48 protein-coding genes (1 of these 48 only partly in view) are annotated in these 51,547 nt (G+C 65.4%); 24 read left to right on the forward strand and 24 right to left on the reverse strand.

Annotated features, from left to right (window positions below; translation table 11 throughout):
• Together IP65_RS13735 and IP65_RS13740 are read left to right on the forward strand one after the other, a co-directional pair.
• On the forward strand, positions 1-1,543 hold the 3' portion of the coding sequence (locus IP65_RS13735) for an SPFH domain-containing protein (protein ID WP_156306620.1). It extends 452 nt beyond the left edge of the window; the window shows 1,543 of its 1,995 coding nt (coding positions 453-1,995); the start codon falls outside the window, past its left edge; the stop codon is at positions 1,541-1,543.
• Positions 1,544-1,693: 150 nt separating this feature from the next.
• Positions 1,694-2,362 (forward strand): glutathione S-transferase family protein, encoded by a 669-nt coding sequence (locus tag IP65_RS13740; RefSeq protein ID WP_028658327.1) that lies wholly within the window; start codon positions 1,694-1,696, stop codon positions 2,360-2,362.
• Between the two features lie 51 nt (positions 2,363-2,413).
• Here IP65_RS13740 and IP65_RS13745 read toward each other — a convergent pair whose 3' ends face one another.
• A complete protein-coding gene (locus IP65_RS13745; protein ID WP_022678075.1) occupies positions 2,414-2,896 on the reverse strand; it encodes an Lrp/AsnC family transcriptional regulator in 483 nt (160 codons plus the stop codon).
• Positions 2,897-3,077: 181 nt separating this feature from the next.
• Here IP65_RS13745 and IP65_RS13750 point away from each other — a divergent pair, with 181 nt between their 5' ends.
• Together IP65_RS13750 and IP65_RS13755 are read left to right on the forward strand one after the other, a co-directional pair.
• Positions 3,078-4,385 (forward strand): aminotransferase class V-fold PLP-dependent enzyme, encoded by a 1,308-nt coding sequence (locus IP65_RS13750; RefSeq protein ID WP_231627717.1) that lies wholly within the window; start codon positions 3,078-3,080, stop codon positions 4,383-4,385.
• The gene (locus IP65_RS13755; protein ID WP_054132093.1) at positions 4,382-5,353 is read left to right on the forward strand and encodes an ornithine cyclodeaminase family protein; all 972 of its coding nucleotides are present in this window, start codon (positions 4,382-4,384) and stop codon (positions 5,351-5,353) included. Before IP65_RS13750 ends, IP65_RS13755 begins: the two co-directional genes overlap by 4 nt.
• A 119-nt stretch (positions 5,354-5,472) precedes the next feature.
• On the opposite strand, the gene IP65_RS13760 is transcribed toward IP65_RS13755, so the two are convergent.
• Positions 5,473-7,740, reverse strand: a complete 2,268-nt coding sequence (locus tag IP65_RS13760; protein WP_054132094.1) for a TonB-dependent receptor — start codon at positions 7,738-7,740, stop codon at positions 5,473-5,475.
• Between the two features lie 284 nt (positions 7,741-8,024).
• Here IP65_RS13760 and IP65_RS13765 point away from each other — a divergent pair, with 284 nt between their 5' ends.
• A complete protein-coding gene (locus IP65_RS13765) occupies positions 8,025-9,563 on the forward strand; it encodes a hypothetical protein (protein ID WP_054132095.1) in 1,539 nt (512 codons plus the stop codon).
• Entirely contained in the window at positions 9,503-11,047 is a 1,545-nt protein-coding gene (locus IP65_RS13770; RefSeq protein ID WP_054132096.1) for a hypothetical protein, read from the forward strand. The genes IP65_RS13765 and IP65_RS13770 overlap by 61 nt, the downstream gene beginning before the upstream one ends.
• On the opposite strand, the gene IP65_RS13775 is transcribed toward IP65_RS13770, so the two are convergent.
• The 14 genes from IP65_RS13775 to IP65_RS13835 all read right to left on the reverse strand — a co-directional run bounded on the left by IP65_RS13775 (position 10,978) and on the right by IP65_RS13835 (position 27,874).
• Positions 10,978-12,282: an APC family permease gene (locus IP65_RS13775; RefSeq protein ID WP_054132097.1), complete on the reverse strand. Its 1,305-nt coding sequence runs from the start codon at positions 12,280-12,282 to the stop codon at positions 10,978-10,980. The genes IP65_RS13770 and IP65_RS13775 overlap by 70 nt on opposite strands.
• A complete protein-coding gene (locus IP65_RS13780; protein ID WP_054132098.1) occupies positions 12,279-13,784 on the reverse strand; it encodes a S10 family peptidase in 1,506 nt (501 codons plus the stop codon). The genes IP65_RS13775 and IP65_RS13780 overlap by 4 nt, the downstream gene beginning before the upstream one ends.
• A complete protein-coding gene (locus IP65_RS13785) occupies positions 13,774-15,882 on the reverse strand; it encodes an amidohydrolase family protein (RefSeq protein WP_054132099.1) in 2,109 nt (702 codons plus the stop codon). Before IP65_RS13785 ends, IP65_RS13780 begins: the two co-directional genes overlap by 11 nt.
• Positions 15,879-17,402, reverse strand: coding sequence for a S10 family peptidase (locus IP65_RS13790; RefSeq protein ID WP_022677513.1), 1,524 nt, complete (start codon positions 17,400-17,402; stop codon positions 15,879-15,881). The genes IP65_RS13785 and IP65_RS13790 overlap by 4 nt, the downstream gene beginning before the upstream one ends.
• 28 nt (positions 17,403-17,430) lie before the next feature.
• Positions 17,431-19,188 (reverse strand): peptidase M61, encoded by a 1,758-nt coding sequence (locus tag IP65_RS13795; RefSeq protein WP_054132100.1) that lies wholly within the window; start codon positions 19,186-19,188, stop codon positions 17,431-17,433.
• A gap of 24 nt (positions 19,189-19,212) precedes the next feature.
• The gene (locus IP65_RS13800) at positions 19,213-20,409 is read right to left on the reverse strand and encodes a pyridoxal phosphate-dependent aminotransferase (RefSeq protein WP_022677810.1); all 1,197 of its coding nucleotides are present in this window, start codon (positions 20,407-20,409) and stop codon (positions 19,213-19,215) included.
• 337 nt (positions 20,410-20,746) lie between these two features.
• Positions 20,747-21,178, reverse strand: coding sequence for a lysozyme inhibitor LprI family protein (locus tag IP65_RS13805; protein WP_022677811.1), 432 nt, complete (start codon positions 21,176-21,178; stop codon positions 20,747-20,749).
• 577 nt (positions 21,179-21,755) lie between these two features.
• Positions 21,756-21,938 carry a hypothetical protein gene (locus IP65_RS21380; RefSeq protein WP_148291817.1) on the reverse strand — a complete coding sequence of 61 codons (183 nt, stop codon included), beginning with the start codon at positions 21,936-21,938 and terminating at the stop codon, positions 21,756-21,758.
• Between the two features lie 104 nt (positions 21,939-22,042).
• Positions 22,043-22,576, reverse strand: coding sequence for a c-type cytochrome (locus IP65_RS21990; RefSeq protein WP_231627718.1), 534 nt, complete (start codon positions 22,574-22,576; stop codon positions 22,043-22,045).
• A gap of 692 nt (positions 22,577-23,268) precedes the next feature.
• Positions 23,269-24,696, reverse strand: a complete 1,428-nt coding sequence (locus IP65_RS13815; protein ID WP_082350156.1) for an APC family permease — start codon at positions 24,694-24,696, stop codon at positions 23,269-23,271.
• Positions 24,697-24,826: 130 nt separating this feature from the next.
• Positions 24,827-25,618, reverse strand: coding sequence for a hypothetical protein (locus IP65_RS13820; RefSeq protein WP_022677814.1), 792 nt, complete (start codon positions 25,616-25,618; stop codon positions 24,827-24,829).
• 157 nt (positions 25,619-25,775) lie between these two features.
• Positions 25,776-26,678, reverse strand: coding sequence for a hypothetical protein (locus tag IP65_RS13825; protein ID WP_148291819.1), 903 nt, complete (start codon positions 26,676-26,678; stop codon positions 25,776-25,778).
• A 333-nt stretch (positions 26,679-27,011) separates the two neighbouring features.
• A complete protein-coding gene (locus IP65_RS13830; RefSeq protein WP_022677816.1) occupies positions 27,012-27,503 on the reverse strand; it encodes a DoxX family protein in 492 nt (163 codons plus the stop codon).
• 92 nt (positions 27,504-27,595) lie between these two features.
• The gene (locus IP65_RS13835) at positions 27,596-27,874 is read right to left on the reverse strand and encodes a DUF2282 domain-containing protein (protein WP_022677817.1); all 279 of its coding nucleotides are present in this window, start codon (positions 27,872-27,874) and stop codon (positions 27,596-27,598) included.
• Between the two features lie 178 nt (positions 27,875-28,052).
• On the opposite strand from IP65_RS13835, the gene IP65_RS13840 reads away from it, so the two are divergent.
• The 9 genes from IP65_RS13840 (at position 28,053) to IP65_RS13880 (ending at position 37,034) form a co-directional block, all read left to right on the forward strand.
• Positions 28,053-28,589: a sigma-70 family RNA polymerase sigma factor gene (locus tag IP65_RS13840; RefSeq protein ID WP_022677818.1), complete on the forward strand. Its 537-nt coding sequence runs from the start codon at positions 28,053-28,055 to the stop codon at positions 28,587-28,589.
• Between the two features lies 1 nt (position 28,590).
• Positions 28,591-29,232: a DUF1109 domain-containing protein gene (locus IP65_RS13845; protein ID WP_022677819.1), complete on the forward strand. Its 642-nt coding sequence runs from the start codon at positions 28,591-28,593 to the stop codon at positions 29,230-29,232.
• Positions 29,233-29,319: 87 nt separating this feature from the next.
• Positions 29,320-29,586 (forward strand): hypothetical protein, encoded by a 267-nt coding sequence (locus IP65_RS13850; protein WP_028658260.1) that lies wholly within the window; start codon positions 29,320-29,322, stop codon positions 29,584-29,586.
• Positions 29,587-29,665: 79 nt separating this feature from the next.
• Positions 29,666-30,493 (forward strand): DUF692 domain-containing protein, encoded by an 828-nt coding sequence (locus tag IP65_RS13855; protein ID WP_022677820.1) that lies wholly within the window; start codon positions 29,666-29,668, stop codon positions 30,491-30,493.
• Entirely contained in the window at positions 30,490-31,242 is a 753-nt protein-coding gene (locus IP65_RS13860; RefSeq protein WP_022677821.1) for a DNA-binding domain-containing protein, read from the forward strand. Before IP65_RS13855 ends, IP65_RS13860 begins: the two co-directional genes overlap by 4 nt.
• Positions 31,243-31,580: 338 nt before the next feature.
• Positions 31,581-33,146 (forward strand): DUF389 domain-containing protein, encoded by a 1,566-nt coding sequence (locus IP65_RS13865; protein WP_054132102.1) that lies wholly within the window; start codon positions 31,581-31,583, stop codon positions 33,144-33,146.
• On the forward strand, positions 33,143-34,420 hold the full coding sequence (locus IP65_RS13870; RefSeq protein ID WP_054132103.1) for a sodium:proton antiporter: 1,278 nt from the start codon (positions 33,143-33,145) through the stop codon (positions 34,418-34,420). Before IP65_RS13865 ends, IP65_RS13870 begins: the two co-directional genes overlap by 4 nt.
• Complete coding sequence (locus IP65_RS13875) at positions 34,417-35,829, forward strand: DUF2254 domain-containing protein (protein ID WP_054132104.1); 1,413 nt, start codon at positions 34,417-34,419, stop codon at positions 35,827-35,829. The genes IP65_RS13870 and IP65_RS13875 overlap by 4 nt, the downstream gene beginning before the upstream one ends.
• Positions 35,826-37,034, forward strand: coding sequence for a hypothetical protein (locus IP65_RS13880; protein ID WP_054132105.1), 1,209 nt, complete (start codon positions 35,826-35,828; stop codon positions 37,032-37,034). The genes IP65_RS13875 and IP65_RS13880 overlap by 4 nt, the downstream gene beginning before the upstream one ends.
• 248 nt (positions 37,035-37,282) lie before the next feature.
• On the opposite strand, the gene IP65_RS13885 is transcribed toward IP65_RS13880, so the two are convergent.
• The 4 genes from IP65_RS13885 to IP65_RS13900 are packed head-to-tail and all read right to left on the reverse strand — an operon-like array spanning position 37,283 to position 40,440.
• Positions 37,283-37,621 carry a carboxymuconolactone decarboxylase family protein gene (locus IP65_RS13885; RefSeq protein ID WP_369801293.1) on the reverse strand — a complete coding sequence of 113 codons (339 nt, stop codon included), beginning with the start codon at positions 37,619-37,621 and terminating at the stop codon, positions 37,283-37,285.
• 34 nt (positions 37,622-37,655) lie between these two features.
• Positions 37,656-38,915, reverse strand: coding sequence for a TolC family protein (locus IP65_RS13890; protein WP_054132107.1), 1,260 nt, complete (start codon positions 38,913-38,915; stop codon positions 37,656-37,658).
• An 11-nt stretch (positions 38,916-38,926) separates the two neighbouring features.
• Positions 38,927-39,130, reverse strand: a complete 204-nt coding sequence (locus IP65_RS13895) for a DUF2892 domain-containing protein (protein WP_022677828.1) — start codon at positions 39,128-39,130, stop codon at positions 38,927-38,929.
• A complete protein-coding gene (locus tag IP65_RS13900; protein ID WP_054132108.1) occupies positions 39,130-40,440 on the reverse strand; it encodes an NAD(P)/FAD-dependent oxidoreductase in 1,311 nt (436 codons plus the stop codon). The genes IP65_RS13895 and IP65_RS13900 overlap by 1 nt, the downstream gene beginning before the upstream one ends.
• 157 nt (positions 40,441-40,597) lie before the next feature.
• On the opposite strand from IP65_RS13900, the gene IP65_RS13905 reads away from it, so the two are divergent.
• The 4 genes from IP65_RS13905 to IP65_RS13920 all read left to right on the forward strand — a co-directional run bounded on the left by IP65_RS13905 (position 40,598) and on the right by IP65_RS13920 (position 45,559).
• Positions 40,598-40,936, forward strand: coding sequence for a rhodanese-like domain-containing protein (locus IP65_RS13905; protein WP_022677830.1), 339 nt, complete (start codon positions 40,598-40,600; stop codon positions 40,934-40,936).
• Between the two features lie 200 nt (positions 40,937-41,136).
• Positions 41,137-42,033, forward strand: coding sequence for an efflux RND transporter periplasmic adaptor subunit (locus IP65_RS13910; RefSeq protein ID WP_231627719.1), 897 nt, complete (start codon positions 41,137-41,139; stop codon positions 42,031-42,033).
• Positions 42,030-45,230, forward strand: a complete 3,201-nt coding sequence (locus tag IP65_RS13915; protein ID WP_054132110.1) for an efflux RND transporter permease subunit — start codon at positions 42,030-42,032, stop codon at positions 45,228-45,230. Before IP65_RS13910 ends, IP65_RS13915 begins: the two co-directional genes overlap by 4 nt.
• The gene (locus tag IP65_RS13920; RefSeq protein ID WP_054132111.1) at positions 45,227-45,559 is read left to right on the forward strand and encodes a helix-turn-helix transcriptional regulator; all 333 of its coding nucleotides are present in this window, start codon (positions 45,227-45,229) and stop codon (positions 45,557-45,559) included. The genes IP65_RS13915 and IP65_RS13920 overlap by 4 nt, the downstream gene beginning before the upstream one ends.
• Positions 45,560-45,752: 193 nt before the next feature.
• On the opposite strand, the gene IP65_RS13925 is transcribed toward IP65_RS13920, so the two are convergent.
• Complete coding sequence (locus tag IP65_RS13925; RefSeq protein WP_054132112.1) at positions 45,753-46,031, reverse strand: hypothetical protein; 279 nt, start codon at positions 46,029-46,031, stop codon at positions 45,753-45,755.
• A 118-nt stretch (positions 46,032-46,149) separates the two neighbouring features.
• Here IP65_RS13925 and IP65_RS13930 point away from each other — a divergent pair, with 118 nt between their 5' ends.
• From IP65_RS13930 to IP65_RS13945, 5 genes are all read left to right on the forward strand, one after another.
• Positions 46,150-47,712: a cytochrome ubiquinol oxidase subunit I gene (locus IP65_RS13930; protein WP_054132113.1), complete on the forward strand. Its 1,563-nt coding sequence runs from the start codon at positions 46,150-46,152 to the stop codon at positions 47,710-47,712.
• An 11-nt stretch (positions 47,713-47,723) separates the two neighbouring features.
• On the forward strand, positions 47,724-48,872 hold the full coding sequence (gene cydB, locus IP65_RS13935; RefSeq protein ID WP_022677836.1) for a cytochrome d ubiquinol oxidase subunit II: 1,149 nt from the start codon (positions 47,724-47,726) through the stop codon (positions 48,870-48,872).
• An 11-nt stretch (positions 48,873-48,883) separates the two neighbouring features.
• Complete coding sequence (gene cydX / locus IP65_RS20905; RefSeq protein ID WP_022677837.1) at positions 48,884-48,994, forward strand: cytochrome bd-I oxidase subunit CydX; 111 nt, start codon at positions 48,884-48,886, stop codon at positions 48,992-48,994.
• 87 nt (positions 48,995-49,081) lie between these two features.
• Entirely contained in the window at positions 49,082-49,558 is a 477-nt protein-coding gene (locus IP65_RS13940; RefSeq protein WP_028658266.1) for a DsrE family protein, read from the forward strand.
• Positions 49,559-49,582: 24 nt separating this feature from the next.
• Complete coding sequence (locus IP65_RS13945) at positions 49,583-50,164, forward strand: isoprenylcysteine carboxylmethyltransferase family protein (protein WP_028658267.1); 582 nt, start codon at positions 49,583-49,585, stop codon at positions 50,162-50,164.
• Here the strand turns inward: IP65_RS13945 and IP65_RS13950 are convergent.
• The 3 genes from IP65_RS13950 to IP65_RS21385 are packed head-to-tail and all read right to left on the reverse strand — an operon-like array spanning position 50,161 to position 51,367.
• Complete coding sequence (locus IP65_RS13950) at positions 50,161-50,775, reverse strand: class I SAM-dependent methyltransferase (protein ID WP_231627720.1); 615 nt, start codon at positions 50,773-50,775, stop codon at positions 50,161-50,163. The genes IP65_RS13945 and IP65_RS13950 overlap by 4 nt on opposite strands.
• Positions 50,772-51,194 (reverse strand): thioredoxin TrxC, encoded by a 423-nt coding sequence (trxC, locus tag IP65_RS13955; protein ID WP_022677841.1) that lies wholly within the window; start codon positions 51,192-51,194, stop codon positions 50,772-50,774. Before trxC ends, IP65_RS13950 begins: the two co-directional genes overlap by 4 nt.
• A gap of 32 nt (positions 51,195-51,226) precedes the next feature.
• Positions 51,227-51,367, reverse strand: a complete 141-nt coding sequence (locus IP65_RS21385) for a hypothetical protein (protein WP_022677842.1) — start codon at positions 51,365-51,367, stop codon at positions 51,227-51,229.
• Positions 51,368-51,547 lie beyond the last annotated feature (180 nt).

A 51,547-nucleotide genomic window follows, 5' to 3' on the forward strand; every position in this document is an offset into this window, starting at 1 on the left:
CGTGATCATCACGCGTGATCGCATCCATGGCCTGATGCTCAATGCCAATGACGGCGATCTGTTCGGCCAGATGCAGACGCTGATCGCCGGGCGCGGCGGCTTCGAGGCCGTGGTGATCAAGGATTCGGCCGACCAGATCGGCATTGTCACCGTGCACGATGGCCCCGCGCTCAGCGCCGATCACATCATCGCGCCCGAAGTGGGCACGCAGCAGGGCGATGCCGCCACGTTCCACAACTCGTTCCAGGACCCGGAGAAGTTCATCGCCGCCGGTGGCCGGCGCGGGCGCCAGCTGCAGGTGCTGGTCGAAGGCAGCTATTACATCAACCGCCTGTTCGCCACGGTGGAAATGGTTGCCAAGACGGTGATCGAAGTGGGCCATGTCGGCGTCGTGATCAGCTATACCGGCAATGACACGGCCGATACCTCGGGCGATGATTATCGCCATGGCGAGCTGGTCGCGCGCGGGTCACGCGGGGTGTGGAGCGATCCGCTGCTGCCCGGCAAATATGCGTTCAACACCTATGCCGGCAAGATCCTGATCGTGCCCACCACCAACTTCATCCTGAAATGGGAAAGCGACACGATCGGCCAGCACAAGTTCGACGAAAACCTCTCGGAAGTCTCGCTGATCACGCGCGACGCGTTCGAACCCACCCTGCCGCTGTCGGTGGTGGTGCATATCGATTACCGCAAGGCGCCGCTGGTGGTGCAGCGCTTTGGCGATATCAAGAAGCTGGTCGAACAGACGCTCGATCCGATGGTCTCGGCCTATTTCAAGAACATCGCGCAGAAGCGCACGCTGATCGAACTGCTGCAGGAACGCAGCGACATCCAGGAACAGGCCGGCGCCGAAATGCGCGCCAAGTTTGCCACCTACAACCTGGAAATGCAGGAAGTGCTGATCGGTACGCCGCGCGCCAGCGCCGGCAACGACCAGATCGAGAAAGTGCTGCAACAGCTGCGCGAACGCCAGGTGGCCGAAGAGCGCGTGACGACCTATGAAAAGCAGCGGATCGCCGCCGAAGGCGAAAAGGCGCTGCGCGAGGCCGAGGCGCGGGCCAACCAGCAGACCGCGATCACCCAGTCGGAACTCTCGATCATCGTGCGCGAAAACGAAGGCAAGGCCGCCCTGCGCCAAGCCACGCAGCAGGCCGAGCAGACCCGCACCCTGGCCAAGGCCGAAAGCGAGCGCGTGCGCATCATCGGTGAGGGCGAGGCTGCCCGGATGATCGCCCTGGCCGCGGCCGATGCCGAACGCATCACCAAGACCGGCCTTGCCACCGCCGAAACCATTGCCCGCCAGGCAGAGGCATCGGGCGGCGCGCACAACCAGCTCACCCGCCAGATCGTGGAGCGCCTGGCCGACGCGCTGGAAAAGTCGGGCGTGGACATCGTGCCCCGCATCCAGATCAGCACCGGCGGCGAAGCCAGCGGCATCGCTGGCGGCCCGCTCGCCGCGCTGATCGGCATGATGCTGGGCGAAAAGGGCCGGGACATGCTGGCCAGCGACGCGGCGGCAGAGCCCGTGCAAACCCACTGACGCGTCTCGCACGGCCCCGTTCCGGCAAAACGGAACGGGGCCGTTTTATTCCCCATGGTTCTACCGTCGATAGCGCCAGGTAGCGTGATCCGGCGCCATCCCGGCGCAGATGTGCTATCGCCGCTGCGACGCAGCAAGGGGCAGCCTGACATGCCGATCGATCCGCAAGCCGCCATCGAAATCACCGCCTACGACTGGGTGCCCGACATGGCGCGCGGACGGGTCAAGGATCTGCGGGTGCGATGGGCGCTGGAGGAAATCGGCCTGCCCTATCGCGTCCGTCTTGTCGGCGGGGCGGGCACCGAAAAATCCGCAGAGCACCTTGCCGAGCAGCCCTTTGGCCAAGTTCCAGTCTATCGCGAGAACGGCCTGACCCTGTTTGAATCCGGGGCGATCCTGATCCACATCGGCGAAAAGGACGAACGGCTGCTGCCCCGCGACCCCGCCGGGCGGGCGCGGGCGATCGGCTGGGCGTTCGCGGCGCTCAACAGTATCGAGCCGTTTCTCGGCACGCTGACCATCCTGCGCTTCTTCGCCGATGGAAAACCGTGGCAAGACGAAGCCAAGGCCGCGGTGCGCCCCTTGGCCGTCATGCGGCTGGCGCAACTGGCACGGGAGATCGGGGATCGCGACTGGCTGGAGGATCGCTTCACGATCGGTGACTTGCTGATGATCGACGTGCTGCGCAATGTTCCAGAACCCGGCCTCGTGGCAGCCCACCCCAACCTGGCCGCCTACGTCGAACGCGGCAGGGCGCGCCCTGCTTTCCAGGCGGCATTGGCAGCGCAGATGGCCGTGTTGCAGCAGGCGCGGCGATGACCCCTCTCCGTTCGAACGCAGGATCGCGGGCACGGCACCACGCCGGGATCGTCACACGCTGGCAAAACCGCGCACAGGAATGGCTGTGGTGTGCTTGAGTTCCGACAGCGTGACGGTAGACACGATGTCGATCACGCCGGGCAGCTTGAGCACCACCTTGAATATGAATTTCTGATACCATTCCAGCGATTGCGCGATGACCTTGATCAGGATGTCGCGCTCGCCGAAAATGGTGTGGCACTCCAGGATTTCAGGCGTGATTTCGATCTTGCGCAGAAAATCCTCGCGCTGCTTGTCCGACAGCGCGGCCATCTTGAGCGTGGCGAAAACAATGATCGCATCGCCCAATTGCTTGCGATCGAGCAGGGCGACCTGGCCCTTGATATAGCCTTCCTCGCGCAGCCGTTGCAGCCGCCGCCAGCACGGCGATTGGGAAAGGCCCACCTTTTCAGCCAATTCCGTGGTGGAAAGGCTGGCATCCTGCTGGATCTGGTCGAGAATCTTGAGATCGATCGGGCTGAGCGGTTCGGCCATGCGAAAATTCCTGCAATTTGCGCAATGGCTATCTGGGTTTTGAGCCAGCACAAGATTAAATCGACGAAATGCATGGTCATCCTGCATGAACGCCGCGCTGTGTCCCTGTCCGGCATGGTTATGCGCAAACACGCTGCGAAACGGCATGAATTGGCAGCGGCGCGCGGCTATGCAGGGCACCATGGCATATCGGCAGGGCAAAGAGGCGATGGCGGGCGCGGGGCTGACGCGGCGCCAGGCGATGCAGGGGCTCGGCGCGGGCGTGGCTGCCGGCATGGCAGTGGGCCCGCAGGCTGCGCACGCCGGGGCGGCGGCAACTGCACCAACCGTCATCGCGCCAATCGCCACCACGCTGCCGGCCCGCGCTGCCTTTGCGCCCACCAGCCTGGCCTACCTCGACAACGGATCGCAGCACCCGCTAAGCCTAGGCGGCCAGGCGGCAATTGAGGCATATCTCGCCAAGCGGCGGCTGGACCCGGCGGCACAAGGCTATGATCTGGACGAGGCCGGCCTGCTGGCCAAGTTTGCCCGGCTGATCAACGCCGATGCCGACGAAGTGACCTATGTGCAAAGCACCACGGCGGCCGAGCAGATGGTGCTGCGCGCCCTGGACCTGCCGGGTAACGGCGGTGCGCGCGTGGTGACCGACGCGCTCCATTTCTTCGGCTCCATCCCGCTTTACGAAGAAATGGCGCGCCAGGGGGTGAACGTCACCTGGGTGCAGGCGGTGGATGGCCGCATCCGCATGGAGGATATGGCCAGGGCGCTTGCCGGTGGGGCGCGGCTCGTGGCACTTTCGCAAGTGTCGACGATCAATGGGTTCGAGCATGACCTCAAAGCGGTGTGCGACTTGGCCCATGCCCATGGCGCGCTGGTCTATGCCGACATGATTCATGCCGCCGGCTGCGTGCCGGTGGACGTGAAAGCCAGCGGCGTCGATTTCGCCGCCTGCGCATCGTACAAATGGCTGATGGGCGATTTCGGGCTGGGGTTCCTCTATGTGCGGCGCGATGTCTGGCCGCGCCTCAAGCGCTGTGCCTATGGGTACTACGGCATCGATACGTTCCAGCCGCATATCTATCCGCTCGATCCGCCGGGGCAGGCGGTGGCCGACTACGCGTTTGCCGACAATGCCACCGGCCGCTTTGCCCTGGGCACCCACAGCCACGCGGTGATCGCGCAACTGCACCATTCGCTCGACTGGATCATGGCCACGGGCGTGGCGCGCATCCAGGCCCATGCGCAAGGGCTGGTAGCCCGGCTGAAAGCCGAATTGCCTGGGCGCGGCTATACGGTCATGACCCCGCCCGAATGCGGCGCCCCGATCGTGACAGCGATCTGCGCCGATGCCCGCGCCAGGATTGGCCCGGCAATGGCGGCGGCGGGGGTAAAGCTGACGCTGTCGGCCAACCGTTTTCGCCTGACGCCTTCGGTGCAGAACGACGATGCCGACATAGACCGGTTCCTGGCGGCCCTGCCGCGCGCATGAAAGAGGCCAAGATGGCGCAAGACCTGGTGTTCATCGATGGCGAGCGCGTGCATCGCCTGCTCGATTATCCTGCCTGCATCGCGGCCATGGAGGCGGCGATGCGCGCGCTTTCGGGCGGCGCAACGCGACAATTGCCGCGCACCATGATCCACATGGGCGAGGGGCGCACCTTTGCCCAGATGACCGCGAGCCTGGCAGACGATGGCATGTTCGGGGCCAAGTTGATCAGCGTGTTCGCCGATCCGGCCCGGCCGGGCCAGCGCAGCCATCGCGGCGTGATCACCCTGTTCGAGCCGGCACAAGGCCATCCCGTGGCCGTGGTCGATGCCGAGGCGGTGACTCACATACGCACCGCCGCGGCGACGGCCGTGGCCACGCGCGCCCTGGCCCGCGCCGATGCCCGCGTGCTGCTGATCATGGGCACCGGCGGGCAGGCCCATACCCACCTGGCCGCGCTGCCGCTGGTCCATCGTTTTGAGCGCATCCTGATCTGGGGCCGCGATCCTGCCCGCGCGGCGGCTGTGGTGCAGCAATGGCAGGACCGCTTGCCCGTGGCCGTGGCACCAGACGCGCAAGCGGCAGTGGCGCAGGCCGATGTGATCTGCACCGTGAGCGGCGCTGCCCAGCCGATCCTGCTGGGGCAATGGGTGCGGCCCGGCACGCACGTCAACCTGGTGGGATCGAGCGCGCCCGGCCCGGTGGAAGCCGACACCGCCCTTGTCGCGGCCGCGCGCTATATCGCCGACAGCAAGGCCAACGCGTTAGAGGCTGCTGCCGAATTCCTGGTCGCCCGCGCCGCCGGCGTGGTGAACGACGCCCATATCGTGGCCGAGATCGGCGAGGTGCTGCTCGGCCAGGTACCCGGACGCCGCGATGCGCGTGATATCACGCTCTACAAGTCGCTCGGCCACGCCGTGCAGGATATCGCCGCCGCGCAGTTGCTGCTGGAGCGCGTGCGGGCGGGGTAGGGGGTGCCCGCGTGCATGCGGGCGGGGAAAGTCAGTCTTCCTGAAACGGCAAATCCGCTGCCTCCGTGGAATGAAGGCAGCGGACCGTTGCGACCCGAATGTTTCGGGGGATTGGCCGTTCAGAAGGAACCGGCAAACTGCACGCCGACCGTGCGGGGCGGGATGTAGCGGCCATAGGGCGCGGTGGTGCCGTTGCGGTTGATCGCATAGAGCACGGCGCGTTCGTCGGTCAGGTTGCGCGCAAAGATGTTGACGCTCCACCCAGCATCGAGCGTGACACCGGCGCGCACGTCGAGCTGGCCATAGCTGGGCAGCATCTGGCGTTCGCGGCCGGCCGCGGCGAGGTTGTTGAGGAAATCGCCCGGCCGCTTGCCCGTCCAGGCATAGTTCACGCCCAGCGAGCCGCTGACGCCTTCACCCAGGCGCACTTTCTGATCGAGCCCGATATTGGCAGTGAACCGCGCCGAGTTGGGCAGGCGATCGCCCTTGGCGCCAACCAGCGCGGAACCGCCATCGGTGGCCGCCGGCAGCGCCTGGGTCAGCACGGCATCGGTGAACGTGGCGTTGCCGCTGATCGCGCCGCCGGTCCAAGGCCGCACCGTTCCGGCCAGTTCCACGCCCCGGCTGCGCGCCTTGGCGCCGTTGGTGGTGAACGTCAGCTCGTTGGCCGAGGTGTTCTGCAACTGGATGCGGCTCCAGTCGATCTGGAACACCGACAGGTCGAAATCGAGCTTGCCCTCCAGCACCGAACCCTTGGCGCCCGCTTCATAGTTGACCACGCGGTCAGAGCGATAGGTGCCAGGTACGCCATCGGCCAGGGTATTGGTGCCACCGGGGCGATAGCCATTGGCAACGCGCGCATAGACCATCACGTCGCGCGTGATGTGCCAGCTGGGCGAAACCAGCCAGGTGAACGGGCTTTCCGAGGTGCGGTGTTCTTCGCTGCTGGAAAAGCCGAAGATGTATTGCGCGACGCCCGTGGTGGCGACGGTGGAAAGGTTGTCCTGCTTGTTGTGGGCATAGCGGCCGCCCACTTGCAGATCGAGGCCGGGCGCAAGGTGCCCGGTCACCGTGCCGAACGCCGCCAGTTCACGATAGGTGGAAGGCCCGGCGCCGACATACGGCGTGTCGATCAGGCTGCCACTGGCGTTCATCAGCAGCATGGTTTGCGAAATATTGGCGTGCTCGACCGAATAGAACCCGCCGAGCATCCAGTCGAGTGCCGTGCTGCTGCCCGAGAGGCGCAGTTCTTGCGAGAAGCGGGTGGCGCGGTGCGAATTGGTCAGGAACACCGACGACAGGCCGGGGTAATAGCGGCCGAGCAAACCGCCGAAGATGCTGGTGAGATCCTGGTAGGGCACGGATTCGTTGACGTTCCAGCCGGTGACCGAGGTGACCTGGACTTTGCCCAGATCGAGCACGGCGCGCGCCGAATAGACATCGAACTGGCTGCGGCTGGGCTGGCCCAGCACGCGGGTGACCGAATAGGGATCGGCGTTGACGCTGTTGAAATTGGTGTCGGACTTGAAATCGACCAACCCGCTGTTCTCGGTGCGCAGGCGCTGGCGAATGGCGCTGAGCGTGATCGTCAGGTTATCCACCGGGCGCAGCAGCAGCGCGGCGCGGCCGCCCCATTGGCGCTGGTGGTTGGCATTGGCCAGGAATTGCCCGGTGTTGCTGTCGGTGTTGTCCACCCAAGCCGGATCGCGGCGATAGAAGCCGCTGACCGCCAGCGCGACGCGGTCCTTGATCAGCGGCACGTTGAGCGAGCCACGCAGCGAATTGCCCTGGCCGCCATGGGCCACGGTGGAAACGCCCGCTTCCACCCGCCCGGTAAATTGCGTGGTGCTGGGGTCTTGCGTCACGTACTTGATGATGCCGCCCAGGCTGGCCGCACCATAGAGCGTGCCCTGGGGGCCGCGCAGCACTTCGATGCGCGAAAGGATCGCCGGGTCGAAATCGGGAATGTCGGTATCGCCGTTGGCGGTGGCCGAACCGAAGGGCACATCGTCAACCAGCACGGCCAGCGTGGGATTGGTGGCCCCGCCGGTGGTAATGCCGCGCAGCGACAGGCTGTGCACGGCCTGGCCGGAATACTGCAGGCCGGGGATGCGGTTGAAGTAGTCCCGGATGTTGGTCAGGTTCTGCTCGGTGAGCGTGTTGGCCGACAGCGCGGTGACCGGGGCAGGCACATCGATCAGGCGCTGGCTGGTCTTGAGTGCGGTGACGATGATCGTATCGCCCGGCTCTTCTGTGCTGGCCTGCGGCGCGACCGGCGTGGCGGTCTGCGCATGGGCACCCAGGGCCAGGCCGCCGGACAGAATCGGCGCCAGGGTCAGGGCCAGGGCGGATCGACGGCGGAACGCGCCGGTGGTGTTGGTCTGCATGGATGCCCTCATGTTCTGGTTGGTTCGTTATCGGCAAGAACACCACAACGGAGCGGGAATTTTTATTTGGATATGGCGTGGGCTGACCGGCTGCCGATTATATTTATGCGTGAAAGCGTGCTTGCGGGGTGTGAGCCGTGCCCTGGCCCCTGGCGCGATTCACCTGCATCGCTGGCACTTGCCGCATAATCTATGTCGCCCACGTCCAGGATGGGCGCGCGAAAGACACGCACTGCCCGGGCCGCTACGCTAGGCTGCGCAGCATCATCATAGCGAGCGCCGCGATGCCCCAGTTTCAAACCGTGCTTTCCATCCGGGCCCTGCTGCCCCTGGCTGCTGCCCTGACCATGGGCACGGCGCCGCGCCAGCCAGACCAGCTTGCCGTCACGCTGCGGCCCGACATGGCCGATGGCGCGGTGGCGGGGGTGGCCGTGGCGATGGACTTGCCCGCGCCGGCAGACGGCACGCTCTTGCTGGCAGCGCCGGTGGTCTATCCCGGTGCGCCGGGCGTGGCCGACCGGCTCAGCGGCCTGGCTGTTACCGACGCGCGGGGGCCAGTGCCCTTGGCCGTGAGCGAGGATGCGCCGGTCAAAGGCGGATTCCCATGGTATCGGCACTGGCGCGCCACCCGCACGGTGCAGGGGCAAGTGGCAATCCGCTATCGCGCCGCCGTGATGCCGGCGGGTGGGCCCGGCGGGCCGGCCTTTGGCCTGCGCGCGGTGGGCGGGGGCCTCGCTGCATCGGGCGGCGGGTTCCTGCTGCTGCCGGAAAACCGCGATGCGCTACCCGCGCGATTGCACTGGGATCTTTCGGCCATGGCCAAGGGCGCGAGCGCGGCGATCTCCTATGGCGCGGGCGACGTGGTGGTGCCCGGTGGCGCGCAGGCGCTGGCCGATAGCTGGTTCATGGCCGGGCCGCTGGGCCACTGGCCGGCGACCGGCACGCGCGACGGCTTTGCCGGGACCTGGCTGGGCCAGCCGGTGTTCGATGTGCCCACGGCGCTGGCGCGGGCCGGGGCGGCGCACCGCTATCTGCAAGGGTATTTCCCCCACCTGAAAGGCCAGCGCGCCTATCGCATCTTCGTGCAGTTCCGCGACGCGGCGCCCTATGGCGGTGGCACCGCGCTGGATCAGTCGTTCATGCTCTCGCGCGGTCCGCTGGCGCCGGGTGAACAGAGCGAAATGCCCAGTTCCCTGTTCTTTCACGAGATGATCCACCAGTGGACCGGTCAGATCGACGCACCCAGCGGCATTTCCAGCTGGTTTTCCGAAGGGCTGACCACCTTTTACGAAGACGATCTGCAATGGCGCGGCGGCTTTGAAAGCGCCGATGCCTATCTCGCGGCGGTCAACCAGCTGGCGCGGCGCTACTTCACCAGCAAGGCGCGCAACATGGCGGCGGCCGATGTGGTCAAGATCGGCTTTGGCGATGAAGAGGTGCGCCACATCGTCTATTACCGCGCGGCGATGTATTTCCACGATCTGGACGCGCGCATCCGCGCCCATAGCCAGGGCCAGCGCACGCTCGAAAGCGTGCTGTTCCCGCTGTTCCTGTCGCGCGAGCAGGGCGTGCGGTTCGATACCGAGGCCTGGCTGGCGGCGATCGTGCGCGAGCTGGGCGACGAGGGCGAGCGCGATCGCTTCAAGCGCCTGATCCTGGATGGCACGGACACGCTCGATCCGCTCCCCGATGCCTTTGGCCCGTGCTTTGCCCGCGTGGCGGCGCAGTGGGATACGCCCCATGGGCATGTCGATGGCTGGCAATGGCAACGAGCTGCGCCAGCGGGGCACCGGGCGGCGGCGCCTGCCGGGGCATGCCGGTGAATGCCGCGGCCCTGACGCTGGCGCCGCTTTTGCTGGCCGCTGCGCCCGCACTTGCGCCCGCACAGGATGGCCCGATTGCCCCGGCGACGAGCCATCACGCCTTGGCCACGCCCGCCGGGCGGCTGGACTATGACGCCGTGTTTGAGCAGCAGGTGCTGCGTGGGCCGGATGGGCAACCGGCGGCCACGATTTCCACGATCGCCTATCTGCGCAGCGGCACGGCCGATGCCATGCGGCCGGTGATCTTTGCGTTCAACGGCGGGCCAGGTGCTTCCTCCTCTCCGTTGCATATCGACGCCATGGGGCCGCGCCGGCGCGATGGCGCTGGCCTGGTCGACAACGCCGAGACCCCGCTCGATCGGGCCGACCTGGTATTCGTCGATCCGGTAGGCACCGGGTTCAGCCGCCCGCTCACGCCTGGCGGCGGTGCCCCGTTCTGGAGCGTGGCCGGTGATGCGCGCGCCATGGCCCAGGCGATCACCGGCTGGCTTACCGCGCATGGCCGCGCGGGTGCGCCGGTCATCGTGGTGGGGGAAAGCTATGGCGGCACCCGTGCGGCGGCGATGCTGCCCTTGCTCAAGGGCGTGAACCTGGCTGGGCTGGTCCTGCTGTCTCCCGCCCTGGCGATCGGGCCGCAGGGGGACAGCGAACTGGTCGAGGCACTGCCGGCCATGGCCGTGGCCGCAGCGGCCCATGGCAAGAGTGCGCTTGCCGGCCTTCCCCCGGCGCGCGTGGAAGCGCGCGCGGCTGCCTTTGCCGCTGGCCCCTATGCCCGCGCCCTGCTGGTGGGCAGCGCCCTGGCCCCGGCAGAGGAGGCCCGCGTGGCGATGCAGATGGCGCGGCTGATCGGCCTGCCACCCGCCACGATCCGCGCTGCACGCCTGCGGGTGGACGTGGAGATGTTTCGCGCCGCGCTGCTGGCCAGCAAGGGCCAGGTGGTGGGCCGGCTCGACAGTCGCATCGCCGCGCCGCGTCCGGCGCAGGTGGCCGGGCGGCCATCGGCGGCCAGCGATCCCGCGCTGGGGCTGGGCGCGAGCAATGTGATCGTGTCTGCCGCGCTGGGCGATTACCTGCGCCGCGAACTGGGTGTGCACACCACGCGCGACTATGTCTCGCTCACGCTGGACGTCAATTTCCAGTGGCGCTGGCCGCGCATGGAGGGGGCGGACGGGGATGAGGCCGATCGCCGCCCCGATCTGCTGGGCAACCTGGCCCAGGCCATGACCGACCATCCTGCCCTCGAGGTGACGCTGGTGGGGGGCTATTACGATATGGCCGTGCCGCTGATGGCGACGCGCGACGCGCTGCGCCATGCCTGGCTGCCGCGATCACGGGCGCGGCTGGTGGCCTTGCCGGCAGGGCATTCGGTCTTTGCCGATGCCCCCGGCCGCCGGGCCATGCGCGCGGTCATCGATCAGCTCCTGCGCGCGAACGCGAACCACCAGGCCAGCCCCAGGACCAGCCAGCCGCCCACCAGCAGATAGGGGCGCGGATCGGCTTCCACGCCAAACGCCGCAATGGCCAGCGCCGCCACCACGCCGGCCAGGCCGATCAGCGTGACCGTGGCCGGCGCCATGCCCAGCGCCGCGCGGGCATGGATTTCGGGGTGATGGCGGGCAACCACCGTGGCCGACCACGAACAGGCCGCGTATTTGAGCATGGTCGGCAGATTGACCGCGAGCAGCAGGAACACCAGGCTTTGCGGCAGGAGCATGCCGGCCATGGCACAGGCCCAGGCCAGCAGGACGGCCACGTGGGGCGTGGCAAAGCGCGGGTGGACGCGGCCAAGTGCGGTGGGCAGCGCGCCGCTGCGCCCCATGGCAAAGAGGCTGCGCGAAAAGGTCAGCGCCAGCGCGTTCATCGACTTGACGATGGAGAGCGTGGCGGCGCCCACGATCAGTATCGTGGCGGCCGGGCTGCCCATTACCACGCGCGCGGCGTCGAGCAGCGGCGCCTTGCTGGCGGCCAATCCGGCCGGGCCGACCAGGCCCAGCGCCGTGGCCGCCACGGCGCCATAGACCAGCGCCGTCAGCGCAATCGCCAGCGCGATGCCCAAGGGCATGGTGCGGGCGGGATTGCGCACTTCTTCGCCGATTTCCACCGCGCTTTCGATGCCCAGGAACAGGCTGATCATCAGCGGCACGGCAGCAAGCACCTGGGGCAGCGGCACCGAGAGCGGCGCGCCCATCGTGGCCACGCGCACATGCGGCAGGCCAAGCGCGACCAGCAGCGCCAGCACCACCAGCAGCAGGGCCATGAGCGCGGTCTGCGCCTTGGCCGCCAGGGCAACGCCGCGATAGTTGAGCGCAAAGACCAGCGTGATCAGTGCCGCCATGGCAGGCAGGGGCGGCAGCGGCACGACCATGCCGAGATAGCCGACCAGTACCTGGCTCAGGATCGCCATGGCGCCGACGTTGGCCACGATGCGCATCCAGGCGATGAGAAAGCCCACCGCCGGGTGGATGAAGCGGCGCGGCCATTCATACGATGCGCCCGATACCGGCAGGGCCGAACCGAGATAGGCATAGGCCAGGGCAAAGATCAGCATCGGCAACGCGGCCAGGCCGATCGCCGGCAACAGGCCCGCCCCGGCGACTTGCGCGGTCGGTCCCAGGATCGTGAAGATCGAGACCCCGATCGCGGTGCCCGCGCCAAACGTGACGACACCGACCAGGCCCACCGATTTGCCGAGCTGGATCGGGGTTGCCGGCGCGCTCATCGCAGGCTGCCCGTGATGAAGGCGCGCAAGTCTGCAGCCAGGGCCTGCCGAGCATCGCGGCCCAGATAGGCCATGTGCCCGGCGGGATAGGTGCGGAAAGCGACGCGGTCTGCCGGCGCACCCGAATGGGCCATGGTATCGCTTGCCGTCCCCAGTGGCGTGACAAGATCATAGAGCCCGGTGCCGACCAGGACGCGCAGCGCCGGGTTGCGGTTCATCGCCGTGGCAAGATCGGTGGCATAGTTGCTGGGCGATGACCCATAATCCCACGCCCCGTTCACATCGCGAAAGGCAATCGCCTTGTAGGGCTGGGGCAGGTCGATCTTGAGCGTGTCGCGGGCATAGGCGTCCCACGCGGCGACAAAGCCCGGCACATATTGCGCCATGGCCGGGTCATCGGCCACCGGGTCTGGCCCGGCGGCGGCGAGCGGCAGGGTGAAACGCGCATCATAGAGCCCGGTGCGCCGTCCCTCGGACGCCAGCAGCAGGCGGGCAAAGGCCGCGCCCGACAGGCGCAGGTCGTTGGCCAGGATCGTTTCGGCGGGCAGGCCGACAAGGCGCGCCATGGCGTGTGCCACGGCGGCGCGGCGCGCGGGATCGAGGCGCGACCCGGCATGCAGCGCGCCGAGATAGGTGTCATCGACAAAGGCCTGCGCCGCATCGACCTGGCCCTGCGGGGTGCAGCCAGGCGCCACCTTGTGGAAATGGCATGCCGTGGCCGCCAGGCTGGGCAGAATGCCAAGATAGCCGCGATCGTCGCCCGCCGCGCCATGGGCCATGTCCATCGCCTGGCCCAGCAGGATCACGCCGTTCAAGCTGATGCCGTCCATCTGCCCGGTCTGGGTGGGGCCGCCGGCCAAGAGCCGCGCCACCACCGCCGCACGCACCGTGCCATAGCTTTCCGACAGGATGTATTTGGGCGCGTTCATCCGGCCATGGCGGGCCAGCCACTGTTCCATCACCTGCACCGTGGCCACCGCATCCTGCTCCACGCCATAGAACATGGCCGGGGTGCCATCGGCCAGGATGCGGCTGTAACCGGTGCCGGGCGGATCGATCAGCACCAGGTCTGCCACGTCGAGCGGGCTGTCGGCATTGGCCACGGTGTGGAACGGAGCAGTGGTCTGGGGATGATCGGGATCGTCGAAATCGATGCGCTGCGGGCCCAGCAGGCCCATGTGCAACCACAGCGAAGCCGAGCCGGGCCCGCCGTTGAACACGAACAGCACGGGCCGGCTGGCATCGGGTTTTGCGGTCTTCCCGCCGGCTTTCAGATAGCTGGTGGCAAAGACGCTGGCGGCCGCCTTGCCATCGGGGCTGCGCAGGATGAATTCCTCTTCCGCCGCCACATAGGCCATGCGCGTGGTGCCGAAGGTGCCCTGGCCCTTGGTGATGAAAGCGCGTGGGCCGGCGTCCTGAGCCTGCGCGGGCAGCGGGGCGGCGAGCGGGGCGAGCGGGGCGAGCGCCAGGGCAGCGGCCAGGATCAGACGGTCAATCGGCATGGTCGGCAATCTCGTATCCAAAGGCGGACCGGGCGGTGAGCCCGGCGTCCTGGCTGGCCAGGGCTTCCTTGGCGGGGTGAAGCGGCGGTGGCGTGGTGAACGGGGCAATGCCCAGCGCGGTGTAAATCTCGCTTGGGAAATAGGCGACCCCGCCGCGCAGCACCAGGCGCGGGCGGCGGATGGCGGCGATGTCTTCCACCGGATTACCCGGCACCAGCACCAGATCGGCCAGCTTGCCCCGCGCGATCGTGCCCAGTTGCCCCTCGCGCCCGAAAAAGCGCTCGGCATCCAGCGTGCCCGTGCGCAGCGCCTCTGCTGGGGTAAGGCCGGCCTGCACATAAAGCTCCAGCTCGCGCTGCACGGCAAAGCCGGTCGCTTCATCAGTCCCAGGCAACAGGACGATCCCGGCGCGGTGCAACATGCCGATGGTTTCCAGCACTTTGGCAAAGCCACTGTGATAGGCGGCATCGGTGGCGGCATCGGGCACGCTGACGAACGAACGCTTGCGATAGCGCTGGAAGCCGATCGGCATGTGGCCGAGGAAATCCTCCTGCCCCGGCGGGACATGCCCGGCGCGGCTGAGCATCAACTGTTCCAGGATCGAGGCGGTGGTATCGAGCGCGACATAATGCTGCTGCATCAGCCCCACGGTATGCTGCACGGCGGGCGCGGCAAGATCGAGGCTGCCGGCGCGGGCCATGGCTGTCAGGCGCAGGGGCGTGCGGCTGTCTTCGCCCGGCCGCAAGATCCAGCCGAGCATCAGCTGGTTGACATGGGCAATGGAATCATAGCCATCGGCAATCACCCGGTCGGGCGTGTCGAACGCTGGGACATGGCCGGTCACTTTCAGGCCGAGGCGGTGTGCCTCTGCCGCGATCGGCGCCACCCAATCGGGGTTCATCGAGTTGTAGATCTTGATTTCGGCATAGCCGCGCGCCGCGTACCAACGCACGTCCTTGAGTGCTTCGTCCACGCTGACGGGAATGAAGCCGAAGCGCGCCGAATAGGGGCTGCGCCCCTCGATAAAGCCATTGGGCACGATGCGCGGCCAGGCCACCTGCCCGGCATCGACGCGGGTGATCAGGTCTTGCAGGAAGGCATTGTCGTTGCCCATGTCGCGCGTGGCGGTAACGCCAGCGGCCAGATAGAGCAGGCCGGAGGGCAGCGTGGCATGCGAATGCATGTCGTGCAGCCCGGGATAGACCGTGCCGCCCTGGCCATCGATCACCGTCTCGTCGGCGGGATCAGGCGCGCCTGGGTCTTCGGGCAAGACCTGGGTGATCGTGTCGCGCATCACCACCACGGTCGACAGGGCAGAGCGGGTGCCGCTGACCGGATCGAACACATGCACGTTGCGGATGCGCAGCGGCGTGGCAAAGCGGTGCGCCAGTTGCTGTTGCAGGGCCAGCGCGCGCGCCGTTTCCAGCTCGGTCGCCAGCTTGGCGAGCATCGGCACTTGCGCCTCATGGCCGGCGCGGATCGTGGTGCCATCGGCGCCGGGGCCGAACACGCCGGCCAACTGCCCAGCCTGGTCGAGCAGGACATAGCCGGGGTTGAGCTGCACTCCGGTGATGCGCCAGGCAGTGACCGGCAGGGCCGCCTTGCCACTGCCCAGCGCGAACGTGCGCACCGCCTGCGCGCAGACCCGGCCCGAGGGCAGCACGGCCAGGCAATGGTCTGGCCGCCCCATCGCCGCGCGGGCATAGAGCGCCAGGGCATAGGGGCTGTCATCGTTGGCGATATAGAGCGGCGGGCGGGCAAAGGCCTGGCTGCCGGCGTCGGCCTGGCTTTTCCAGCGCGCCACCTGCCCGGCGTAGGCATAGCTTTCATCCACCGTGCCGCCCATCAGCGAGGTGCCATGGATCGTCCAGCTGGTTGGCACGCCCGAGGGATCGAGCACCAGCTCCTCGTGATGCTTGGGCCCGCGGCCATTGTCGTCCACGCGGTAGTCCACGGCCACGCGGTTGCCCTGGGTGTGGATCTTGAGCGAGCCGACGGTTTCGCCGTTGGAGACGATGACGAGGTTCTCGTCCGCCGCTTGCGCCGCATGTGGCGCCGCTGCGAGAGCGAGGGCGAGCGGGAGCAGGGCGCGGCTCATCGCGGCGCCTGCCCGGTTTGAGCAGGAGCAGTCTTGCTGATCAGCATGCGGATGTCATTCCCCAGGGCCTGGGCCGTGGCTGCCACCGAATAGCCGGTGTGGCCCCCGTCGTAATAGCGCAAGGTCACGCGCTGCGGGTCCCAGCCCGATTGCGTGGCGAGCAGCTCGGCCCCGCCCATCGTGGTCTGGGTATCGTAATAGCCGTTGGCGACCAGCACCTGGAAGCGCGGGTTGGCCGCCATCATCGCGGTGATGCCCTGGTAATAGGGCCAATCGGCAAAGGGACTGGTGCCCGATCCCCAGCCCCACTGGTCAAACCCTTCGACGGGAGCGGACAGGACATAGGGCTGCGTTTCCGCCACTTTGAGTTCGTCGTGGCGGTAGCGCTCGAACAGGCGGGCCAGGGTATCGGTAATTGCTTCCGACGCATCGGGCGCGCCGCCCTGCGCGGGCGCGGCCATGGTATAGCGCGCGTCCATGCGGCCCAGCACGAGGCCCTTGTCCTTGAGCAGTTCGACGCGATAGCGTTCCTTGGATATGCGCAAGTCGTGCGCCAGGTACCAGGCGGCCGGGATGCCGGTGAACGCGGCCAGCCGCGCGGCAACACGGGCGCGATCGGCCAGCGGCGCGCCGCTGCCCTGATAGAGCACGGTCAGGTAATCGCCTTTGGCAAAGGCGCGCGCGGCGGCGAGGAAAGCGGGCAGGTCCATGCCCCGGAATGCCGGGTCCTGCCGATCGGCCCGGCCATGATACCACGCGATCGCCGCCAGGGTGGGCAGCGAGGCGACATAGCTGGTGACATTGGCGGGGCGCTGGGCATATTCGATGATATTGGCCGCCTGGCCATAGAGCACCACGCCGGCCAGCGGCAGCGGATCGGGGCCCTGCGCCAATTGCCGCGCGATTTCGCAGGCGCGGTTGGTGCCATAGCTTTCGCCCAGCACATAGACCGGCGCGCCGGTTCGCCCGTGGGCGGCCAGCCAGGCGCGGATGAATGCGGCAACTTGCGCAGCATCGGCGCGCACCGACCAGAACGCATGGGGATCGGTACCCGGCGCCACGGTGCTGAACCCGGTGGACGCGGGATCGACGAAGACCAGGTCTGCGGCGTCGAGTGGCGAAGCGGGATTGTCTGCCAGGGTGACTTTGGCCGGATCGGCGGCGATGTCATCGGGGAAAGTGGCGCGGCGTGGGCCGAGGCCGCCGACGTGGACATAGGCCGAGGCCACGATCGGCCCGCCGTTGAACGCGAACAGCACCGGCCGCGTGGCAGGGTTGGCGCCATCGCGCAGATAGGCAAAGCTGACAAGGCGGGCCGCGCCATCCACGGTCTTCACCTCGGTCGCCTCCACCTGCGCGGTATAGGCCAGGGTCTGCCCGCCGAACGTGCCCTTGTGGTGGGTGATCACCGGCGCTGCCAGCGCGTGCCGGGCGGTTTGCGCGGGTGCCGGTGAAGCCGGCTGGGCGTGCAACGGCGCAGCGGCGCTTGCCAGGATGAGGGGAAGCAGCAGGGCGCGCATCGGGACAACCTTTCGCAAAGGGCGCATCTCAAAGAGCACAGGCAGTGCCGGGGGAAACCGGCACGCGCCGCCACTGCCAGGCATCGACGGTTTCGCCGCGTGGCAGGTAAGTGACGGTAAAGACACGGCCATCGCGGCGCAGGCGCAGGGTCAACTCTTGCGTTTGCTCGCCCTGGATGCCGTCCTGCGGCACCGGATCGACGATCTCGTCGCCATCGCGCACACCGGCCAGCGCAGCGGCAGAGCCGGTCACCAGGCCACGCACCACCCGCTTGGGCTCGGCGAGAACGTCCGTTGCAAAGCCCAGCTCATAGCGGCGCAGGCGGGTGGTGGTGCGGGCAAAGCACGGGCCAAAGGCGTCGGACGCCGGCAGCGGCACAGCGCCGTCCAGGAACGCGCGAAAATCGGCCACGCCTTGCGGCCCCAGGTGCTGGACCAACTGGTCTTCCCAATCAGCGTTGGCGAGGGCCGCGCCGGCCTTTTGCCGGGCCAGCAGGGCAAGGACGAGCGTGTCGAGATTTTCGCGCCCGCCGCTTTTCTGGCGCAAGGCGTGATCCACCGTGGCGAAATAGAGCATGCCGCGGTCATAGGGCAGGGTGCGGATGCGGGTATCGGCCCAGAACCGCGCCGGCACTTGCGCATTGGGCACGCTGGCCATGGCGCTGGTGTAATAGCGCGCCGCCGTCCAGTTCAGATCGTGCAGGAACGCATCGGCATCGATCATGCCAAAGCGGAACGGCAGGCGCGCTTGGTAGAACGTGGCCAGTCCTTCGCCGAACCACGCGGATTCAAGGCCGCCGGGCCGGGTGACATAGGGCTGGAACGTGTGGAACATTTCGTGCGCCAGCGTGATGCGGATGCTGGCCAGGTCCGCGCCGCGCCCCGTGCCGAACGTGGTGACGAACGCATGGTGGAGGCCCACTCCGCCGCCCGCGTTGATCGGGTTGTAGCGCAGGAACACGCCATAGGGCGCGGGCCGGGTCTGCCCGAACATCTGCCGGTAATGGCCATGGAGCGCACCGGTCCACGCCAGCAAGGCGCCGGCATCGAAGGCCGGGCGGCCTTGCCAGGCGCCGAAAAAGCCATCTTGCGCGTGACCCGCCGGCCAGGTGCCGATCGGACCGGCCATGAAGAAGCTCTGCCGCAGGGCGCTGGCGTCGAGTGGTTCTGCCGCCGTGACCGTTCCTGCGCCCAGCGAGCTGACGCCGCGGCTGCCCTTGGGCGCGCCCGACAGATCAAAGCCGAACGTGGCGCGCCAGCGCGTGGTGCCGGGGGGCAGCAGCAGGAAAACCTGCCCGGCGGCGGAAACCGCGCCACCATCGGCGCTGAACGCAAAGGGCGGGGCGGGGCCGCGCGGTGGCAGGCTGGCCTGGGCAGGCAGGCGGTACGAGACGACGAGGGTGCCCCGGACCGCGCGCGGCGCCAGCCATTCCCGCCCTGGCCCGCCGCTCACCGCATCGCCATCGGCGCTGTCGGCCAGCACCGCATCGCGTGGACGCAAGAGCAGCGGCCCGGCCGCGTCGCGTGCGTGCAGCGGGCCAAGCAGGCTGGCCACGGTATCCACATTGCTGGCCACCAGCGGCAATTGCAACACCGGCGCACCAGCCTTGGCAGTCAGGCCGGACAGGCGCAGCGTAATCTCCACCGTGCCCACGCGGTCTCGGTCGGCCACATCGGCGCGCGGGGCAAAGGTGACCGTCAACGCGGGCGGAGTGGCGCGAGCCGGTGCAGGCAGCAGCACGGCTGCGGCCAGCAACGCGGCCAGGGAATGGGGCAATCGCGGCATTGGCAGAAATCCCCTGTTGCGTGGTCAGATTGCCAAGCGGTTGCCTGCTGCCTGGCGCAGGGCCGCTTCCAGCGCGGCAAGGCCGGCGTCAAGTTCGGCATCGGGCAGGCAGAAGCCGATACGGATGTGTCCGGGCTGGCCAAAGAATTCGCCCGGCGCCACGATCACCCCGCTTTGCGCGATCAGCATTTCGGAAAAGGCGCGGGTATCGGCAATGCCGGGCAAAGCGGGAAAGCAGATGCAGCCGGCATCGGGCAATTCACCCGCCATCAGTCCGGCATCCACCATGCGGGCAAACCACGCGGCAAAGCGGGGTCGCGCGCGCGCCACATGGCTGCGCCAGTGATCGGCAAAGGCGTCGGCGCGCAGCATCACTTCGGCAGCGACCGCGTGCGACAGGGTCGAAACCCCGAATTCGGCGCGCGCGGCATAGTCGCGCAGGGTGGCCATCACGCCGGGCGCACCCACGATCCAGCCACAGCGCAACACGCCCAGGCCGAAAATCTTGGTCAGGCTCGACAGGCTGATCACCGCCGGCGAAAGCGCGCAGGCCGGGCCGGGGCGGCTGGCCTTGTCGGCATAGTCGCCATAGACTTCGTCCACCACCAGCAGCACGCCGCGTGCCTGTGCCAGGTGGGCAAGCGCGACCAGGGTATCGCGCGGGATGCCCATGCCCGAGGGATTGTGCAGGTCAGACACCACGATCAGCCGCGTTTCCGGGCGAAGCGCGGCGGCAACCTGGTCCACGTCGATGCCGAAATGCGGGGCGGGGCGCGTGAACGTATCCACGCCAATCCCCTGCACTTGCGCTGCGCCGGCAAACAGATCGAAACCCGGCACTTCCACCAGCACGCGATCACCAGGCCGGAGCAGCGCGCGATAGAGCAGGGTGAGGCCGCCGGTGGCGCCGGTGGTGCACAGCACCTGGTCGATATCGACGCCATGGCTTTGCGCCAGCATCGCGCGCACGAACGGATTGCCGTCACCAAAGGCGCTGACATAGCGCGGTGAAAAATCGGGTTCGACTGTGGCCAGAACGGCCTGGCGCAGCAAGGCGCGCGGTTCGGGCACCGCGCTTTCAAACAGGCTCACGATCGGGCGCGGCGCCTGGCGTGCCAGCGCCACGGCGGCGGCAACCCATTGGGCATAAGCCATCGGCGCGGGGGCGATGGGCGGGGTGGCCAGATCGGGCGTGGCATCAGGCAGGGCGGTGCAGGTCATTGCGCCGATCCTATCGGGCAGGCGTTGCGCTTGTTATGCGATCTGTGCCCGCCGCGCGGGCGCCAGCGCATAATCCTTGTTGCCAGGGCGGCAAAGCCGGTCAATGCCGCCAATGCAAGTGCCGCGTAAGGCAGGCGTGGCGCTGGCCAAGATGGATCGCGGCAGAAGCGCGCGCTCACCTGGCGCCAGGCGAAACGGCGCGACGCCGGGCTGCTGGGTGATCGCGAAACGTTGCGGCTCGATGCCGAACGATGGGGCTGTTCGCGTTAGGCGCGGCCTTTGTAACCGCCATTTTTCTCTGCCACCTCGCGGGCGGCATGATCACCGCGTTAACGGCCTACTCGTCGATCCTGAAAATGCGCAGTTGCGCTTCCAGTTCGATCGCGCGTTGCCTGACGATCGCCGTGTGGTCGGCGGCCTGCATCGGCACGTACATCGTGCCCTGTCGCGTTGCAAACAGTGCGTTGCTTGCCTGGATATGCGCGTCACGAAAGCGCAGCCACGCGCGCTGCGCCTCGCGCAGTTTACCCGCCGCGTCGTTGGGCAAGGCGTGCAACAGCGCGCGGTAGGCCGCGCCCATGCGCTTGTCGTAGGCGTCGCGGGCAGCGACCTCGCAGCCGACCTGGCCGGCCGTGGATCCGTTGCTCGCGCCATCCAGGCAGCGCCGCGGCTCGGTTTCGGTCTTGTCCGCGCGCTCCACGGCGTGGGCAGAGGCAGCGTATGGTGTGGCAACGAAAACGGCCAGGTGCGCGATTTGGCGAATCTCCATCAAGGCCTCTCCTCTCGATTGCGGCCTAACCTCTAGCTTTCCAGATGCCCACTGATCGAGGCATTTGCTGCGGTTCGAACGCGATAGGGAGTGTAAACCGTTCCAGACCTGCTTGCCCGCCGGCTGTTGGTCTTCGCATCGCAAAAAGGGTGCTCAAACGCACGTTGCCCCGCCGAATGGCAGAGGCCAATACCTATCAGGATACCCGTATGGCTTTCGATTGGTGCCGAACGCGCCAGAATAGCGCCGCGCGAAAATCGCGGAGAAACTGGCCGATGCCAGCCATTCAGCGCATGCGCAGGGAGATTTGCAAGAGAGAAAGTAGCGCCAGGAGAGGACTCCCATTCACGCCCATTTATGCCTGAATTCCGCCACTTTTTGTGAGGATCTTCTGCTTGATGCCCTAAGCGATACCCTCAGAAATTATCTTGGGCAGGTTCGAGTTCTTGATGCTGCCGAATCGCCCTGCCGATCGCGTCTTTGCTGCTGTCCTGCTAACGCCTGTGCGCCTCTTACTCCACCCGAACCATCGGAGCACTTCATCAGTACTGCGTGGAGCGAGACCAGCGGTGAATGCTCAATTACGCGGGGATGATAGAGCGCGGTAGCGATCACCGGCTGGATCGAGGTGCTTGGCATCGGGTGAAAGCGAATTGTAGTAGTGGTATTGGCTTCGGCCGATGTCATGCCTAGCGCCACCAACCATGCGCTCTGCGCGATCGCGCACCTCAGGCGAAAATTTGTTCCGGGTCTTGCTCATAACGAAAGCTCCTTTTCACAAACAGGAGCCTTCGGAAAAGCCAGTGCGGTCCAGTTCGTGCTCGCTGCCTGGCAGCACGACTGTGACCACACCGACATTACGGCCTAGGGCTGTAGTGAGGCAAGGTAGGCGGAAACGTCCCTGACGTCTGCTGCGGACAATCCCCGGGCAACTACCTTCATGGGCGCAACCCCCGGATTGGCACGTGCTCCGGTCCGCATATCCCACAACGTACGCGCGACATAGCCGGCTGGCCGTCCGGCGATAGGCGGCGTCATGCCTATGCCCTCCAGGCGTTCGCCGTGACAGCTCTGGCACGGCATCCCCCCGCCACCGCCGGTCATGACGATGCGTCTCCCGCTGTCGATTGCCCCCAACGGGGCATAATCGGTCATCACCACATGATCGTCGTCGATCATCATGCGTCGCAGGTCACTGGACAATTCGACAACGCGGTTGCCGATCGGCTCGGTTCCTCTGCCCGGAGCGACATTGAGCCAGCCATATTTGTCGGGATAGGTCTGCGGCGCCGTAGTGCTCTCGACGACTTTTACCCAGCGCGACCTCGGCAGTTGCGAAAAGTATGTCGCCGCCTGTCTGAGTTCCGTCGGCGAGACCGCTTTTGCTACCTTGATCATCTCGGCCGTGCTGGGCTGCCCGCGTGCGGCTGACCGGCGATCGCCGTTTCGAAACGCCATGACTTGCTCGATGATATAATCGGCTGGGAGGCCGGCCAGATCCGCAGAGGCGGGAAAGCCTGCCCCGTTCAACAAATGGCATTCTGCGCATGGCGTGAGCCCGGCCCGTCCGGGACCGCCTACGACCGCTGGAGCCGGCGGGTGATCCTGTGGGTGCCAGTCGATCGGCCTTGGCGCTGCTTCCATCTGCGCGCGGGATAAGACGAGCGGGCTGCCGGGCACGCGAAACGGCCCCCTCCCCAGCGGCTGTCCGTAGGTCGACGTCGGACCGTGCGGATAGGCCCATGCCAACGCCGATATCGGGTCAGCATCGCGTTGGCATGCCGATACCAAGATCAAGAGTGCGGCGGCCAAAACTCCCGGTCGAGCTCGCTGCCGAGTCTTGCGCATCGCCATGCTCATTTCGCCCCGTACCGTTGCGCAATCATAACAAGCCTGCGCAGGTTGATAAGTCGCGCGTATTCGCGGGATCTAGGCGATGTGGAATTTGTCCACGCCGCCTAGGTAATGGTAGGTCTTTCTACGACGTCTCACTGCCGCTCGTAAACGAGCATGACTTTTTTGGCGGGTGCAAAGCGATCGCCTGATCGTTGAGCCTTCCGCATGATTTCGGCTTGATCATTCTTTCATTGCTATGAGACCGCAGCGCGCTCGCGCCCACGCCGCGCTGAGGAGAGCATAAGTGCGACGATGCCGCCAGCCCCCGCTATCAGCAGCCCAAGGCACGTGCTGCGCACGTCGGACAGCGCGATCATCAGCAGGATTGCCAGGTCCATGAACAGGGCGAGCGCTGGCAGAAACGGGTAGCCTATCGCGCGGTAGGGCCGGTTCAGCTCTGGCTCGCGCCGCCGCAGCTGAAAGAACGCCAGGTCCATCGCGGCGGTTACTGCCAGCGCCAAAGTCCCCATCAGCATGAAGATTGTCTCGTATCGCCCGGTAAGCACCAACAGGACAGCGACCCCAGCGAATGCCAACAACGCAAGATCCGGCGTGCCGCCAGCGTTGACGCTGGTCAGGAAACGCGGGGCGTAGGATGCCTTGCCCAGCGCGAACAGGACGCGCGTGCCGGGCATGATCCCGCTGTTCATGCAGACGACCAGCGTGGCGAACGCCACAGCCGACAAGATTCTGATACCCGTTGTACCCAGGGCGCTGCCAAGCGCCAGTTGCGCCGGGAATGCTGCGCCCGAAAGCTTCGCCAACGGCAGGGCGTGGCCAAGGCCCAGCAGCATGCCGACGTACAGCGCGCCAAAGGCAATGACCGACCAGCCTAGCGCGCGCGGCACGGTACGGCCGGGATCGGCGGTTTCTTCGGCGAAATAGGCGGCGTTGTTCCAACCGACATAGGTGCCGTAGACCAGCTGATAGCCGATGATCAGTCCCCCGGCGGTCCAGATCGGGGCCTTCGCCGGCACCAATGCTGCCACTGGCGCTGCGGTCGGGGCAACAACGAACAACAGGACAATGATTCCGATGACCAACGCCGCCTGAACCAGACTGGCCGTCATCTGCGTCCTTTCGCCAGCCACGACACCGCGCCAATTGATCAGTGAGAAAACGATCAGCAGAATCGCCGCGCTTAGCCTCGGGTCCGGCGCGATGATCGGCCATACAATCGCCAGAAAGATCGGCGCCCCCGCCGCAGCCTGCGCGGTGCCGGCGATACAGCTTAGCGCGTCCGTCCAGCCGATCACCATGGCGGCCGTGTCGCCAAATGCCCGACGTGCGACGACGACGCTGCCGCCCGACAAGCCGATGGCAGTCGACACTTCTGCCCATAGATTTGCCGACAGCAGTGACTGCGCCCCCACCGCGACGATCAGCAACACGGCAAGACGGACACTGCCGGTCTGCGCAATCACATTGCCTGGGCTGCGAAAGATGCCGCTACCGACCATATTGCCGAGCCCGACAGCGAGCGCGAACGCGGTCCCGAGCACGCGAAGCAGGCCCGATGAGGTTTTCACAGAGTACACCAGATCACCCCCCAGGGCTGGGCCTGATTTGCGAACCAGGTCGCGGACCAACCGCTTGTTGACGCATCGCTTAATCCTGCGCATTCGATGCGATCCGGCCTGCGCATGTCAGCCCTCGCGGTGTCGTCAGTTCATCTTGGTGATAGGGGCGGAGGCGAGCTGCCACTTGCCGCCGCGGCAACAATGACGATCCTCATTGTGCGACCCCTTCTGGTCAGCTCTTGTGCGCGGTCAGACGGTCGACAGAGCCGAGCAGTTTGTTGTCATTGCTGATTGCCAGCGTCTTGCCGTCTGCGAGCACGGTCAGCGTGCGTACGATCCCGATCTGCCCCTGGCGCCGAAACGTCTCGATCAGCGTGCGGGGGCCATCGCGTGTCACCGACACCTCTCCGGGTATGTCCGTGCCGGATATCGGCACGAACCCGCCGCCGATCGTCGCTGCGAAGGATTGGCCGGTGGAGTTACGCTGGGACATGACGTTGCCGTTGACGGTGATAGTGAAGCGGGTCTTTTCCGCGCTCGGATCGGCGATTGTGGTGGTGCGCCATGCGCCCGATGTCAGATGTGCGGCGGGATCCGCAGTCCCCGTGCGAACCTGGACTCCGGTCTCTTTGGTCGTCTTCCCGCTGGTGGCGCCGCCAATGACGACGGTGTAGGTCAGCGTCGCGCCATCGGGTGAGGCAACGTCGGTTTCATCGTGCACCACCCGGCCACGGAGGCGCTCGACCATCCGCATGGTGCGTGGGTCGATGATCGTTACCGATGCTTCGTCAAGGCTGGTCTGGCGGGCCACCGGATGAAACGCACCATCCGCAGGGATCGTGTATGACGGGACACAGCTGTCGCAGGTGAATTGCCCGTCCTTGACCGTCACCGTGAACGGCTTGTTCGAAAGCTGCGCCGACGAAAGATCGAGTACCCACTCGCCGTTGAAAACGCTCTGCTCCGCAGCAGACGTGCTCGACGCCGCACAGAGGAGCGCGACTGCTGAAAGGAAGTGCTTCATAGAGCCCCCACCGAGTTAATTGCGTCAGGATAAGCTTGCGCGGCCGGATGAGCGCTCGACGCGATTAACGACGTCGTCTTTCTGTGGCCTGCCCAAGCGATATCCCAGCGGCGTGATTTCGGTGATGGAACATTTTTGATCAGCTCGTGATCGAGGTTCAGGCGGCGATGCCGTCGCGATCTACGTTCTTCTGGTCGCTAACGTCGCGGAATGTGCGGGCAACGGCTCCGAGATAGACGATCATCTTCGTGGCGAAGACCCACTCGATCATGTCCTGGCCGGCGTCGGTAAAAGTTACCGCTCCGTCGTTTAGTTCGATCAGCTGTGCCTCTACGGCGGATTGGAAAAGACGCCGGATATGGGGGCGGGATACATGAAAGCGCCGCGCTGCCGTAGCAACTGCAAAAGGGATCGAACCGGTCGGCGGGAAGCTATCGCCCGGCGCTTCGCTCACAAGCTGGTTGAGGATTTGGGCTCCGGCGTGACGATGCGAGAAAACCTGGAAGTAGTTGTCCACGTCGTGTCCCTGCGCGCTGCTGTCCAGAAACCCTTGCGTCAAGTGCCGCACCAAGGCGTGAAAGGTGCGGGGATCGTCCAAGGCGCCAGCCACCTGCTTTGCTGCCGGTGCAATCCAAGCGGTCGCCTCGACAACCTGACGAAGATGAGCGGTGTAGGTATTCAGGAATTTGTCGGTCGGGAGGTAAACGGCCGGGGAATGCGAGGGACGTGCCGGCCTCACTTCGATAAACCGAAGATAGCCCATGTAGATAAGAAGCAAGCGCGCCCGGCCGGGGCTAGCGAGCCCAAGCTGTGTCATCAACTCCTTCAAGCGCGGCAGGGTTATGCCGCCCGAAACGTGAAGCATCGCCGTGCACAAAGCGGCGACCTTGCGACCTGCATCCTTGAGTATGCCGGCGATAGCGGGGTCGGCGTCAGCGCTTTCGAGCATTGCCCGTGCTAGCCAGCGGATGGCGCTGGGATAGCCTGGATTGGCGCGTAGACGCACATAACTTTCCAGCGGAATGATCGCGCCGGTATCCCAGGACAGCAAGTCCGTCATTTGATCCTCTAGCGCTCAGACTCGATCAGGGCGATCGGCTTTAGATGTAGTCGGCGCTCTGATCATCAGAGAGATACCCGAAAACGCGGAATTCGCTGGGAGTTTTCTCGCCGGGCACATTAACAGCCTTGAGGGATGATCTGACGACTTCTCGGTCAGCAGGTGTTTCAACCTGAATATCGACATGCAGAATGGCATCATATGCTAGCCGGAACCGAGGTCAGGATAAGCTCCGGCATAGCAACTTTGGTATCGCGCTCAAGGCGCATCGCGCCTCTCCAGCATCCTTGCACGGGTGATTACCGCCGCCAGGATGCGTGGACGTCACAGAAGTTATTCGGCGCGTGATCCGGGGATATTGGTGTTCTTGCTGGTCGGCACCGGCACCCGGGGCCACAGCAGGTGATCGAGGGACAGGGTTCCACCACCCTTGGCCAGCAGGGGCAACAGCAGACCGGCCCAGCTCAGATGGGTGGGCCAGGCATCGGGATAGACAAACACTTCGATCACCAGTGTCATGCCCAGCAGGCCCAGCGCCCCCAATCTGGTAAACAGGCCAAGGAACAGCAGCAGCGAGAACAGGTGCTCCGAAATCGTCGCGGCATAGGCGGCGAGGTGTGGTGGCACGAGCGGCAGCGCATAGTCGCTGGCAAAGAGGTCGAACGTGCCGTCGGTGATGGTGAACCAGCCTTCCACCTTGGCGCGGCCCGACAGGAAAAAGATGGCGCCCGCGCCCAGCCTCGCCACCAACAGCAACAGCCATTCGGGAAGCAGTCGCCGCGCCTGATCGGTGGCGTGGTGGCAAAACGAGATCAGCGTGGTCATCGGCTTGTCCTTGGTCGTTCGGCGGACATGGCAAGGCGGCCCGGACAGTGCGGATGGCAGCGTCCGGGCACCGCTTGGTGGAGAGGGCTGGTTCAACCGCGCGGCGTGAGCGAGCCCATGCCGTGGGGCGTCTTGATCGACGTGCAGGTGCCGATCTTCACCGCTTTCCAGGCGTTGCCCTGATAGTCCTTGACCGAGGTGCCGGCGCAACTGGTGCCGGCACCGGCCTTGCAGTCGTTCTTGCCGGCGAGCGCGACGCCATAGCACTTCTCGGTCTTGGGAGCATCGGCGGCCTGCGCGCTCGCCCCGGCAATGGTGGCCGAGAGGGCAACCGAGAGAGCGACGGCAGCGGCGGCTTGGGTAATGGTCATGATCAAGCTCCTTGGGAATGAAGGCGGTCAGGTGCGGCGCGGGCGGCGTTCCTGCCCCGGCCGACAGGGAGCATTTCGGCGCGGGTGGACGGTCGGTTACAGAATATATTTTCGACGATGGGCCGCTTGCGGTGTAACCATCGGCGGGTCTGGCGCGAAGCATGGCGTGGGAGCCCACATGCAAGCGAACGAAGCCCAGTTGAAAGCGTGGATGATTGGCGGTCTGGATGGCGATGCGGCCTGCCAGGCGCAATTGCTGCGCGCGCTCGTTCCCGTGCTCGAAGCGTTTTACCGCCGCCGCATGCGCGATCGCCGCGACGACATCGACGATCTCGTGCAGGAAACGCTGATTGCCGTTCACACGCGGCGGGCGACGTTCGACCGGGATCGCGCGTTCGGTGGCTGGCTGTTCGCCATCGCGCGCTACAAGATGGTCGACCACTTCCGCCGCTGCGGCCGAACCTGCCCGATCGAGGGGCTGGACGACATTCTGGTTGCCGAGGGGTTCGAGGAGGCCAGCAGCGCGCGGATCGATATCGACCGCTTGCTGGACGCGCTGCCGGCCAAGCAGTCGCAGGCGATCCGAGCCACCCGCCTCGACGGACTGAGCACGCACGAGGCGGCGGCGCGGGAAAGGATGGGGGAATCTGACGTGAAAGTGTCGGTGCATCGCGGCCTGAAAGCGCTTGCGGCCCGTATCAGAGGCGAATTGTAGGATGAACACCGACCAACTGATCGATGCCCTGGCGCGCGAGGTGACGCCCGTGCCGCGCCATGCCGTGGGGCGCCGCCTGGCCATTGGTCTTGCCGCGGGGGGCGTGATCACGCTTGCGCTGATCGCCTGGCTGCTAGGGTTCAATCCGCAGCTTGGCGCGGCCATCCGGCACTATTCGTTCTGGATGAAATGGGGCTACACCGTGTCGCTGGGCATCTGCGCGGCGCTGGCCACGGCGCGCCTCGCCCGGCCCGATAGTGGCCGGTTCGGCTGGTTGTGGCTGATGGCGATCCCGGTCCTTTCGCTGGTGGCGATCGGCTTGTTCGAAATGAGCCGGGTTCCGCCCGCCCAATGGCTGGCGATGTGGCTGGGGCAAAGCTGGAGCGTGTGCTCGTCGATTGTGTTCCTGCTCTCGGTGCCGATCTTTGGCGGGCTCTTGTGGTCGTTTCGGCGCCTTGCCCCAACGCGCCTGAGAGCCGCCGGCGCCACCGCAGGGCTGACGGCGGGATCGTGGGGCGCAACGCTCTATTGCCTGCACTGCCCCGAAGTGTCCGCGATCTTCGTGCTGACCTGGTATACCCTGGGGATTGGCCTGGCGGCGCTTGCCGGCGCCATCCTCGGGCCGCGTCTGCTGCGCTGGTAATCTTTTTTCGCCGCTGTAACCGCAGCCGGCACCCTGGCGAATAACCCCATGCCACTTTCGGCAATCGCATTTCCCAGGAGCGCTATGATGAACACTCTCAATTCGGGCCTGAGCCTCGCTGCCACTGCTGCCGTCGTGGCCGTGGCGGCCGCGGCTGTTGCCACCCCGGCGATGGCAGCGAGCGGCACGGCCGTGGTCCACTGCTATGGCGTCAATAGCTGCAAGGGCACGTCGGACTGCAAGTCGGGCAACCATGACTGCAAGGGCCAGAACGACTGCAAGGGCCAGGGTTTCAAGGCTCTGTCGGTCAAGGCCTGCAAGGCCGCTGGCGGCAGCCTGACCGAGCCCAAGTAAGCGCCACGACATCCACCCCGGCCTGCGCGCCGCCGCCCCGGCCAGTGGGCGGCGGCGCGCAGGCAAGAGGAGAGCGATCGTGCCTCACCCCAGCTTTGCCGGTTTCGGCCTCGGCCTGCGCAAACCGCATTATGCCGCCTTTCTGGAAGCGGCCGTGCCGGTCGATTTTGTCGAGGTGATATCCGAGAACTTCATGGTTCCAGGCGGGCGGCCAAGGCGCATCCTGCACCAGGTACGCGCGCGCTATCCAGTGGCGCTGCACGGGGTCTCGCTCTCCGTTGGCTCGGCCCATGGGTTGGACGCGGCATACCTGGCGCGTTTGCGTAGCCTGGTGGACGAGATCGAGCCATTGTTCGTGTCAGACCACCTGAGCTGGTCGCGCACGCCGGGCTTCAACGCGCACGATCTCTTGCCACTGCCCTATACCGCCGAAGCGCTCGATATCGTCTGCGCCAACCTGGCCCACGCCCAGGAGTGCCTGGGGCGTGCGATGCTGATCGAAAATCCCTCGAGCTACCTGGCCTTTGCCCAGTCCGACATGGCCGAGTGGGAATTCCTCGAACGGGTCTGCGCGCGGACCGGCTGCGGCCTGCTGCTCGATCTCAACAACATCCACGTTTCGGCGATCAACCATGGCTTCGACCCGCTCGCCTATCTGGCCGGGGTGCCGTTGGACCGGGTGCGGCAGATCCACCTTGCCGGCCACAGCCAGGGCGAGACGCTGTTGATCGATACCCATGATCAGCCGGTCCCGCCTTCGGTATGGACGCTGTTTGCGCAAGTCATCGATCGCCTGGGCCCGGTCGCGGTGATGATCGAGCGCGATGACAATATCCCGCCGCTGGCTGACCTGCTGGCCGAACTCGACCAGGCCCGGAGCCTGGCACGGCGCGGGATTGCGGCATGACGCTGGCCATGTTTCAGGCCGAATTCGGCGACTGGCTGATGACCGGATCGGACCGGGCGGCGGCGCGCTTTGGCCCGGTGGCCCAAGCCGGACTGCTGGTTTACCAGAACAATTATCGCGCGGCGTTGATGGCCTGCCTTCACGAGAGCTTTCCGCAAACGGTGCAGTGGCTGGGGCCTGAAGACTTCCAGGCCAGCGCCGCCCGCTGCATCGATGATCGCCCGCCCGATAGCTGGTCGCTGGACCACTATGCCGCCCTGTTCCCGCAAAGCCTGGCCGCGCAATGGCCTGACGATCCCGAAGTGGCCGACCTCGCCGCGCTGGAACTGGCGCTGGCCGATGCTTTTGTCGGCCCCGATGCCGATCCGCTGCCCAGCGCCGCGATGGGGAGGATCGATTGGGACAAGGCCGTGCTCCGCTGCGTGCCCAGTGCACGCCTGGTGACCTTGCGCACGAATGCGCCGGCGATCTGGTCCGCGCTGGTTCTTGGCGGCACCGTGCCGCGCGCGGAAAGGATGCCGCACCCCGTCGCTGTGCTGGTCTGGCGGCAAGGGGACACCGCCTGCTTTCGCACGCTGGACCCGGCGGAGGCCAAACTCGCCCCGCGACTGCTGGCCGGCGTATCGTTTGCCGAGGTGTGCCGCCACCTGGTGCGCGCGCATGGTGAGGCAGAAGGTGTCAGGATCGCGGGTCATTTGTTGGCGCGGTGGGCGACCGATGGCCTGCTGCATGGCGGTGCCCTGGCCTGAAATCATTGCGGTGCGGGAAAGGTGATGCAATAGAGGGGGGCGGGTGCTCGCTGGCCAGAACGTGGTGCGGGCAGGCTTTTGCGCTGGTCGGGCCGCCAGCGGGCCAACAGTCGTGTCCGGACGTTTCCCGTGTTGCATACCCATGACTTTGCCAGTGCTCTTGCCCGGCTTTGCCACGCGCTTTGCCGAGGGGCCTCTGCATTCTGTTTGCAGCTCGCGCCCGCGCTGGTGCTGTGGCGCCGGATCAACCATCGCCGCCTGGCGTTGAACCGATCGCGGGTGGTTCACCGGCTTCCTTGGGAATGGCGGCGGGCCTTTGCGCAGACAGCGGAGCAAGCATGGAAGCATTGACGGAACCGGCCCGGAACACAGGCAAGCGGGTGGGCGCGCGGCTGAGCCGACTGGCGCTTTACCGCTGGTGGCGGCGCCGGGTCGTGGGGCAGGTCGATCACCAGGCGGTCGTTGCGCGCATCTTCGCGGAAAGCTGCTGGTCACCGCGCTATGCCTTCATGACGATGATGTCTGCCGGGATTGCGATGCTGGGATTGCTGCTCTCGTCCCCGGCGGTGGTGATCGGCGCCATGCTGATCTCGCCGCTGATGAGCCCGATCCTGGGCTTTGGGTTCAGCCTGGCGCTGTTCGATTTTGCCGAAATGCGGCGTTCGCTGCTGGCGTTGGCCGTCGGCGCCGTTGCGGCGGTGGCGTTCACGGCACTGATCGTCACGGTCTCGCCATTGCAGGCCCCCACGGCGGAGATCGTGGCCCGCACGCGCCCCAATCTGTTCGATCTGGGCGTTGCCCTGTTCGCCGCGCTCGCGGGGAGCTTTGCGATCATTCGCGGGCGGGGCGAAACGATCGTGGGGGTGGCGATCGCCACCGCCCTGATGCCCCCGCTTGCCGTGGTCGGCTATGGCCTGGCAACGTGGAACCTGCCCGTGCTGGGCGGCGCATTGGCGCTGTTCGTCACCAACTTCATCACGATCGCGCTCTCGGCAACGGCGATGGCGCGCTATTACGGCTTTGGCCACCAGCTTTCCAGCCGTCAGAGCTGGACCCAGACCATCCTGCTGCTGCTGGTTTTTGTGGCCATGGCCGTGCCGCTCGGCCTGGCGCTCAACCGCATCGCGCGCGAGGCCCTGATCGTCTCGGAAGTGCGGTCGCTGCTGAACAAGCGCTTCGGCAGCGCTTCGCGCGTGACCCAGCTCGACGTGGCATTCGATCGCGAACCCAACGTCATTCGCGCGGTGGTCATCACGCCGCGCGGGCAGACGCAGAAGACCGTGGTGCTGCAAAAGGCGATCGAACAGGAACTCGGGCGCCCGGTTCGCCTCAATATCGACCAGATCCTGCTCGAACCGGGGGCCGGCGCGATCGAGGCGCAGCGCGAGGAACTGCGCCAGGCAGGCGATCAGCCGGACCTGGAGACACAGCGCCTGGCCGGAATCGCGCGGATGATCGCGCTGATCACCGGTGTTTCGGCCGATGACGTGACAATCGACCGGGATCATCACCGCGCCACGGCGGCGGCCGTGCCGCTGCCCGGCGCAACCGTTGCTACCTATCGCGTGCTTGAAGCCCGCGCTGCCGCGCAGACCGATGGCTGGAGCGTGGCGATCGTGCCACCGCAAGGCCCGCTGCCCGAGATCGCCTTTGCCAATGATGCCGACACGCTGGACCCGGTGGCGCGCGAGGCCGTGCTGGCTTCGGCATGGGCGGCGCGGCGGTGGAATGTGCCGGCGCTGGGCGTGCCGGGTCTGCCGGCCGGGACGCCACCCGCGCGGCCCAGCCTCACCCAGCGGCGCGCGCTGGCAGTCGCCGCAGCGCTGGCAACGCAGGGCATCGGCGCCATGCCGGCACCGGGCGGCGGCCAACGGTTCCACTTGTCGACCGGAGACGGCCAGTGATCGCCGGCGTGGCGCTGACGCCGTTCGATGCGGCGGCCATTCTCATCGTGCTGGCCGCCGGGCTGGGCTATTGCAACTATCGCTTCCTCAAATTGCCCGCCTCGATCGGGCTGACGGTCATGGGCGCGATTGCCTCGTTGCTCGTCGTCGGCATAGCCCGCGTCGTGCCCGGCGCCGCGTTCGCGCGGGATATCGTCGGGTTCATCGCCGGCATCGATTTCCACACCACGCTGATGGATGGCATGCTCTCGTTCCTGCTGTTTGCCGGCGCGCTGCATGTGGATTGGCACGAGATGCGGCGCGGTCGCTGGCCGATCATCGTGCTCAGCACCATCGGTGTGGCGCTGTCGACGGCCCTGATTGGTGGCGGCTTCCTGCTGCTGGCCCGCGCCATCGGCTTCGAACTGCCGGCGATCTGGTGCTTTGTGTTCGGTGCGCTGATCAGCCCGACCGATCCGGTCTCGGTGATGGGCGTGCTCAAGCGTGCCAACGTCTCGCCCACGCTTGAGGCGACGGTGGCGGGGGAAAGCCTGTTCAACGATGGCGTGGGCGTGGTCATCTTTACCATCCTGCTGGTATCGGCCTTGTCGGGTGAGGCCTTTTCCCTCGGCCATGCCGCCGGCCTGTTCGCCACCGAAGCGGGCGGCGGCGTCGTGCTCGGGCTGGTCATCGGCTGGATCGCGTTTCGGCTGATGCGCTCGATCGACGATTACAAGGTCGAAGTGCTGATCAGCCTGGCCGTGGTGATGGGCGGCTATGCCATTGCGCGGCCGCTCCATGCCAGCGGGCCGGTGGCCATGGCCGTGGCCGGGCTGATCATCGGCAATGCCGGCGTGGCCCATGCGATGAGCGACACGACCCGCGATTATCTGCACAAGTTCTGGGATCTGATCGACGATATCCTCAACACCGTGCTGTTCCTGTTGATCGGGCTAGAAGTGGTGACCATTCCGGGAGATTTGCGCCTGGTGGTCCTGGGCCTTGCCGCCATTCCGCTGGCGCTGGTCGCGCGCTCGATCTCGGTGCTTCTGCCACTGTGCGCGATCCGGCCGGGGCATCGCTATGGTCTGGTGGCCCCAGTTACGCTGATCTGGGGCGGGCTGCGCGGTGGTATATCCATCGCCCTGGCGCTGGGGCTGCCCGATGGCCCGGCGCGCCCGATCATCCTGGCGGCGACCTACCTGGTCGTGCTGTTCTCGGTCATCGGGCAGGGCGGCACGATCAAGGGCGTGTTGCAGCGCCTGACCGCGAGGGATGAAGGAGCGCCGGCATGAAGGCGCGGCTGCTGCGGCTGTCGAACACCCTGCGCGAAAGCTATTGGTTCGTCCCCACGATCATGGCCCTGGCCGCGCTGCTGCTGGCCTTGACCACGGTGATGATCGACAGCCATGCCGGATCGACGACATGGACGACCGGACTGCCCGGGCTCGACACGGCCCGGCCCGATGGCGCGCGCAGCCTGCTGTCGGCGATCGGCGGTTCGATGATCGGCGTTGCCGGGACGACCTTCTCGGTCACCATCGCGGCGGTGGTCTATGCCTCGGGGCAATATGGCCCGCGTCTGCTCAGCAACTTCATGTCGGATCGGGGCAACCAGGTTACCCTCGGCACCTTCATCGCCACGTTCGTCTATTCGCTGGTGGTGCTGCGCACGATCCACTCGGCGGGGGAGGGCGGATCGGCAGTCGCGGCGTTCGTGCCGCAACTGGCGCTGTTGATCGCCCTGGTCCTGGTGCTGTGTTCGATCGCCGTGCTGATCTACTTCATCCACCATGTGCCGATGCAAATCCACATCAACAGCGTGATCGAACAGATCGGCGGGCGGTTGGTCGATGATATCGAGGCGCGCTTTCCGGCTCGGGACGAGCCCCCATCTGCCACTTCCGCCAGCGCCATGCCGGTGCCCGCTGCCTTGTTGGCCGAGAGGCCCGTTGCCGGCCAGGACGGACCGGCCGCAATCGCGTGTCACGGCATGGGCTATATCCAGCTCATTGACGAGGACGCCGTCATCGCGGTGGCCCAGGAGCACGACATGGTCGTGCGCCTGCATCGCCAGCCGGGTGATTTCGTGCACAAGCACAGCGTGCTGATGACGGCCTGGCCGGCCGATGCCTGCACCGAGCAGGCGGCTACAGTCCTGCGCCATGCTGTCGCGCTTGGTTCGCGACGCAGCGCGCTGCAAGACCTGCGGTTCCTGATCGATGAACTGGTGGAGATTGCCGCGCGCGCTTTGTCGCCGGGCGTCAACGATCCGTTCACGGCCAGCAGTTGTCTCGACTGGCTGGGCGCGGCGCTGGCCACACTGGCGCGACGGCGCCTGCCGCCGGGCCAGCGCGTGGATGCGGAGGGAAGCCTGCGGCTGGTCGCGCAGCCCGTAACGTTCGAGGGTTTTGTCGACCGCGCGTTTGGCGCCCTTGCCCAGTATGCCAGCGCCGACATGATCGCCGGAAAGCACTATCTCGATGCACTGGGCGATGTTGCCCGCAACTGCGATGATCCTGCACTCATCGCAACGCTGGCCAGACAGGCCCGCGCCTTTCGCGCGCTAGCCGCCAAGGCGCTGGATGGCGCATGTCGCGATGCCGTGGTGGCGCGCGCCGACAGTGTGCTGAACGCCTTGGTCCATGCTGGCGCGCAAGACAGCCGCGCCGGCGATGCAGACCGAATGGAAGGGATCATATGACTGTTGCCGTTGCCCTGATCGTGGCGCTTGTCGTCACCCTGGCGCTGACCTTCGGCCGGTTTGCGCGCAGCGATACCTGGCGCGCGACGGTCACGCCCTTGGCGTCCATCATTGGATCTGGCTTTCTCATCTGCGGACCGCTGCTTGCGCGCGAGTTCGGCAGCGCGGCGCTCGGTGCCATGGCCGTTCTGCTGGGTATTGCCTATGCGGCGGGCGCGGTGATCCGGTTCAACATCGTCCATGTCGAAAGCTATCTCGCCAGGGCCAGCTTCAACAATCCCGTCGCCTGGCTGGCACGCGTGACGCAGGGCGTGCTGGCGCTCGCCTATGCGGTGTCGGTGGCCTATTACCTCAAGCTGCTGGCGGAATTCTCGCTCAAGCCGATCGCCATTGCGCCGGCGCTTCAGCCCCTTGCCGCCAATATCATCGTGACCGTGCTGATCGTGCTGATGACGCTGCTGGCCCTGGGGGGCAGTCTGCGCAAGGTGGAGCACCTGGCCCATGGCACGGTCTCACTCAAGATCGGGATCATCGCCGGCCTGCTCGTGGCGCTGGCGCTGGCGTGGGCAATCGGCGGGATGCAAGCGGCATTGCCGCCCGCGCGGCTGTCGTTCGCCAGCGTGCCGATGCTGCTCGGCCTGCTGATCACGGTGCAGGGCTTCGAGACCTCGCGCTATCTCGGCCATGCCTATCCGGCGGCATTGCGGGTCCGCACGATGCGGCATGCGCAATGGATTTCCTCGGCGATCTACCTCGCATTCATCGCGCTGCTCACGCCGTTTCTGTCGCGCGCTGCGGCCACCCAGGGGGTGGCCGGCATTCTCGACATCATGGAACTGATCGCGCCGGCACTCGGCGTGTTCGTGCTGATCGGCGCGGTTGCCAGCCAGTTGAGCGCTGCGGTGGCAGATTCTATCGGCTCGGGTGGCCTGATCAACGAGGTGTCACGGCGCAAGATCAGCGTGCCGCTCGCGTTCCTGCTGGCTGGCGCGCTCGCGATCGTCATCGTCTGGCTGACCGACCCATTCGAGGTGGTCGCGCTGTCATCGCGCGCCTTTGCCTTGTTCTATGCGCTGCAATGTGCGCTGGCGCTGATCGTTTCGGTCAGGAATGGCGTGGGAACAGCGGCGCAGCGGATCGGCTTTGGCGCCATCGGTCTGATCTGCCTGGTCGCAGCGGCGGTCGGCGCACCGGCGGAAGGGTGAGGGGCTGCCACGGGGCCGCCGTCTCCCTACTCCGTAGTGGGCGTGACCCCAAGCGCGCGATTGCCGATTCCGTTAAGGCCATGCCCAGCCTCGTGATGATAACCGTTGGCATTTCCGCAGCGCTTTGAAATGAAGACGCAGCGAAGCGCTCCAGCGAAGGGTTGAAACCCAATCAACTTCTTCAAAACAAGGATGCCATGGGCCTCGCCATCTATAGGGATTTCGCATGAATAGGGCGGGCGCTGCGATCAGGCGCTCGGCGCCTGATCTGCGGCGAATTGATCGTAGGCCTCCACCGCTTGAGCGGCATACATCAGGCTGGGACCAGCGCCCATGTAGATGGCGAGGCCCATGGCATCCATCACCTCTTCGCGGGAAGCACCGTGCCGGACGGCGGCCTGCGCGTGAAAGGCCACGCACCCATCGCAGCGGATCGCGACCGCAATGCCCAGCGCGATCAGCTCCTTGGTCTTGCTGTCCAATGCACCATTGGCCGTGGCGGCGCTGGCCATTGCAGAGAAATTCTTCATGACATCCGGTGCGCCAAGACGAACTTGCTTGATCGCGCCCGACAGTTCCTTGGCCATCTGCGGCCAGTCCTTATGCATCAAGTTCCTCCTCTCAAGGATTGATCTGTCCAGCCAGAGCATTCAATTGCCAGGCGGCAACCATGCGCTGGCCCTCCGCCTCGATGGCGGCCGCATCAGCTGCGGTGGCCTCGCGCTCGGCGTCGAGAACGGCCAGAGTGGGCTTGGCGCCGACCTTTGCTTCCAGTTGAACGCTGCGCAAAGCTTCGGCGGTCGCGGCGGAACGGGCCGCGCTGGCGTCGACCACGCGGCGCGCGGTCTGAAGGCCGGTCCAGGCGGCGATGACCGCAGCGTCGATTTGTTCCCGGGCCTCGCGCGCGCGCGCTTCGCTGGCGTCGAGCGTGGCGTCGGCCTCGTGGATTTTGGCGGTGGTGCGACCACCGGCAAACAAGGTCCAGCGGCCACGGATACCCACTGCCATCGCATCTGCGCGGTAATCTGGGAAGAATTGGTCGCGAGTGCGGGTCGCCTCGGCAAAGGCGCCAATGGTGGGCAGGCTTTCCGCCTTTGCGCCGCGTAACCCGGCTCGGGCGACGTCGATGCCTTTTTCGGCCTGTGCGAGGACGGGATTGGCGTGATGGGCATTGTCGAGCGCCTCGTCCAGGCTGGGCGGGGTGGCGGGCAGCGCTGGCAAGGGGGCGAGCGCGCCCGCTTCATGGCCGGTCAGGCGGACATATTGGGCCTCTGCGGTCACGCGGCGGCCCTGCGCGGCAGCTAGGCCAGCTTCGCCCTCGGCCCGGCGGGCGGTGGCAGCGGCAAGATCCGAGGCGGGGATTTCGCCGGCTTGAAATCGCAAGCGGGCTTGCCGCTCGACTTCGGCCAGTTCGGTGGCCATTTGCTGAAAGCGTGTCTCGATCCGGCGCGCTGCCAATACCTCAGCATGCGCAGCCACCGCGCCCACGATCACCCGCGACCGTGCATCAGCCAACGCCAGCGTGGCGATCGCCTGCCCCCCACGCGCCTGGTCCATCGCCGCAGCCACCCGCCCGCCGGCATAGAGTGGCATTTCCGCGCCTGCTCGCAGCGCCAGCGGCGTGACATTGCTGGCGGTAAAGCCAAAGAAGCCACCATTGTCGATGCGCCCGGCGCCAATCTGTCCTTCGACGCTGAGCATCGGGTTGCCCTGTGCCTTGGCGCCGTCGAGCCTTGCTTGTGCCTGCGCTTCGCCCGCCTGGGCCTCGGCCAGAACAGGAGCGTGCGCCAAGGCATCAGCGATGGTGGCATTCAGATCCTGCCCTTCGGCAAAGGCGGGCGAGGCCACCAACAAGGGCAACAGCATGATCAGATGACGCATGGCATCAGCCCTTATTTGAACGCGCAGCCCGGCTTAACGCCCAGCGCGCGGAACAGGATGGCGGCGGGACAAAAGCCCGTCACACTGGCTTGGAGCATGTTGGCCCCGGCAAACATGGTGAGGTAAATCCATGCAGGGTTCACGAACTGGGCGGCCAAGGCGCTGCCCAAAACAACTGCCCCGGCAAAGCGCATCACAGCGGAATCAAGGCTCATCACACATCCTCCTTGGTGGTTTCTTTCAGCTTGTTGATACCCAGCATTTGCAGCGCGAGCTTTTCATAGAAGGGCTCGCTGACGCCCGAGCGGACCTTCTTGAGGAAGTATTTTTCAAAGCCGACCTTGGCGAGGTGAACCCATTTGCCATGAGACGACCAATTGACGTTACGCGGCGGGATCTGGGGCTGGGCCACAAAGGCAACGCCTCCGTCGCCGAAATCGGCAAGGCACACCGCGTTCCAGCTCGGCACTTCATTCGGCTCACGCCCATCGAGTTCGGCGGCGATATTGTGGGCCACGGCCGTCACCATGCTCTCGATCATGAAGCCGGTCTTGGGCACGCCCACAGGAACCGGCGTCGGCCCCAGCGCCGGAATCGCCACGCAAACGCCCAGCGAGTAGACGTTCTTGAAATTGGGGTTGCGCTGGTGCTTGTCGGCCAGGATGAACCCGCGCGGATTGGTCAGCCCTTCGATGCCATACACCGCCTTGATGCCGCGGAAGGCGGGCAGCAGCATCGAGAAGCCGAACGGTAGATCATGCGCCTTCTTGACCGCGCCATCCTCCCCCACTTCCTCGACATGGGCCATGCCGTCATCGATGCTGGTGACGCGGGCGTTGGTCACCCACTTGATGTGCCGCTCGCGCAACTGGCTTTCCAGCAGGCCCTTGGTGTCACCCACGCCGTCGAGGCCGAGGTGGCCGATATAGGGCTCGCTGGTGACGAAAGTCATCGGCACCTGGTCGCGGATTTTGCGACGGCGTAGCTCGGTATCGAGGATGAGCGCGAATTCGTAGGCCGGACCGAAACATGAAGCGCCTTGCGCCGCGCCCACCACGATCGGCTTTGGGTTTTTGCAGAATTCGTCAAACACGTCGGCGGCATGTGCCGCATGGTCGGTCCGGCAGACCGAAACCGTGTGGCCATCGGGGCCAAAGCCGGGAATCTCATCAAATGCCAGTTCAGGCCCCGTGGCGATCACCAGATAGTCATAAGACATGCTGGTACCGTCGCGCAGTTCCACGCGGTTTTCGGCTGGATGGACGCGGGCGGCACCAACGCTGGTAAAAGTGATGCCCTTCTTGGCCATGACCGGCGGCAGCGACACGCGGATCGCGTCGGTCTCGCGCCACCGCACCGCCACCCATGGGTTGCTCGGCACGAACCAGTAATCGTCACTGTCCGACACCACGGACACCTCTGCGCGGCCTTTGGTAGCATCTCGGATCTCGTATGCGGCGATGGTACCGCCGAGACCAGCGCCCAGCACAAGGATGCGGGGCAATGCGTTTGCAGGCTTGGACATGGATCAGCTCTCCCAGAGATATGCGGCCCCTTGGCTTTCTGACCGATGGGGACTCGGCATCCGCTTCAATCGCACTTGACTAATATGACTATTAAGCAATATAAGCAAGTGGTGTTTTTTACGCGTCTTCATACGCTGCGGAATGGGAGAGCGAATCATGGTCTTTGGCTTTGGAAAGTCGGCAAAACACCGGGAGGTTGGGCCGCAGGAACTGGCGGGCATGGTTGCCGCGAATCAGGTTCTCGTCGTCGATGTGCGCGAGGTGGACGAATTCGCGAGCGGGCACATTCCCGGCTCGATCAACATGCCGCTGTCCACCTTTCAGCCGAGCAAGCTGCCCGCTCCCGGGGCCAGGCAACTTGTCCTGACCTGCCTCGGTGGCAAGCGGTCGGGCATGGCGCTCGACAAATGCGCGGCTGCGCAAGCCAGTGTCGACACCCATCTGGCTGGCGGTTTTGGCGCCTGGGCCAAGGCTGGATTGCCGGTCGAGCGCTGAGTGCAGGCGCGCAGGATCGGGCGCATCGGGCGTGGGTACGGGAGATGACAATGGTTAGAAGCCACTGGGGGGTGAAAGGCATGCAGGGCCGGGGTTTGACGGTCGGGGCCTTGGGTGTTGCGCTCATGGCGGCAACACTTCAGGGCTGTGGGCAGGACAAACCTGTGCCTGACGCGGGAGTGTCGGCGAACGGGCCACGCTTGACCGTAACTGCCAGCGATACGCCCGACTGGCAAAGCGTGTCTGCCGAGGTGACCAGCCAGGATCAGGCGCAAGTGCTGGCGCGCATTCCCGGCCTGCTGACCAGCCTGTCTGTGCGCGCCGGCGATATGGTGCGGCAGGGCCAGGTCATCGGCCGGATTGCCGACAGTCAGCTCACCTATCAATCCGCCGCTTATGGCGCCCAAGCTGCCGCCGCACAGGCGCAGGCCGCACAGGCCAAGGCCGAGCTGGATCGCGTGAAGTTCCTGGCCGCCAATGGCGTCTATGCCAAGGCGCGTCTGGAGCAGGCCGAGGCAAGCGCCAGCGCCGCCGCGGCCCAGACACGGGCCGCCCATGCCCAGCAGGCCAGCATTCGCGCGATGGCGGGCAATGGTGCGGTGGTCGCGCCAGCCAACGGCCGCGTGTTGCGCGCGGATGTGCCGGCCGGATCGCCGGTGGTGCCAGGGATGGTGGTGGCGGTGGTCACCTCCGGCCCGGTGGTGCTGCGGCTCGATCTGCCAGAAGGCCTGGCGGCCAAGGTGAAACCGGGCGCGCGGGTGCGCGTCGATGGGATGAGCGGCGAGGGTAGCGTGACGCGCATCTATCCGGCGGTGACCGCTGGGCAGGTCAGTGCGGATGTCGCCATGGCCGGGCTGGATTCGAGCCTGATCGGGCGGCGCATGGCGGCGCAGTTGGCGGCTGGAATCCATCGCGGGATCATCGTGCCCCGCGCTTTCATCGTCACGCGCTACGGTCTCGACTATGTGCAGGTTGCGACAAAATCTGGCGGGGTAATGCAAGTGCCCGTGCAGACATCGCCCGCCGCAGATGCCAAGAGTGTCGAAATCCTCTCGGGCGTCAATGCCGGCGACGTGCTCGTGGGAGGCGCCTCATGAATCTGGGCATTTCCGGGCGCATCACGCGTGCCACCATTGCCTCGCCCCTGACGCCACTGTTCCTGCTGGCGGCGATCCTTGTCGGGCTGATCGCCACGATTACCATTCCGCGCGAGGAAGAGCCGCAGATCAAGGTGCCGATGGTCGACATTCGCGTTGCTGCGCCCGGCCTTTCGGCGGCGGACAGCGTAGAACTGGCAGGCAAGCCGCTCGAGCAGATCGTCAAGAGCATCGACGGCGTCGAGCATGTCTACACCCAGGCGCAAGACAATGGCGTGATGGTGACGGCCCGGTTCAATGTGGGCCAAGACCCTGAAGCGGCCGCCACCCGTGTGGACGAGAAGATCAAGGCGAACATCGACAAGATCCCTGCCGGCGTCCAGCCCCCGCAGATCACCGTGCGCGGCATCAGCGACGTGCCCATCGTGGTCTTGACGCTCACCCCCAAAGGACCGGGCTGGGACGAACGCAGCCTTTACACGCTGGCTAGCAAGCTGCGCACGGAAGTGGCCAAGGTGGACGATGTGGGCTTGACCTTCATCACCGGGGGACAGCGCGAGGCGATCCGCGTTGTCCCCGATCCGGCAAGGCTGGCGGCGGCGCGTGTGCCGCTCTCTAGCGTCATTGATGTCATCCGTCAGGGTGGCCGCAGCTTCCCCGCCGGCTCGGTCCGCGAGGGTGGGGCAGCGCTGGCCGTGAGCGCAGGCGCGCCTTTCGCCAGTGTGGATGAGGTGCGCCGGCTGACAGTGCGCTCTGCAAGCGGCGCGCCGGTGCTTCTGGGCGATGTTGCGCAGGTTGAGCAAGGCGGCGCGCAGGATCAGGCGCGCAGCTGGCGCTGGAGCAAGGATGGCAGCGGATGGCGACAAGCGCCTGCTGTCTCCATCGCCATTGCCAAGCGCAACGGGGCCAATGCCGTCACTGTTTCTCAAGGTGTAGTGGCGCGGGTCGAGGCGTTGAAGGGCGGGCTGATCCCGGCCAGCGTTTCGGTCAATGTCACGCGCGACTATGGCGAAACGGCGAATGACAAGGCCAATGAACTGATCTTCCATCTGGCTTTGGCGACAGTGTCCATCGTCATCCTGATCGGCTTCGCCATCGGTTGGCGCGAGGCGGGGGTGACGGCGATTGTCATTCCCACCACCATCATGCTCACCATGTTCGCCTCGCGGATCATGGGCTTCTCGATCAATCGCGTATCGCTGTTCGCGCTCATCTTTTCGATCGGCATTCTGGTCGATGACGCCATCGTGATGATCGAGAACATCGCCCGGCACTGGGGCATGAACGATGGTCGCAGTCGCCAGCAGGCCGCTATCGAGGCCGTGGCCGAGGTGGGCAATCCCACGATTATCGCGACCTTGACGGTGGTGGCCGCCTTGCTGCCGATGCTGTTCGTCTCGGGGTTGATGGGGCCTTACATGGCGCCGATCCCGATCAATGCCTCGGCGGCGATGGTGTTCAGCTTCTTTGTTGCGGTGGTGATCGCGCCCTGGCTGATGATCCGCTTTGCGCGGGGTGCGCTCGCCCATGGCCATGCGGGCGAGGATGGCGGCAAGCTCGGCGCGCTCTATGCCCGCTATGCCAAGCGCGTGATCGCCACGCGGGCCAGCGCCAAGCGCTTTCTGATCGGCGTTGGCGTTGCCACTTTGGTGGCCTGCTCGATGTTCTATTTCAAGGCCGTGACGGTCAAGCTCTTGCCCTTCGACAACAAGAGCGAAGTGCAACTGGTGGCTGATATGCCCGAAGGCACTTCGCTGGAGGAAACCTCGCGCATTCTGGAGCAGGCCAGCGCCATTGCGCGCCAGATCCCCGAAGTGAGCGCGATGGAAGCCTATGCAGGTACGGCGGCGCCGTTCAACTTCAATGGCCTCGTGCGCCATTATTTCCTGCGCAGCCAGCCCAATCAGGGCGATGTCATGGTCAGCCTCGCCGCTAAAGGCGATCGCAGCCGGTCGAGCCATGCCATTGCCGTTGATCTACGTGAACGGTTGCGGGCGCTGGCACTGCCTGCCGGTGGTGTGATCAAGGTGGTGGAAACGCCGCCGGGGCCGCCGGTGCTGGCGACCTTGCTGGCAGAGGTCTACGGACCTGACGAGGCGACACGGCAGAAAACCGCGCTGGTGCTCGAACAGATTTTCAAGTCCGTGCCCTTCATCGTCGATACCGACAACTCATTCGGCGTGGCTCGCCCAACGCTGCGACTGGTGCCTGATCGCGACAAGCTGGATCACTATGGCTTGGCAGAGAGCCAGGTGCTCGACAGCATCGGTGCGCTGATGGGGCGGCAAACCCTCGCCTACGTGCCGCGCGGCGCCGATCGTGAACCGCTGCCGGTGGAGATCGGCCTCGATCAATCGCAGCGGAGTTGGTCGGGCGCGCTGGCGGCGACGCCTGTGGCGGTCACGCCCGCAGGGCAGTTGCTCAGCCTTGGTGAACTGGTTGATGCCAAGGCCCAATCTGGCGGGCAGGCGATCTTCCGCCGCGACGGGCGGGGCGCCACCATGGTGATGGCCGACATGGCGGGCCGCTACGAGGCACCGATCTATGGCCTGCTGGCGGTGGACAAGGCAGTGGAGGCCTATGACTGGGTGGGCCATGGGCTAACGAAACCGACTATCCTGATGCACGGCCAGCCCGACGACGAAAGCCACACATCGATCCTGTGGGATGGCGAATGGGAGATCACCTGGGTCACCTTCCGCGACATGGGCGGAGCCTTCATGGTGGCGCTGCTGGCGATCTATGTGCTGGTGGTGGGGCAGTTTGGCAGCTTCAAACTGCCGCTGGTGATTCTCACGCCCGTGCCGCTGACGCTGATCGGCATTGTCTTGGGCCATATGCTGTTTGGCGCGCCGTTTACCGCCACCAGCATGATTGGCTTCATCGCGCTGGCCGGGATCATCGTGCGCAACTCGATCCTGTTGGTCGATTTCATCCGCCATACCGCCACGCCCGGCAAATCGCTGCGCGATGTGTTGATCGAGGCCGGGCGTATTCGCGTCAAACCCATCGCGCTGACCGCCGCTGCCGCCATGATCGGCGCAAGTGTGATCCTCACCGATCCGATCTTTCAGGGGCTGGCCATTTCTCTGCTGTTCGGGCTGGCTTCCTCCACGTTGCTCACCCTTCTGGTCATTCCCGCCATCTACGTGGTCTTGCGGGATGACGGGATTGCCTTATCTGGAGGGGCACTATGAAGCCCACTGACCTTTCCGAATTGAAATCGAACGCTACGCATATGGCGGCGCGGCTCAAGCTCATGAGTCATCCCGAGCGCCTGTTGATGCTGTGCCGCATGGACGAAGGTGAGGTCAGCGTGAGCGAGCTGGTGGCGATGACGGGCCTTTCGCAGTCCGCCGTTTCGCAGCACCTGGCCATGTTGCGCGCCGAAGGTGCGGTGAATGTGCGCATCGACGCGCAGGTACGCTGGTACAGCCTGAGCGATCCCGTCGTTTCGGGTGTGATCCACGCCATGTGCGCGCTATGCGATGCGGGCGCTGTTGGTATGCACGCCAAGGCCTGCTGAAGGTTTCGGTTAAAGACTGATCGTCTGATTGGCCAAGGCTAGGCGGTAGCTGATCAAGATTAGCCCCGTCCCTGTCTCATCCAGCTACGCGCCAAGCCTTTGCACAAGGCGGCTTTCGGTTGGCGCGTCCGTCCTTCGCTCGGTTGATGCAGCACCAGCCATGGGTGCCCGGCCAGCAAAGCCCGCGCAAAGGCTACGCGCCGTCTTTGCCCGCGAGACAGCTGCGCCCCATCGCCCAGCCATTGATCCAATCCATCGGGTACGCTTCCAGCAGATCGACATCGCGGCCCAAGCAGGCAGCCATCTCGTCGCGGCGCAAAGGCAGTGGCCCCGCCAGTGTGGGCTTGGCGATGTGGGCCAATAGCTCCATGCGCAGATCAGCCCGCGCAAACGGTGCGGCGCGGTGGCCCAGCATCCGCTCGCCGTAGCGGGCGCCCTGGACGGAGCGAGCGAGGGAAAGGGACTTGACCATATTATAATTCAATAATATTAGAAATATCTGCAATTAGCAAGCGAGTCTACGCGTATGTGTCGCCTGCCATTGCCGGTGTTGTGCGGAATGCGCAGCCTTACCAAGGGGGGCATGTCCGATGGATATGGCGGTTGTTGAGTTATCCCGGCTGCAGTTTGCACTGACAGCCATGTACCATTTTCTTTTCGTGCCTTTGACGCTCGGCCTCTCTTTCATGCTGGTCATCATGGAGAGCATCTATGTGATCACCAAGCGCCCAATCTGGCGGGTGATCACGCGGTTCTGGGGCAAGCTGTTTGGCATCAACTTCGTGTTGGGCGTGGCAACGGGCCTGACCATGGAGTTCGAGTTCGGCACCAACTGGGCCTATTACGCTCACTACGTTGGGGATATTTTCGGTGCCCCGCTGGCGATTGAAGGGCTGATGGCCTTCTTCCTCGAAGCGACCATGGTCGGCGTGATGTTCTTCGGCTGGGATCGCCTGGGCCGGGTACAGCACTTGATGGTCACCTTTCTGGTCGCGCTGGGCACCAACCTTTCGGCGCTGTGGATCCTGATTGCCAATGGCTGGATGCAGAACCCGGTCGGCGCCACGTTCAACCCCGAAACCATGCGGATGGAAGTGACCGATTTTTCGGCGGTGCTGTTCAATCCGGTGGCGCAGGCCAAATTCGTGCACACCGTCAGCGCGGGCTATGTCTGCGCGGCGACCTTCGTGATGGGTGTTTCGGCGCTTTATCTGCTGCGTGGCAAATACACCAATATTGCTCGCCGTTCGATGATGGTGGCCTCGGCCTTCGGGTTGGCCTCGGCGCTGTCGGTGGTCGTGCTGGGTGATGAAAGCGGTTATGCGCTGACCGACAACCAGAAGATGAAACTGGCCTCGATTGAAGCCATGTGGGAAACCGAAGCGGCCCCGGCCGCCATCACGCTGGTGGGCTTGCCCGATGTGGCGGCGCGCACCACGCATGGCGCGATCAAGTTGCCCTATGTCATGGGCATCATTGGCACGCGTAGCCTGACCGGCAAGATCGACGGGATCGAGGAACTGGTGCTGCGCGCAGACGAGCGCATCCACAGCGGCATCATCGCCTATGATGCGGTGGAAAAGCTGAAGGTTGACCGCGCCGATGGGCCTGCCCGCGCTGCCTTTGAGGCGCATAAGCGTGACATCGGTTACGCCATGCTGCTCAAACGCTATGTCGCCGATCCGCGCAAGGCGGATGACCAGCTGATCCTGAAAGCGGCGTGGGACACTGTGCCCAATGTGCCGGTGATGTTCTTCCTGTTCCGGGGGATGGCGGCATTGGGCTTTGGCTTTATCGCCTTCTTCGGCATGGCCTTCTATTGCGCCTCGGCCTGCCAGTTCTCAAAGCGCTGGTTCCTAAAACTGGCGGTGGTGATGATCCCGCTGCCGTGGATCGCGATAGAATCGGGCTGGGTGCTGGCCGAAATCGGGCGTCAGCCCTGGGCGGTGGACGGCGTGCTGCCCACCTTCCTTGGTGCCTCCTCGCTGACCGTGCCGCAGGTGTGGGCGACGATTTTCGGCTTCACCGCGCTGTATGGCACGCTGGCCGTGATCGAGATCCGCCTGATGATCGCCGCGATCCGCAAGGGGCCGATCGAGCACCACGAGCTTACCGCGCAGGCGCAGGGCTTTGCCCCGCTACCCGCCGAATAAGGGGACAGGATATGCATATCCCTCTCGATTATGAAACGCTGCGGGTAATCTGGTGGGCGCTTTTGGGCGTGCTGCTGATCGGCTTTGCGCTGACCGATGGCTATGACCTTGGCGTTGGGGCTTTGCTGCCCTTCGTCGCGCGTACCGATCAAGAACGCCGGCTGGTCATCAACGCCATCGCCCCGCACTGGGAGGGCCATCAGGTGTGGTTCATCCTTGGTGGCGGCGCGATTTTTGCGGCATGGCCGTTCGTCTATGCGGTGAGCTTTTCCGGCTTCTACCTTGCGATGTTTCTCGTTCTGGCGGCGCTGATCCTGCGGCCGGTGGCGTTCAAGTATCGTTCGAAGCATGCCGATGCCGCATGGCGCAACCGCTGGGATTGGGCCCTGTTCGTGGGCGGTTTCGTGCCGGCGTTGGTATTCGGTGTGGCGGTGGGAAATGTGCTGGTTGGCGCGCCCTTCCGCTTCGATAGCGATCTGCGCATGACCTATGAGGGCACGCTGCTTGGTCTGTTCACGCCCTTTACGCTGCTCACCGGGCTGCTCTCGGTGGCGATGCTGGCGCTGCATGGTGCGGGCTGGCTGGCGGTGAAGATCGAGGAGGGGGTTGTGCTGACCCGCACCCGCGCCATCGCCCGTATCGCGGCGCTGGCCAGCATCGCACTGTTCCTGATCGGCGGGGTGATGGTGGCCAAAGGCGGCATGGGGCTGGCGCTGACGGGGGCTGTTAATACCCAAGGCCCGTCAAACCCGCTGATGTCGGCCAGCGTCGCTGCGCCCGGTGGATGGTTGGCCAATTACAGCGGGCATCCGTGGATGGTGCTGGCGCCGGTCTTGGGGCTGCTCGGGCCATTGGTTGCACTGGTGGGTATCGTCAAACGATCCGGTGCGCTGAACCTCATCGGCACCGCGCTGGCCACTACCGGCATCATCGCCACGGTGGGCCTGTCGATGTTTCCCTTCATCCTGCCGTCCTCGATTGACCCGCGCTCCAGCCTGACCGTTTGGAATGCCTCGTCCAGCCATATGACTTTGTTCATCATGCTGATTGTGACGGTGATCTTCCTGCCGATGGTGCTGGGCTATACGGCCTGGGTGATGAAGATGCTGGGCGGGCGGATCACTCTGCGTGATGTCCAGACCAACCCCGACTTTTACTGAAAGGAACTTCCATGTGGTATTTTACATGGGTGCTGGGTTTGGGCCTTGCGGTGGGCTTTGGCATCATCAACGGGCTGTGGCACGAATTCAATTCGCCGATAGACGAGGATCCTGCGGTCTGAACCTTCACGGTTAAGCAGGTCAGGACACAGCGGCGCCGACCCTTCCCGTCGGCGCCGCTTTGGTTTGGAATTGGAAGGAGGTGCGGGATGAGCGCAATTTCCAGGATCTGTTCCTTGGCCTTGGTCGCAGCAGGATTGGCCTTTCCAGCCCTCACTTTCGCCAAGGGGCGGCATGCTGTCGCGGAACAGCCCTATTATGTCTTTCAAAAGGTGGTCTACCAGAACGATGGTGGTTGGCCGGATGACAAAGCCTATTTCAACCGCCTGTTGCGCCATATCGGCGCGCATATTGCCGCCACGGACGGCAAAGTTGAAATCCGTGTTGTCAACTTTGCAGCCGGGGTAAAGCTTTTCGTGATGGCCAAGGAGGATGCCGAGCTTGCCAAAGCCGTCGATGAGCTGCGGGCCAAGGGCGTGCGCTTCCTGGTCTGCAACAATACGATGCAGGGGATGAAGCTGACCCCTGCGGACCTTTATGGTGTGAAGCCTGATGATGTCGTTCCCAGCGGGGTTGCTGAAATCGCGCGTTTGCAGGGCAAGGGCTATGTCTATCTCCATCCATGAGCGGTCATGAATCCTTGAGCTGTCATGACCCTTGCAGATCACATCCTGTATGCGGGTGCTTGGGCGGGTTTTGCCCTATGCCACAGCCTGACGGCGGGGGCTGGGCCTTCGCATGGTATGGGTCGTCTGTTCGGGCGGGGGCATAGACTCGCCTACAATGCGCTGGCTTTCGTGCAGATCGTGGTGGTCTTGGGGCTGGGCCGATGGTTGGCACAGGGCAATCAACCCTTTGCCCAGCCATTGTGGCTGACCAGTTTGCGCTGGGGAATGGTTGTCTGCGGGTTGGTGCTGGGTCTGTTTGCTTTGCGGGCCTATCGTCTGGGGCCATTTGTCGGTTGGGCACAACTGCGCGGCGAGGAGGATGCCGCGCAGGATCTGGCGGTCGCTGGCCTGCATCGCCATATGCGTCATCCGCTCTATACCGCCGCCTTGCTGCTGCTGTGGGGCAGAGTGGATCACGAACTTGCCTTGGCCACGGCGATTTGGGCCAGTCTATATCTGGCTGTGGGCAGCCATTTTGAAGAGCGCCGCCTGTTGGCGCGCTATGGCGAAGCTTACAGCCGCTACCGCGCGATCACGCCGCGCTTTTTCCCGAGCCTGTTTTAGGCCGGTTTACGCGCCACGAGATCGATGAGCGCCGACATGCCGCTGTGTCCCGGACCTTCCTCGATGACGCTGTCATGGACGGCCAGATGCTTGATGTCCCATCCGGCGAAGGCTTCGCGCAGCATGTCCTCGTTGTAGAGATTGTCAGGCAAGCTTGGTCCGCCCGTGTCATAGGCGATCTGTTCGGGCCGATAGCCTTGCAGCAGGATCAGGCCGCCGGGACGGGTTGCCCGCTGCATTCCGGCAAAGATCCGGGCGCGCAGGGCCGGGTCAGCGAACTGGATGAAGATCGCCACCACTGCGTCGAAGCCGTCTTCGGGCCAGTCCCATGCGGCAAGATCGGCCTGTTGCAGGCCGAGCGATACCCCTCGTTCCTGCGCCAGCTTGCGCGCTTTGGCGAGGCCCGCCTCGGCAATGTCGATGCTGGTGACGTGATGGCCTTGGGCTGCCAACCAGACGCCATTGCGCCCCTCTCCATCGGCCACGCACAGCACGTTGCCCATTGCAGGCAGGCGCGCGGCCTGCTGCGTCAGGAACACGTTGGGCTCTGTGCCGAACAAGTAATCTTTCCCGGCGAAGCGGCCGTTCCAGTGACTTGCGTGATCCATCATCCGCGAGCCCATTCCACGATGCGGCGCGCATCCATGGCGCCCGAAATCCGTTTCACCTCACGCCCGCCCGCCAGCAGCATCAGGGTGGGGATCGACTGGATGCGGTGCGCCGCGCCCAATGCTTGTTCGGCCTCGGTATCGACCTTCAGCAGGCGCATGGTGGGCTCCAGCATCCCGGCGGCCTGTTCAAACGCCGGGGCCATCGCGCGGCATGGGCCACACCATGGCGCCCAGAAATCGACCAACACGGGCAGCGTTCCCTTGCCCACATGCGCAGCAAAGCTGGCGGCGTTAACAGGCAGGGGGTAGCGGGTGAACAGAGCCATATGGCATTTGCCACAGTTGGGTCCATCGCTGAGCCTTTCGCGTGCCACGCGGTTGGCGCCGCCGCAATGCGGGCAAATCACGATCTCGCTCATGCCTGTCCTCCCGAAAGTGCGGTCTAGCTACGCTACAGCATGTAGAGCGCGACCACCACAATGCCAGAGGCGAAGATAGTGTTGAGCATGCCGTTGGCCCCCGACAGTCGGCGCGAGGCCCATATGCCCAGCACCGTACCGCCAATGTGCTGCGCTTCGCGGTGACCGTGCATTTCGGCGCAGGATGGCAAACCGGCCGATAAGGCCCGCAACGGCGCGGCCGATGCTGCGTCAAAGCGCCTTGCCGCATGCCGATTTCGGCAAGGCGAAGTCGGGATTGGCCAGAAACCGCTGATCGGTCAGCGATTGCAGAAAGGTCTCGATCGGGGCCACTTCCTGCGGCGGAATCGCAA

It is taken from the genome of Novosphingobium sp. AAP1 (genome assembly GCF_001295765.1).
GTDB classification, from domain to species: Bacteria; Pseudomonadota; Alphaproteobacteria; order Sphingomonadales; family Sphingomonadaceae; genus Novosphingobium; species Novosphingobium capsulatum.

Coding starts and splice junctions, on each gene's coding strand:
- IP65_RS13880 (WP_054132105.1), top strand. CDS start 35,826: ATGACTGTTGCCGTTGCCCTGATCGTGGCGCTTGTCGTCACCCTGGCG.
- IP65_RS13740 (WP_028658327.1), top strand. CDS start 1,694: ATGCCGATCGATCCGCAAGCCGCCATCGAAATCACCGCCTACGACTGG.
- IP65_RS13950 (WP_231627720.1), bottom strand. CDS start 50,775: ATGATGGATCACGCAAGTCACTGGAACGGCCGCTTCGCCGGGAAAGAT.
- IP65_RS13865 (WP_054132102.1), top strand. CDS start 31,581: ATGGAAGCATTGACGGAACCGGCCCGGAACACAGGCAAGCGGGTGGGC.
- IP65_RS13745 (WP_022678075.1), bottom strand. CDS start 2,896: ATGGCCGAACCGCTCAGCCCGATCGATCTCAAGATTCTCGACCAGATC.
- IP65_RS13760 (WP_054132094.1), bottom strand. CDS start 7,740: ATGCAGACCAACACCACCGGCGCGTTCCGCCGTCGATCCGCCCTGGCC.
- cydX (WP_022677837.1), top strand. CDS start 48,884: ATGTGGTATTTTACATGGGTGCTGGGTTTGGGCCTTGCGGTGGGCTTT.
- IP65_RS13830 (WP_022677816.1), bottom strand. CDS start 27,503: ATGACCACGCTGATCTCGTTTTGCCACCACGCCACCGATCAGGCGCGG.
- IP65_RS13800 (WP_022677810.1), bottom strand. CDS start 20,409: ATGACCTGCACCGCCCTGCCTGATGCCACGCCCGATCTGGCCACCCCG.
- IP65_RS13945 (WP_028658267.1), top strand. CDS start 49,583: ATGACCCTTGCAGATCACATCCTGTATGCGGGTGCTTGGGCGGGTTTT.
- IP65_RS13940 (WP_028658266.1), top strand. CDS start 49,082: ATGAGCGCAATTTCCAGGATCTGTTCCTTGGCCTTGGTCGCAGCAGGA.
- IP65_RS13905 (WP_022677830.1), top strand. CDS start 40,598: ATGGTCTTTGGCTTTGGAAAGTCGGCAAAACACCGGGAGGTTGGGCCG.
- IP65_RS13775 (WP_054132097.1), bottom strand. CDS start 12,282: ATGAGCGCGCCGGCAACCCCGATCCAGCTCGGCAAATCGGTGGGCCTG.
- cydB (WP_022677836.1), top strand. CDS start 47,724: ATGCATATCCCTCTCGATTATGAAACGCTGCGGGTAATCTGGTGGGCG.
- IP65_RS13920 (WP_054132111.1), top strand. CDS start 45,227: ATGAAGCCCACTGACCTTTCCGAATTGAAATCGAACGCTACGCATATG.
- IP65_RS13785 (WP_054132099.1), bottom strand. CDS start 15,882: ATGAGCCGCGCCCTGCTCCCGCTCGCCCTCGCTCTCGCAGCGGCGCCA.
- IP65_RS13915 (WP_054132110.1), top strand. CDS start 42,030: ATGAATCTGGGCATTTCCGGGCGCATCACGCGTGCCACCATTGCCTCG.
- IP65_RS13845 (WP_022677819.1), top strand. CDS start 28,591: ATGAACACCGACCAACTGATCGATGCCCTGGCGCGCGAGGTGACGCCC.
- IP65_RS13815 (WP_082350156.1), bottom strand. CDS start 24,696: ATGCGCAGGATTAAGCGATGCGTCAACAAGCGGTTGGTCCGCGACCTG.
- IP65_RS13850 (WP_028658260.1), top strand. CDS start 29,320: ATGAACACTCTCAATTCGGGCCTGAGCCTCGCTGCCACTGCTGCCGTC.
- IP65_RS13755 (WP_054132093.1), top strand. CDS start 4,382: ATGAAAGAGGCCAAGATGGCGCAAGACCTGGTGTTCATCGATGGCGAG.
- IP65_RS13825 (WP_148291819.1), bottom strand. CDS start 26,678: ATGACGGACTTGCTGTCCTGGGATACCGGCGCGATCATTCCGCTGGAA.
- IP65_RS13900 (WP_054132108.1), bottom strand. CDS start 40,440: ATGTCCAAGCCTGCAAACGCATTGCCCCGCATCCTTGTGCTGGGCGCT.
- IP65_RS13875 (WP_054132104.1), top strand. CDS start 34,417: ATGAAGGCGCGGCTGCTGCGGCTGTCGAACACCCTGCGCGAAAGCTAT.
- IP65_RS13895 (WP_022677828.1), bottom strand. CDS start 39,130: ATGAGCCTTGATTCCGCTGTGATGCGCTTTGCCGGGGCAGTTGTTTTG.
- trxC (WP_022677841.1), bottom strand. CDS start 51,194: ATGAGCGAGATCGTGATTTGCCCGCATTGCGGCGGCGCCAACCGCGTG.
- IP65_RS13840 (WP_022677818.1), top strand. CDS start 28,053: ATGCAAGCGAACGAAGCCCAGTTGAAAGCGTGGATGATTGGCGGTCTG.
- IP65_RS13770 (WP_054132096.1), top strand. CDS start 9,503: ATGGCAACGAGCTGCGCCAGCGGGGCACCGGGCGGCGGCGCCTGCCGG.
- IP65_RS13930 (WP_054132113.1), top strand. CDS start 46,150: ATGGATATGGCGGTTGTTGAGTTATCCCGGCTGCAGTTTGCACTGACA.
- IP65_RS21385 (WP_022677842.1), bottom strand. CDS start 51,367: ATGCACGGTCACCGCGAAGCGCAGCACATTGGCGGTACGGTGCTGGGC.
- IP65_RS13925 (WP_054132112.1), bottom strand. CDS start 46,031: ATGGTCAAGTCCCTTTCCCTCGCTCGCTCCGTCCAGGGCGCCCGCTAC.
- IP65_RS13820 (WP_022677814.1), bottom strand. CDS start 25,618: ATGAAGCACTTCCTTTCAGCAGTCGCGCTCCTCTGTGCGGCGTCGAGC.
- IP65_RS13795 (WP_054132100.1), bottom strand. CDS start 19,188: ATGCCGCGATTGCCCCATTCCCTGGCCGCGTTGCTGGCCGCAGCCGTG.
- IP65_RS13750 (WP_231627717.1), top strand. CDS start 3,078: ATGGCATATCGGCAGGGCAAAGAGGCGATGGCGGGCGCGGGGCTGACG.
- IP65_RS13885 (WP_369801293.1), bottom strand. CDS start 37,621: ATGGCCAAGGAACTGTCGGGCGCGATCAAGCAAGTTCGTCTTGGCGCA.
- IP65_RS21990 (WP_231627718.1), bottom strand. CDS start 22,576: ATGATCAAGGTAGCAAAAGCGGTCTCGCCGACGGAACTCAGACAGGCG.
- IP65_RS13765 (WP_054132095.1), top strand. CDS start 8,025: ATGCCCCAGTTTCAAACCGTGCTTTCCATCCGGGCCCTGCTGCCCCTG.
- IP65_RS13890 (WP_054132107.1), bottom strand. CDS start 38,915: ATGCGTCATCTGATCATGCTGTTGCCCTTGTTGGTGGCCTCGCCCGCC.
- IP65_RS21380 (WP_148291817.1), bottom strand. CDS start 21,938: ATGAGCAAGACCCGGAACAAATTTTCGCCTGAGGTGCGCGATCGCGCA.
- IP65_RS13860 (WP_022677821.1), top strand. CDS start 30,490: ATGACGCTGGCCATGTTTCAGGCCGAATTCGGCGACTGGCTGATGACC.
- IP65_RS13835 (WP_022677817.1), bottom strand. CDS start 27,874: ATGACCATTACCCAAGCCGCCGCTGCCGTCGCTCTCTCGGTTGCCCTC.
- IP65_RS13805 (WP_022677811.1), bottom strand. CDS start 21,178: ATGGAGATTCGCCAAATCGCGCACCTGGCCGTTTTCGTTGCCACACCA.
- IP65_RS13790 (WP_022677513.1), bottom strand. CDS start 17,402: ATGCGCGCCCTGCTGCTTCCCCTCATCCTGGCAAGCGCCGCTGCGCCG.
- IP65_RS13780 (WP_054132098.1), bottom strand. CDS start 13,784: ATGCCGATTGACCGTCTGATCCTGGCCGCTGCCCTGGCGCTCGCCCCG.